The following is a 57,671-nucleotide window of genomic DNA, read 5'->3' as shown; positions in this document are numbered from 1 at the left end:
GCGTTAGGCGCGGATATTTCAACCATAAGTTCAAACCCCGCAGGCATCGGTTTGTTTCGCAAATCGCAGCTAACGTTGTCGGGAGGGCTCGTTACACAACAGGATGCGAAAAACAAAATATCCTTCCGGGGGTCTGATTTGACTATTAACGGCGATAAGACAAATCTAAGTTTTGATCAATTAGGATTTGTATGGACAACAAGAATGCCGAGCAACTCGTATCTGAATGTGGCTTTCAATTATCACAAAAGCCGGAATTTTGACCAATTACTTACTGCGGCAAACCAACTGAGTTACGCGTCTCAAAATAAACAAACGGTAAGAAAGTATGCTTATGGCGTAAGTCTGAAGAACAAAGAGATGGCTAACTATATGTGGAACGCCGTAGATGCCGGCTATAGTCGGCTCTTACAATATCGCAATGTAGATGAAAAAGGCCAACCGGTTGATGAATACGCCTATATGAATGCTTCCGATTATCTGTTTGGGCAATACCAGAGTGGCTATATCGGCGAGTATGATTTCAATCTAAGTGGCAACATTCATGACAGAGTTTATCTTGGACTGACGGTCGGCCTTCATGATGTGCATTATAAGAGTGCCAGTACCTATGGAGAAAACCTTGTAAATAACGCCATCGCCGGCTCGGAAGAGAATCTGGAGATAACCGGCACCGGTTGTGACATTAAAATCGGCGCGATTTTTCGCCCGATAGAAAGCTCCCCATTTCGTATCGGCGCCTATGTGCACACACCCACTTGGTATAATCTGACAATGAAAGGCAACGCCTCGGTCTACCTTAATGGCTTGAAAGATACGGATGAGAAAATGGGACCTAACAATGGTACGCAAAATAATTCAACGTCTCTGGAATACAAATTATACACGCCATGGAAGTTTGGATTGAGTTTAGGTCATACCGTTGGGAATCAGTTGGCGTTAGGAGCTACGTATGAGTATGCTGATTACAGTACGATGGATAATCGTGTAATTGACGGAGGATATTACGACTACGACCCATACATCGGCGGTTATAACTATTACGATTCGAGTTCTTCCGATCAGACAATGAACGAACATACCAAAAACACGTTAAAGAGTGTTTCTACGCTTAAACTGGGTGTTGAATTTAAGGCCATGCCCGATGTCGCAGTCAGACTGGGTTACAATTATGTGTCTCCGATGTTCAGCAAAGACGGTTATAGAGACGGTTCGCTCCTCTCACAAGGTTCAGCCAATGCTACATCCACAAACTATACGAATTGGAAGAGCACCAACAGAATCACTGCGGGTATCGGTTATACGTTTAAGAAATTCTTTGCGGATTTGGCCTATCAGTATAGTATGACCAATGGAGATTTCTACCCGTTCATGGCATATTATGATAATCCCAAAGACCCGAGTCCGTCAATAGAAGACAATCTTCCTACCGCGTCTAAAGTCAGCAATAAGCGTCATCAATTACTAGTAACACTTGGATATAAGTTTTAATTGATTGCATGATATACTCTCCTTCGTGGAGTTGCGTATGGCTGCCCCCCGAAAGTTAAACAAGAAACTTTCGGGGGGCAGTTCCGTATAAACAAATATGGGATTATTTGGGCTCACCTGATCATTTGTGGGGATAAGTTTGCAAGTGATGAAATCTCCATCCTGACTCCGTGATTTTGTCAGAAAAAATCGCATTATTTTAACACTTCCGCAACATGTCATCTAACTGCCGGAACGCTGAAAAATCCCTTCGCTTTTTCGATTTCTGCACCTTTTTATGCCCAAAGCTATGCTTTTATCGGCTCAAAGCATAGCGATTACGGCCTAAAAGCATAGCTATTAAGGGTAAAAAAGCGAGGGGCAAACACCTTTAAAAGCACAACATGTTGATAACCAGCGTTTTATAAACTTGCTCTACAATCGCTTATTTGCGCCCAAGTCTTTTCTTTTTCAAAATAATGCCACTTTTTGAATGGTGTATGTAAAGATTATTCAGGGTAAAGACATAAAGAAAACCTACCCCGGCCCTCCCGAAGGGAGGGTGCACTAACTGAAAAGAAAAATATGTCCTATGTCTTTATGTCTTTATGTCAAAAAAAACATTAGAAAACACGTCTTTATGTCTACGCACGTATCGCTTTTACAACAAGATTTGCAAAATACGTCTTTATTTTCCCCTTTATCAAGCTTCTTATTAAGCGATTTTAGGGGGATATTAAGGTTTTTAAGGTGCAATAATGCCATAAAAACAATCTTTCTATTAAAAAACCTCAAATTTACAACTCGCTTTTTATTATTTTTGTATAGTCTTTTGCGGTTCTTGCATAAATGTTTCTTGCGGAATTGCCCGAAAGATGATCATCCGGCATGCGAATTTCAGCAGACAGGAATGTGGCACGCACAACAGCGAAAAAGATCGGAGGATGTCAGGAAAGATGATACAACGAAAAGATAGTTCTCACATTTTAATGTTTAATTTCAAACTTCACATTTCAATTTCAGCCCCCCAATGTTTAATTTCAAATTTTAATCTCAATATTTAATTATTTAATTATTTAAAATTATTTCAAAGTTTCAATGTTCAAATTTAAGATGAAACATTCAATTATCACTCAGAGGCTCGGCCTCTTTCTCTTCGCCCTGGTGCTGGTAGCGCCGGCAGAGGCGGAAAGCGCCTCGGACAACGAGGGCAACTACTTCAACATCGCAACGAAGGATAACTGGCAGGAGTTCTGCAAACGCGTAAAAAGTGGCGAGACTGCCCTTAATGCCAAGCTGACGGCCGACATCGACCTTGGGTCGAACTTAACGATGGTGGGCTCGGGTAGCCAAAAGTATTCCGGCACGTTCGACGGACAGGGACATACACTGACGATCGACTGGAACACCGGATCAGCCGATGGGATAGCCCCCATTCAGTATGTGAATGGCGCCACCATCCGCAACCTGCACACCAAAGGGCGGATCACGTCGAGCGGAAGCTTTCTGTCCGGATTGGTTTTTGCCGCGTTTGGCACAAACACCATCTCCGGTTGCGCCAGCGACGTGACTCTCACGAGCAACTATAAAGATGGGCCATGCAGAGTGGCGGGCATGGTTCACCATGTAAACAAGGATGCCAGAATTGACTTTACCGACTGCCTCGTCAAGGGAATGTTCGACGCCACGATGCAGAGCGGCAAGCAAGGAATGGGCGGATTTATATACCAACAGTTTGGTACCTGCACCCTGAACAACTGCATCTACCTCGGCACGAACAACGCCACCCACGAATTTAGCTACACCTTCGGCAAGAACGCCAACCTCAAGAACTGTTATTACCTCAACGCCTGCGGCAATGCGCAGGGCGCGCCGATAACCGCAGAACAACTGAAGAGCGGCTACGTGGCCAAGCTCCTGCAGGCCGACCGCACCGACCGGTGCTACTGGGCGCAGGTGCTGGGCGACATGCCGGACCTCTACAGCGAAGCCGACAAGGCAAAGACGAACTACGTGTATTACGACGCGGCGAAAAAGCGCTGGGCGTGCGACGACTTCCGCATCACCGACGACAAGCCGCAGCCCATCGGACTCGACTTCACCGCCGCCAAAGCGACCTACGAGCGCGACTTCACCGCAGGAAAAGCTACAGTGTGCCTGCCCTACGAGCTGCCTCGTAACGGCTTCAAGGTCTACAAATTCTCGGGCGGCAACAACGGCAAAGTCTACTTCAAGGAAGCAACAGACAAGATCGAGGCATACAAGCCTTACCTGCTCACAGCCGACGGCACGCCACAGCTCGGCGGCGAGAATATACAGGTGAAACTTTTCGACCCCGATGCCATGGTGACGATCGTCAACAATCATGTCTTCAGGGGTACGATATCCGGCATGGACAACGCCACGGCAGCCGGCGCCAACGCCTACATCCTGCAGGACGACGGCCTGTTCCACAAGGTGACGGCCGGCAATCCCGCCGTCGTGGTTCCTCCCTATCATGCTTATATCGTCCACGGCTTTCGAGGCGCCAAGCAGCTCTCCATCGTCTTCGAAGGCGAGACCACCGGCATCGACGGCATGACGGACGGCACGACAGTCACAGACGGTCCGGTATATGACCTGCAGGGTCGCCGCATGGCTGACCGCCTCGACGACAACGCACGTCGCCAGCTGCCAGCAGGCGTTTACATCGTCGGCGGACGCAAGGTAGTCGTGAAGTAAAAACATCCGTCAGGCGTAGGGGCGTGATTCATCACGTTCCGCTCCACACGGGGAGACACAAACAATCGCGCCCCACGCCATGACAATGAACCCGACGCCAACGGCTGACGCCACGACAGGCGGAACGTGATAAATCACGCCCCGACGGCTGACGACACGGTTCTCAATAAATTTATAAACATTAAAATCAATTTTTAAACATTCAAACAAAATGAAAAGTACATCAAACCAGAAATGAAATCACAACTCATTGAGTTGGAAAACTGCATCCTCGCAGGCTCCATCGACGTGCCTATCAGCGAAGACCCCGCAACAGGTCCGGCACTGTCGAAGGGTCTTAACCTCTTTGGCGACGACGACGAACCGACCGGCACGAGCCGTTCGTCCTCGGTGTGGGACGAATAACTCTCTCTTTATTATCCGGGTGCAGCGTATGGGCGTGATTTATCACGTTCCGCTCCATCCGGAAACAAGCAACCCGAATGGCGTAGAGGCGTGATAAATCACGTTCCGCATTCATAAAACAATGACGAATGACAATGATTCCTATTAAAATGACATCAGACGGAGGCGGAACGTGATAAATCACGCCCCTACGGTTGCCGCAACCCTATATACATATAATAAGGTGAAAACGACAAACGCCTACAGCCTTGCCGAGGTTCGGAAAACGTCAAGACATAACGGATGTTAAATGCCGGAGTTCGGAAAACGTCAAGACATAACGGATGTTAAATGCCGGAGTTCGGCAAACGTCAAGGCATAACAGATGTTAAATGCCGAAGCTCGAAAAGCGTCAAGGCGTAACGGATGTTAAATGCCGAAGCTCGACAAACGCCCCGGCAAACGACGGCAGACTTGTCATACTTGGGCATGCACTGCAGCAAATGACAGAACGACAGCCGAATGGCATCTGCATCGCAGGCGGACAGAGAATAATAAAAACTAAAAAACTAATATTTAAAAACATAATGTTTAATTTAATTTTATCAACATGAAACATTCTATTATTATTAAGAGGCTCTGCCTTCTTCTGATGTTCATGGCTTCCACAATGGGAGTATGGGCGGTGGAGTCTGTATTATTCAACTCCACGGAATCGCCCAAGGGTACGAGGGTCCGCGACCTCAAGAAGGGTCCCGTATCCGTCCATTTCTATAAATGTTATACTTCCCATAGCGGCAATATCTATGAATTGGCAAAAGGCTCGGGAGTTCTCATCAGCGTGCCGGAGGAAAGTTACCGCATCCGCGAGGTTGTCATGGAAGACACCGAAGGAGGTGACGACTGGGACGAGGGCGGACTCAACCGCATAGGTATGTATGAAACAGCCCCAGGCACTCATTACAACATGTTTTTCCAAAAAGACTCCGGCTCGCAGCCCGACGACAACAACATCGTGTTCTCCAGCTTCGACTCGGGCTCGGCGTGGATATACATCGAGGGGCACAAGATGTCGAACAAGGGACAGTTTAAGGCACGCCGCATCACGGTACGTTACGTCAAGTTAGCCAAACCGAAATTCACGCAGGAACAGTATGACTACTACTCTTTTATGGGCGTTCTGCCATACGCGCTGACTCCCAAGGCCGACGCCGGTGGACACAACGGTAAAAATATCAGGTACCATCTGAGCAACAATAAAATTGCGACACTGCTCGTGGGCGGAGGTATGCAAATAAAGCAGCCTGGACAAGGAACGCTTACCATCACTTACGATCCTAATAACGACTATGCTAAAGCGGAGTGCAGCACGACGATCAATGTGAGACGCGAGCGCGTAACATTCACTCCCCACAAAGACATCCCCAGCGTGATTTTAACTGGCAAGCATTACACGTTATATGGGGTATACGGCTTAATCGATTTACAAAACAGTTACAGCCAAAGAAATTTCGATGAAAGCAATCCGCAGTTCAGCGTAACGAGCACAAGACCCGATGTCCTTAGCGTTGCTAACCGCGATCTACAATTCCACGGTACGTCGGGCGAAGCCACTATCACCCTAAAGCAAGAACAGAACGATTACTACGAGGCGTCATCTCTGTCGCATACCTTCATCGTGTTGCGCAGTGATCAAAACGGCACAGTGCTTATCAGGAACGCCGACGAGTGGAGGCTGTTCTGCAAGAGCGTGAACGAAAAGGGCATGACCAATCTCAACGCTAAGCTCGAAGCCGACATTGACCTCGGTGGAGACATCACGATGTTGGGCAACCGTTACTCCGGCACGTTCGACGGACAGAACCACACGCTCACGCTCGGCTGGGATGGCGGCGACGGCTGGATGGCACCTTTCCATACGATGAATGGAGCCACTATCAAAAACCTACGCGTCAACGGGTATATCAAGTCCAAAGGAAAAGGTCTCTCCGGATTGATTCTGAACGTCTATGGCAATACCACCGTCTCGGGCTGCACCAGCGAGGTGGACATCACCAGTGGCAGTTCCGATGGCGGATGCGCATCGGCAGGTCTGATTCAATATATAAGCAGCGATGCCCATGTTTCCATTAACGACTGCCTCGTCAAGGGAACGCTCAAAGCCACGACGGAGATAGGCACGAAAGGAATGGCAGGCTTTGTTTACGATCAGAGAGGCAACTGCACCTTTAACAACTGCCTATACACCGGCACGAACAACGCCGCCGGAGGCTACACCTTCGCCTACAAATCCACCATCAACAACTGCTACTACCTCAACGACTGTGGCGCAACGTATGGCACGAGGGTAACCATCGACCAGCTGAAGAACGGCGAGGTGGCTTATAAGCTGCAAGCCGGCAGAGACACGCAGATGTGGGGACAGACGCTCGGCACCGACAACGCCCCGCTGCTCACCGGCAACGACGCGAAGCGGGTCCGTAAGGTGGACTTCACCTACAACGATCAGGTGAAAGCCACACGCTATGCCACCCACGGCAAAGCCATCTACGGCTCACTGCCCACCCTTACCGCAAAGGACATCATGGGCAGCGACTACAACGAACACCATTATTACACCGGAATCAGCTTTGAGGGCTTCTCGGCTTCCACCACCGTCAATAGCGACCGCACCGTGCGTGTCATTATCAACAAAAATGACTACTACGCAATCGCATCAAAGGAGAATTGGAAGGAGTTCTGCAACATCGTCAACGGCGGACAAACCAAGCTCGATGCCAAGATGACAGCGAACGTCAACCTTGGCGATGAAATCGTGATGGCGGGAGCTGGTGATCACAAGTATTCAGGCACGTTCGACGGACAGGAACATACGCTGACGCTCAACTGGAATAGTAGTTCATCCAGACAATTAGCACTTTTTCAGAATGTGAATAGCGCCACCATCAAGAACCTGCGCACCGAAGGTTCTATCAACTCAAACACTTACGGGTTGTCAGGATTGATTTATTCCTTGGAGGGCGTAACCACCATCTCGGGCTGCGTCAGCAATGTGAATCTCACGAGCAGATATAGTCTAAGTTCAGGATGCGACGCTGCGGGCATGGTTCACCATGTAACCAGCGGTGCCAGTGCTGAGTTCACTGACTGTATCGTCAAGGGAAAGTTCCACGCCACGACCGAAAATGGCAAGGAAGGCATGGGCGGATTTGTATATGGTCAGTATGGCACCTGCAAGATGACCAACTGCCTCTACGCAGGCGAGAACAACGCCACGACAAGAAGCAACACCTTCGCCGACAAAGCCACCCTCACGAACTGCTACTACCTCAACGCCTGCGGCACAGCACAGGGCAAGCAGGTAACTAAGGAGCAACTCAAGAGCGGCGAGGTGGCACGACTGCTGCAAAGTAATCGCAACACGCAGTTCTGGGGACAGGAGATCGGCAAGGAGAACGAGCCGCTGCCTACTGCCGATAAGGCAAAGAAAGTCTACAAGATTGACTTCGCATATAAGGGCAAGGTGAAAGCTTCACGCTACGCCAACCCCGGCAAGGCAATCTTCGGCGGCATGCCAACCTTTATCGCAAAGGACATCATGGACAGCGAATACAATGAGCACCATTATTACACCTTCGCCTTTGGCAATAACTTCAATGCTTCCGTTCTCATCTACAACGACCGCACCGTGGACATCAATCCCACCGAAAAGGACTACTACGAAATCGCCTCGAAGGCTGACTGGAAAGAGTTCTGCGACATCGTGAGCAACGGACAGAACGCCGTCGACGCCAAGATGACAGCGGACGTCGACCTCGGAGGGGACATCAAGACGATAGGAGATGGCGTTCACATGTATTCCGGCACGTTCGACGGACAGGGACATACGCTGACGCTCAACTGGGATGCCGGGACAGCCCACTGGAAATCTCCATTCTACAGTGTGGACGGCTGCACCATCAATAAGCTGCGCGTCAAAGGATCTATCAAGTCTGACGGAAAAGGTCATGCCGGATTGATTCAGAATGCTTATGGCACGGTCACCGTCTCGGGCTGCGTCAGCGATGTGGACATCACGTGTGGCTATAGCACAGACGCATGCAGTGCGGCAGGTATGATTCAATGGGTAGGCGGCGAAGCCAAAGTTACCTTCACCGACTGCCTCGTCAAGGGCTCGATCAACGCCAAGGATGCAGGCAGGAAAGGAATGGCAGGGTTCGTATATAACCAGAACGGCAAATGCACCTTTAACAACTGCCTCTACCTCGGCACGAACAACGCCACCGCCGGCAGCAACACTTTCACCTACAACGCCACCACCAACAACTGCTACTACCTCAACGCCTGCGGCGACACACAGGGCACGAAGGTAACCGAGGAGCAGCTCAAGAGCGGCGAGGTGGCTTATCTGCTTCAGAACAAGCGCGACGGAAACATCTGGGGACAGGAGCTCGGCAAAGACAACGAGCCGCAGCCTACCGACATCGCAGCGAAGCATATATATCAGGTAGGCTTCACCTACAACGGCAAAGTAGCCGCTGCACGCTACGCCAACAGCGGCAAGGCAATCTTCGGCGAGCTACCTGACGAAAAGGAACTCTTAGGCACAGCCTACGATTCCAACAAGGTCTACGCGCTCGTATTCGAGGACGACTTCACGGCTTCCACCACCATTGATAGCGATCGCACCGTGGTTGTAACCGTAATCGAAAACAACTACTTCGAGATTGCCACGAAAGAAGACTGGGCGGCATTCTGCAAGCTCGTGAATAACGGAAACAACAAACTTAATGCCAAGCTGATGAAGGATGTAGACCTCGAAACCGACATCGTAATGGCAGGAAAAGAGAATGTTGAGTATTCCGGCACATTCGACGGACAGGGATATTCGCTCACTGTCAACTGGGATGCCAGCGACAACAAATTAGTATCCCCATTCAGTTGTGTTAAAGACGTCACCATCAAGAATCTGCGCACCAAAGGACAGATCACGTCAAAGAGATTTGGTATATCAGGACTGATCGACGACGTTTATGGCACAAACAACACCATTTCCAGCTGCATAAGCGAGGTGAATCTCACTACCAGCGATAATAGTGTCTCATCTTCAGTGGCAGGCATGGTTCAATCTGTGAAATCAAACTCCAGCGTTACCTTTAACGACTGTATCGTCAAAGGAAAGATGCACTCCACGACCTACGAGGGCAGACAAGGTCTTTCCGGGTTCGTTTATTTCCAGTTAGGCAATTGCCACTTCAACAACTGCCTCTACATCGGCACCAACAATGGTAGAGAATGGGCAGACACATTCTGCGATCATCCTAATACTCTCAACAACTGCTACTACCTCAACGCCTGCGGCACAGCGCAGGGCAAGCAGGTAACCAAGGACCAGCTGAAGAACGGCTATGTGGCTTATAAGTTGCAGAACAACCGCACCGACAAGTGCTACTGGGCACAGCAGTTGGGCGACATGCTCAATTTCTACAATGCTGCCGACAAGGGCAAGACCAACTACGTCTACTACGACGCGACGAACAAGCGCTGGACGTGCGACGACTTCCGCCTCACCGACGGCACACCGCTGTCTATCGGGCTCGACTTCATCGCCGCTAAGGCAACCTACAACCGCACCATCACCACAGCGAAAGCCACGGTGTGTCTGCCTTACGAGCTGCCTCGTAACGGAAGTTTCGATGCCCACACCCTCTCGGGCGGCAACAACAGCGCAGTCAGTTTCAAGGACATGAAGGATAAGCTCGAAGCCTACAAGCCTTATCTCATCACGGTCAACGGAACGCCACAGCTCGGCGGAGAGAACCTGCAGGTGAAAGCCTTCAACGCCGCCGCTCTGACAACCCCGGCCGGTAAGTACCGCTTCGTGGGCACTGTCACCGACATAGACAATGCCACGGCAGCAGCCGCCAACGCCTACATCCTGCAGGACGACGGCCTCTTCCACAAGGTGACGACCGAGCACCCCGCCGCCACGGTTCCCTGCTATCGCGCCTATGTCGTTTGTCCGAAAGCCTCTGCTGCCAAGACGCTCTCCATCATCCTCGACGGCGAGACCACCGGCATTGACGGCGTGACGGACGGCACGACGGGTGCGGACGGTCCGGTGTACGACCTCCAGGGCCGCCGCGTGGCCGACCGCCTCGACGACAACGCACGCCATCAACTGCCCGCCGGCGTTTACATTGTCAACGGCCGCAAGGTTGTCGTGAAGTAAAAACAATCCGTCAGGCGTAGGAGCGTGATTCATCACGTTCCGAATCCCACGGGGAAACGGGCAATCACGCCCCACGCCATGACGGTTCTCAATCAATTTTTATAAACATTCAAACCAACTTTTATAAACATTCAAACAAAATGAAAAGGTACATCAAGCCTGAAATCAAAGCGCAACGCATCGAGTTAGAAAACTGCGTTCTTGCCGGGTCCACCGACGTGCCCATCAGCGAAGACCCCGCAACGGGGCCTGCACTGTCGAAGGGTAACATCTTTGGTGACGACGACGAGGAAGAGAGCAACTCTGACCGTTCCTCTTCCTCGCTGTGGGACAATTAAATCACTTTTCATCGGGGCGCGTTCCATAACAGGAGCGCGCCCCGATGATTTTAAAAAAAACATGCTCTCAGGCGGTTAAAAGTCGAATCTGATTTTCGTATTGAAACGGCGTCCCGTTAAGAAGTTAGGGATCGCGTATTGGATGTTGCTGATATCCGTTATCCAATAATAGCTGTTGACATTGTTCACGCCAAACAGGTTAAGCCCTTCTATGCTTAACCAAACATTCTTAAGAATAGATTTCTTGCTCCGGGCTTCGTGATTGTAGAGCCTGTAGCTGACACCGAGGTCGACTCTCTTGTACGCGGAGGCACGGAAAATGCTCTCGTTAAACTCGCGATGCGGCGCGAAAAAAGGAAGTCCATCGGCGAAAACAAGTTTCAAGCTGGCTTTCCATCGGTCTGTTGTGGGAAAGTAATCCGTAAAGAATAAATTTACGGCGTAGCGTTGGTCTGTTGGCAACAGCACGCTTTTTCCATTTAGCCGCATACGGGTGTCCATGAGCGACAGGCTGATCCAGGAGTCTGTTCCGGGCACAAACTCTCCATATAACTTAAAATCGAGTCCCATTACGTGTCCGTTTCCTTGATTTTTCCCGGTATAGACCACCTTCATGTTGTCTACCGTGTAGGGAACAAGATTGCTCAAAGCCTTATAATAGGCTTCGGCCGAGAACTTATATTTCTGCCTGTTGATCATGAAATTGTGCTCGTAGCCCAGAATCAGGTGGATAGATCGTTGACTCTTGATTTTCTTGTTCAGGTTGACACGTGTCACGCCATCCGTGAGCACGGTGTCTCTCAGCTCCTTATAGAAAGGTGCCTGGTAATACATTCCGGTGGTTATACGAAATACGCTGTTGGTCGAAAACGAAGGCGTGTAGGCGAGTGACAATCGGGGGCTCACGATCGTTTCCTTGTTGAAGTCCCAATGGCTCATTCTGACCCCATAGCTCAACGTAAAGAAAGACGTTTGACTCGCGTTGGTAAAACGATAAATATCTTGAAGATAGGCTTCCGTTCGGCCGGTGTTGAGCGTTTGCTTGCTCTTGAGCGCGTAGATCATGTGAAGATCTTTGCCCGTATGCGGGATGATATATCCTGCCGAATCCCGCATTTCATATTCATTATAGTTCTCGTCAATGTGTTCTCGCTTGTAGAGCAGGGCCGCTTCCAAGTCGTGTTTTGCCGGCTTATGTCGAAACATGAGCTTCACGGTTTCTACATGGGCGTTCAGGTAATCCCTTGAATGCTCGAAATAAGTCCCGACAGCCAGGTTATCGGTATTATTCGCCTGGTTCAGCCAGTATTGTCCTTCTATGTCGTAAGTTTCTTGCTCATGTGTGGAGTAGGCCGAGGCGAGGAGAGAGAGCTTGGTGTTCTTGGTAAGGAGACGGGTAATATCGATACTGCCGAAGTAGGTGGTAAATAAGTCTTTCTCTTTACCGTTGAAATAAACTTTGAAGTTAAGGGCGTTATCGGCGGTGCCATAAGTCGTCGACCTGCTTTTGGGAATAAACGTGTAACGGCTGTCGTTGATATTGCCTATCACACTGATCTCCCAGTGTTTGTTGGGCGTGTATCTCAGATAGGTTTGATAATCAAAGTGGTTGGGCTTATATTCTCCTTTGCTATCGAGTGAGCCGAGCAAATAGCGATTGGTCTTATACCTTATACTATTAAGCCAAGTCAGGCTTTTTGTGGCAAAACCTATATAGGCATCGGCTCCCAGTAAGCTACCTACAAAGCTGGCTTCAAACTGCCGGGGCTTCAGTGTCTTGTAGGTGATATCCAATGCCGAGGACATCTGGTCACCATATTTCACCCCATATCCACCCGTTGAAAAATGGATTTGGTCTACCATGTAGGGATTGATGACGCTCAGTCCTTCCTGTTGGCCCGATCTTACAAGGAACGGGCGATAGATTTCGAGCCCGTTGATAAATACGACATTCTCGTTGAATGAGCCTCCCCTGACATTGTATTGTGACGACAACTCGTCGTGCGAACTGACGCCCGGCTGTGTCTGGATCAGTTCCTCTACCGCGTTTCCCGAAACAGTCGGCAGCTGTCTGATATCTTTCGTTTTAAGCTCTTGGCTCTGTGTAGTCTGTTTCCGCTGCCCTTCAACGACAACCTCGTCTAAGGAATTATGCTGTTGCAGTACCACCTGCAGCGTCTGATTGCCCTGCGGCCTGCGCAACACCCGTGTTTTGGCCCTATACCCGATTAATGAGAATTTAACGACAACACTGTCGGCCGACTCCAAGTTGAGCTTATACTCTCCACGCAGTGTCGTCATGGTGACCTTGCCTTGGCTTGCGACGGCGACGGTAACAAATTCCAATGCGTTCCGGTCTTCGTCGACAACTTTCCCCCGGAGTACAAAATGCTGGGCAAAGGCGGTCTGCAGGCCGAACAGCAGCATAACTGACAATAATTGAAGTCTTCTCATAGGATAATCCGCCAATTTGCGTAGACCGTTGTTTAAAATGATTGCATTTCCTGATAGATTCTTTGCACGGGAAGTCCCATGACATTATAGAAACTTCCTTCCAAGTTTGTCACTCCGATATATCCGATCCATTCCTGTATGCCATAGGCGCCGGCCTTGTCAAACGGGCGATATTTTAAAATATAATAGTTAATCTCGTCGGCTGTCAACTCTTTGAAAGTTACTTGGGTCGTGACGCTGAAGGTCCGTGTCTTCCGCAGGGTAGCCAGGCAGACACCCGTTGTTACCAAGTGTGTTTTGCCGCTCAGAAGCGTGAGCATACGCTTGGCTTCGTCGTCGTCGCACGGTTTCCCCAGGATTTCGTCGCCGACAATGACGACCGTGTCGGCCGTTATCAGCAATTCCTGATGATCCAGTTCGTCCATATAGGCTTGGGCTTTCTTTCGCGCGAGATACACGGGCACCTCCCGTGGCGCCAGATTGGGGGGATAAGTTTCGTCGATATCGGGTTTGACGCTGATGGTGAAATCGATATCCAAGCCCGCCAGCAGTTCTTTTCTTCTTGGAGAGTTGCTCGCTAAAATTATCTGCTTGAAATTCATAAACACTCGGTATAGCAATAATGGCTAAATATATTGTAGACAATTAATTATAAAATCGGCAGAACAGAAACTTTACCAGCCGAAAGCCTCGCTGTCCGTCAACCATTTCCCCTGTGCTCTCATCACCTGTTCGATGATGTCGCGTCCGACTCCGTGGCCTCCTTTCCGATCGCTGACATAACGGCAGATTCGCTTGATGTCGGGGCACGCGTCGGCAGGACAACACGCGCAGCCTGCCTTTTTCATTACTTCAAAGTCGGGAATGTCGTCGCCTACATACAGAATCTCGTTGTCGTTAAGACGGTATTTCTGCCTGAACGCTTCGTAGGTGTTGATTTTGACGGCGCACCCCATGTAGATATCCGTGACGCCCAGCCCTTCGTAGCGCGTTCTGACGGCTTCCGTCCGCCCACCTGTCAGGATAGCAACGCGCAAACCCTTCTTCACCGCGAGCTGAATGGCATAGCCGTCTTTGATATTCACGGTACGGAGCGGTTCGCCATCGGCGGCCAATACGATGGTCTCGGCAGAGAGAACGCCGTCTACATCAAAAATGACGGCCTTGATCTTTGACAGGTTGTAATTTATCATGGGCGATCTTTTTCTGCAAAGTTAATTATAAAATACAAATTAAGCGCATGAATTCTTACAAATAAATTCTTACAAATTAATTCGTCAAACATCTTTACAAATTGCTTGTAAAGAATGGCGTTGAATCGCTCGTTGCGTATTTTGGGACAAAAAACGCGAAAAAATCGCGATTTAGCTAACATGCTTATTGACAGCGTTTTAGGATTTTTCATGGGCCGGTCCTACTGAAACGGTCAGACAAAAGCAGCCCTTTTGCACGGTAAAAGGGCTGCTTTTGGCTTGCAAGAAGGCTGCTTTTACAGTGTAAAAGTGGCCTTTTAGGACGCACAAAACACCTTTTTGAACGTCTAAAAGCGTGAAAATGGACGATTATTTCCGCAAAAAACGCGATTCCATCCCTTTTTTATCATCCTTTTTGAGCTATTTCATGTCCATTCGGGAGGGCTTTTTTTTATGAAAAATATTTAAGGAAATACTTGACAGGTAAATCATTTTTATTTATATTTGCAAAATAATAGTCGGGATTCCTAAACACTATGGCTATGGCAAAGTATAATATCGTCGAAAAAAAAGAGAAAGACGCGGTCTACCGCACCCTGATCAGTCCCACATTGATGGATCAACTTAAAGAGAAGATACTCGACTTGATCTTGATTCAGAAGAAGTATAAAGACAAGGATTACTCTGCCAAGCGACTGGCCGAGGACCTTGGCACGAATACACGTTATATCTCGGCCGTCGTAAACGTGCGCTTTCATACGAACTACACGGCTTTTGTCAACAAGTATCGAATTGAAGAGGCCATGTCTCTTTTAGCCGACCGTCGCTATAAAGACTTGAACATGGAGGACATTTCCGACATTGTGGGCTTCTCCAACAGACAGTCTTTCTACGCTTCGTTCTTTAAAATCAACGGTTGTACTCCGCGTGATTATAAGGTCATGCACATGGTAGCGGAAGAGCCGAAACCCAAGAAGCGGGGACGGAAACCTAAAAACTTAAAAAAGAAATAGGATTTATGGATATATTATCAACCGGCTCTGACACGCGGTTTGCCGATATCCAGATGTTGCGCTATCATCTTCAGGGATTTGACAGGCTTTCGCTGAAGAATAAAATATTCATATATTACCTTGCTAAGGCTACGCTGGTCGGTCGTGATATCACGACCGACCAATTTGGTGCTTATAATATCGTGATTCGGAAGACGCTCGAGAAGCTATACCGCGATTATTCGGGAGATCGCTCTAACACCGAATTCCTGGCTTTTGAAACATACTTGCGGCAAATATGGTTCGCGAATGGTATCTATCACCATTACTCTTGTGATAAATTCCGGCCCGCGTTTTCAAAATCTTTTTTTATCTCCGCGTTTGAAGAACTGAGCGACGAGGAGCTCCCATTGGCGGAAGGGCAGACTCGGCGACAGTTGCTCTCATGCCTGCTGAAAGTTATTTTTGATAAAGACTATTTGCCGAAGCGGGTCAATAAGGCCGATGGGGATGATTTGGTCCTGACATCCGCTTGTAATTATTACGAAGACGTGACCCAAGCCGAGGTAGAAGCATTCTATCGGAAGCAATCCGAGTCTTATGTGAAAAAACATCCGGAGCGCGCGAACAGTCAACCTTCATGGGGACTAAATTCGCGGTTGATCAAGCGAAACGGTAAACTTGAGGAAGAGGTTTACGCACGCGACGGCCGTTATTCAAAGGTAATCGAAAAGATTATTTATTGGCTTGAAAGAGCCGTGGATTACGCTGAGACGGATCAGCAGAAAACCGTTATTCGTCAGCTTATAAAGTATTATACGACAGGAGATTTGTCCGACTTCGATCAATATTCGATCGAATGGTTGAAAGCGACAGACGGAGAGGTTGATTTCATCAACGGATTTATTGAAGTCTATGGTGATCCTCTCGGCTTGAAAGGCTCCTGGGAAGGTATTGTCGAATATAAAAATCTTGAAGCTACGGCGAGGGCGCGCCGCATTAGCGAGAACGCGCAGTGGTTTGAAGACCATTCGCCGATAGACAGTCGTTTCCGTAAGAAGAAGGTCAAGGGTGTTATTGCCAATGTTGTCTGTGCGGCCATGTTGGGCGGAGACGAATATCCTTCTTCAGCGATCGGCATTAATCTGCCCAATGCCGACTGGATTCGGGCCGTGCATGGGTCTAAAAGCGTCAGCATTTTCAACCTGACAGAGGCTTATCATGAGGCTTCGAGAAACTCGGGGATGTTGGAGGAGTTTGTCGTCGACGGCTCTACGCTGGACATTATAAAGCGTTATGGCGATGTCTGCGATGATCTCCATACCGACCTGCATGAGTGTCTGGGACATGGAAGCGGGCAGTTGCTTCCGGGTACGGACCCCAACGCGCTGAAACATTACGGCAATACGATCGAGGAAGCCAGGGCCGATCTGTTCGGCCTTTATTATATGGCCGACGCCAAACTGGTGGAATTGGGCCTTCTTCCCGACGACGAAGCCTATAAAAGCCAGTATTATACCTATTTGATGAATGGCGTTATTACACAGCTGGTTCGTATCAAACCGGGAGAGCGTATTGAAGAGTCGCACATGCAAAACCGTGCACTGATCGGGCGTTGGGTGCTGTCGCATGGCAAAGGAATCGTTTCGTTGTCGAATATCGATGGCAAACATTATATCACCATTACCGACTATGCGGGCTTGCGTGGTTTGTTTGCGCGACTTTTGGCCGAAATTCAGCGTGTGAAGAGTGAAGGCGATTTCGCGGCAGCACGACTATTGGTAGAAACCTATGGAATACAAGTTGATTCCGAGCTTCATGAAGAAGTGTTGGCCCGCTATGGGAAATTGCGTATCGCGCCTTATGAGGGATTTATTAATCCTAAGTTTACGCCGGTGAAGGACGCGAAAGGAGAAATCACGGACGTGCGTGTCGACTATACCGAAACTTATACGCAGCAGATGTTGCGTTATGGTGAAGAATATGGGATTCTATAGCCCAAGCGTGTGAAATCAAAAATAGAAAGATATGGATCAGGAATTAAAACAAAAAATAAACACGATCAAGCAGAGTTTTCGGCTGTATATGAACGGGCCGGCGTCGCAGTCGATGCGTGAAAAAGGCGTCAACTACAAACTTAATTGGGGCGTGTCGTTCGCGGACCTGAAACGCCAAGCCTTGGAATATGGCAAGGACCGGGCACTTGCCATAGAATTGTGGAAAGAAAATATTCGTGAATGCCGTATCTTGGCCACGCTTATCATGCCGGCCGAAGAATTTCCACAGGAGATAGCGGAAATATGGATGGAGCAGGTTGATACGCCGGAGTTAGCCAATCTGTACGCATTCAATCTGCTGCAAGAAACAAAATACGCGCCCGTCTTGGCCTTTCAGTGGATCGCCTATGGCAAGCCCCTATACGAAATATGCGCTTACACGCTTCTGGGGCATCTTTTTCAAAAGAGGATGACTCCTAATGAGCGTGGCATCAACGAATTTCTGGATCAGGCTGCCGTGGCGCTACGCAGCGAAAACAGCTTGGTGAGGCACGCGGTTTACAACTGCGTGGTAAAGTTTGAGGAGATGGACGACGCGTATCGCTTGTTAGCCCGGAAGACTTTGGGGGATATTTTGGATTAATTAGGGAACGATCGGGGCGTAAAATACAGGATTCGAGCCTCGTAAATGAAAAAAATATAGTAATTTTGTCAGCAGAGTTGAAGTATAGTATATGGAAGACAGCGTACCCATCAGAGCAAGAAAAGCTTTAGATCGTTATTTGGAGGAAAACAAGTTAAGGAAGACGCCTGAGCGCTATGCCATTCTTGACGCGATCTACCATATAAAGGGCGCATTTGCGTTGGAAGAGCTAAGTAAGCTGCTTGTCGAAGAGAATTTTCGCGTGAGCAGAGCCACTTTATATAACACGATACGCTTTTTTCTCAAAATACGGTTGGTTGTGCGGCATCGGTTTATGGACGGAACACGCTATACGGCCAGTTTGGCCAAACCGAATCTCTGCCATCAGATTTGTACTGTCTGCGGACACGTCACCGACGTTCAGATTCCGGCGGTGGCACGGGCCATCGGTGAAGTTAAATACCGGCGATTCCATCAGGATACATATACTTTATATATATATGGAGTGTGTAGTAATTGCCAGGCCAAGCAGACACGACGCAAGCAACAAAGCTGCAAAATAGATTTTCGAAAAACCAAAATACAGAATGGAAACAAAGGGTAAAGTTGATGTCCTGCTTGGATTGCAGTGGGGCGATGAAGGTAAAGGGAAAGTTGTTGATGTCTTGACACCCGACTATGATGTGGTGGCTCGCTTCCAAGGTGGCCCTAACGCGGGACACACGCTTGAATTTGAGAACCAGAAGTATGTTCTGCGCTCAATTCCCTCCGGTATTTTCCAAGGTGGGAAGGTAAATATTATCGGCAATGGAGTAGTGCTTGCCCCCGATTTATTTATGAGCGAGGCTCAAGAGCTTGAAAAGAGCGGCCATCCCTTGAAAGACCGTCTTCACATTTCGAAGAAAGCGCATTTGATCATGCCGACCCATCGTCTGCTCGACAGGGCTTACGAGGCGGCAAAAGGCAAAGATAAGGTTGGAACGACAGGCAAAGGTATCGGTCCGGCCTACACGGATAAAGTGAGTCGCAACGGTTTGCGTGTAGGTGATATTTCGGATAATTTCGAAGAAAAGTATGAAGCCCATAAGAAACGCCACCTGTCTATGTTGGAGTCCTTGGGCTGGAATGAGTTTGACGGACTGGCGGAGGCCGAACGTAAGTGGATGGAAGGCGTCGCGTATATGCGGCTTTTCCATTTTGTCGATTCCGAGCATGAGGTTAATAACTTGTTGCGTAGTGGCAAGAGCGTATTGTGTGAAGGTGCCCAAGGCACCATGCTGGACGTGGACTTCGGTTCTTATCCGTTTGTAACATCGTCTAATACGATTTGCGCGGGCGCATGCACCGGTTTGGGAATCGGCCCTAATAAGGTGGGTGAGGTCTACGGTATCATGAAGGCTTATTGCACCCGTGTCGGTTCCGGACCATTCCCCACAGAGTTGTTTGACGAAACCGGCAAGAAGATTCGTGACTTAGGACATGAGTATGGGGCCGTGACCGGGCGCGAACGCCGTTGCGGCTGGATAGACCTTGTGCAACTTAAATATTCCGTGATGGTAAACGGAGTGACGAAGCTGATCATGATGAAGAGTGACGTCTTAGATGATTTCGACACGATTAAAGCTTGTGTGGGATATAGATTGTCTAATGGCGAAGAAACAACAGACTTCCCTTATGAGATAGATCATGTGACTCCTATTTATAAAGAGTTTAAAGGCTGGAAAACCGACATGTCACATTTCACAGCCGAAGAACAGTTCCCGGAAAATTTCCGTACGTATGTTCAATTTTTAGAAACCTATTTAGAAATACCCATTAAGATTATTTCAATTGGTCCTGACCGTGCGCAGACCATCATTCGCAAATAAATAATAGAAAATGTCTCAAAAAACAACAATACCCAAAGGTACACGTGACTTTGGCCCGATGGAGATGGCCAAACGTAATTACATATTCAATACTATTAAAGATGTCTATGCGCTATATGGTTTTCAGCAGATAGAAACTCCGTCTATGGAAACCTTACAGACGCTGATGGGCAAATATGGCGAGGAAGGGGATAAGCTCTTGTTTAAGGTTCTTAATTCAGGAGACTATCTAAGTAAGATTCCGGATTCTGAGTTGCTCGATAGAAATTCTTTGCGTCTGGCCGCCAAGCTGTGCGAAAAAGGGTTGCGCTATGATTTGACGGTTCCCTTTGCCCGCTATGTCGTAATGCACCATGATGAGCTACAGTTTCCGTTCAAGCGTTATCAGATTCAGCCGGTGTGGCGTGCCGACAGGCCCCAGAAAGGCAGATACCGTGAGTTCTATCAGTGTGACGCCGACGTGGTGGGCTCCAATTCGCTGATGAACGAGATAGAACTGATGCAGATTATTGATACGGTTTTTACGAAGTTCGGTATTCGGGTACAAATCAAAATCAACAATCGTAAAATCTTGTCGGGAATAGCCGAAGTAATAGGAGAGGACGATAAGCTGGTAGATATCACGGTGGCCATTGACAAACTTGACAAGATAGGTCTGGATGAGGTCAATAACGAGTTGCGAGGCGTTGGCCTTTCGGAAGATGCCATTCGGAAATTACAGCCTTTTATCACACTGTCCGGCACAAATGAGGAGAAATTGGCTGTTGTGGGAAACGCTCTGGCCGGTTCGGAAACAGGTCAAAAAGGTGTAGAAGAGACCGCCTTTATCCTTCAGACACTTGAGAAAATCGGGTTGCGGAATGAAATCCAATTTGATTTGACACTCGCCAGAGGATTAAATTATTACACCGGCGCGATCTTTGAGGTAAAAGCGCTCGATACTCCTATGGGAAGTATAACCGGTGGCGGCCGATATGACAACCTGACCGGTATCTTCGGAATGCCGGGATTGAGTGGGGTAGGAATCAGCTTTGGCGCGGATCGTATCTATGACGTGTTGAATGCTTTGGACCTGTATCCTAAAGATACAATCAGTCCAACGAAAGTTTTATTTATCAATTTCGGAGAGCGGGAAACCATGTATTGTTTGCCCGGCGTTGCGGAATGTCGTAAGGCCGGAATACGCGCGGAGATCTATCCGGACGCGGTGAAGATGAAGAAACAGATGAGTTACGCGAATGCCAAGCATATACCTTTTGTCGCTTTGGCCGGTGAAAACGAAATGCAAGACGGCAAAATCACGTTGAAGAATATGGAGACGGGCGAACAGCAATTACTTCGTTTAGGAGATTTGGCGACGGTATTAGCCGATTAAAGGTCGTTAAAAAACAAACACTTGCGCGGGTACGGTACGAAATATTACCGTACTTTGCGCATTCTAATAATACAAAGCGATTTATTTTAATACAAAGACTTATGAAAAAGAAATTTATTTGTACCGTTTGTGGTTACATCTATGAAGGAACAGAGGCTCCTGAACAGTGTCCAATCTGTAAGGCTCCCGCAAGCAAGTTCAAGGAAATGGAAGCTGTTGGCGTCGATGATTTGGAATTGGCAACCGTTCATTATCTTGGCGCGGCCTATAAAGAAGGCGTAAGCCGGGAACTGATTCTGCATTGTAAAGATACTTTTGCCGGCGAATGCGGTGAAGTAGGTATGTATTTGGCCATGGCTCGCCAGGCTGATCGTGAAGGTTATCCGGAAGTTGCCCGCGCTTATGAGCACTACGCTTACGAAGAAGCTAACCACGCATCTCGTTACGCGGAGTTGTTGGGTGAGGTTCTTGGTGACACAAAGAGTAACTTAGAGGCCCGGATTGCCGCGGAGAAAGACGCTTGCGCCGAGAAGTTTGCCATGGCTAAAAAGGCAAAGGCCGAAGGCAATGATACCCTTCATGATACGATTCATGAAATGGCAAAGGACGAAGCTCGTCATGCCGCGGGCTTCGCCGGCTTGTATAAGCGGTATTTCAAGTAAGCTGATTTATTCTTGTAAATCAACAGAGGAGACTCTTTAGTAAAGCGAACCCCGAAAGTTAGACGAAAAAACTTTCGGGGTTCGCTTCATAATTACATTCTTGGCGCGTTGTTGGCCGGGAATCCGTCAGCGTCATTCTTCAGATTCGCTCTCGTCTTTCAGCTCTCGCCATTCAACATAAAGCCGCACGAGATTGCTCAAACCAAATGCTTTCATGTTGGAATTATAGATAACGTCTAAGCATAAATCCAGCAAGTCTTTTTGCGTCGCTTCTCCGGATTCTAACAATGATCTGACATTTAAGCGCAACTTGTTTAAGATGCCCTCGTCTATAATACCATTGCTATCGACAAGATTGCGTAATAACTGATATTTCTCAAGCGATTTTAGATGTTCTTCTGATACTTCAATCAGCCTTGTTCCTGTTTTATTTGCTTGTATTTTATACATAAGTCAAAGTTTTTATAGTCAATTTATACGATCAATTGTTTTTTCTGTTATAAAGATCTTTGGGAGCCAACGCGAATTTTAAAAGCCCTTGCATCATTGACCGACGAACGTGGCGCGACGTAATTGTCTCAAAAGGGAATCCCATGACTATCGTATTATAATCAGGGCCACGATAACCAACAGCAGCGCTTGTGGAGTCGTTATACATCATGATACACTGAGGCCGCGACATTTCTGTTGTAAATGTAGAATCCGGCGCAAGGATATCTACGGATGTTGCCGCGTAATGGTCTTTGTTGGGTTGCCTATAGATATCAAAATCGGTCTGCAAACCATGAATCATAGGGTCTTGAATGTTTTGATTCCTACCTTCAAATTTAATCTTTAGCAACTGTTGAAGAAAAGCCTTATCTTGTTCTGTTGTCATATCAGTTCCTATAAATGCGCCACTTATTAAAAGCGATTTTGAATCTTTAGCAAAGGTAAGTAATTTTTCTTGAAGGAATGGTGGAAATGTCTTATAATATTTTAAGGCATAAGGCATATTTCTTTCGAGTCCAAGCATTATGTCAATAAGATCATATTGATCTAATTCTACACTGTTGTCTTTCAAAACTTCCATCGTGCAACTTGCTATGGAATAATCTTTATTTGCCAACATTGCGTCTGCATGGATTGGAACATCATTATATTGGTTTCCCATGATAAATTTTCCATTATACCACTGGGCTGTCATCCCATAGGTAACGCCCGGATCGTCATTCATATCAAACCGTTTATTGGAACTATCTTTTATTACAGAAGGGGCCGAAAGACGTGTAAAACCATCTATAATCAATATTTTGCCTTTGCTGTGAGGATGATAAACCGCGGATAAAATTGGCGTAGCAAAGCTTTCTCCTCCTCGATTTACAGCCGTAACTTTAAAGTTGTAGAGTTTGCCGGCTTCAAGTTTCATGGAGAAATTCGGTATCGCCACGTTCGTTCCATTATCAACCCCCGATGTCCCCTCACTTATATATATATTATAGGATGTAGGGACGGCTGTTGGCTCAAGAGCGTCTATGCCGGGTTTCCATGACAAGTGTGCCATATTTCCATTGACTTCTACCTTAAAGCTGTTAGGAGCCAATGGTTGTACGATACTCGGCCTGGCATGGCTGTCATTGATAAACCGCAGTATGGATTTGTAAATAGATCGTGCCATTGTGAATCTGAAATTGGGATCTTCACCCAAGATCATATCCTCAAAATTTTGATGAGACATCGTTTCCAGTATTGCGGAAGGGATTTCCGGCGAACGTGTTTCGGCGTAATTTCTATCCCAAAGGTATCTGCGATTCCATTTACCGCAGATTGTTGGAATATCTCGATCTAATCCGTCCAATAATCGTTTCGCGAAATCATAGGATAGCCTTCTCGAAATGCCTGACGATAAGACACCATCATTGAAGTCTGTCGTACAAACGGCCAAGGAGCCAATTAGCCCGTTTGGCTCGGACGAAATGCCGGCGTCGCTATGGACTGCCAAAGCCAACTCTATAGGAATTTTCAACCCTTCTGAATTAGGGTTGTAACAAGAGCCTCCGGAAAGCCAGTTAGTCATTAATGGACGCGCATTGATATCGTCTCCGTAATCGTCAAGCCCATTTTTGCTGCTATAAACTTTATAAGGCGCCCCTGCCCATTGAGCGTAATACCTGGCTCCTTCAATGGCGCGTGGAAGTCCACTGATAGCCCCATATCTTTGAATGTTTCCCATTCCGCCCCCAAATCTTACCGCGTCTGCCGACACAATACCTTTTTCTTTGGAACGGTTTGTGAGGACTACATTGTTCAAATGCGAGCACCCCGCGTCAAATGTGAAAGTACCTAAATATACCCATGTGCCTCCTCCCATGCGTTGGTTGACCAGGAATCTTGTCTTTTGTCCTTGATGGGTAACGGTATATTCCGCGTCCGTAACGCTGTTTCGTAACGTCTGATAGCTGACATATACCGCGTAATTACCCGTAGATTGAAAATGAGGCTGATATGTTATCGTGGAGAAATGTCGTCCGTTGTGTGCTTCTGTATATTTAGCCGTTCCTTGAGCGAAAGGATTCTCCCCGTCTACATAGTAATTCGGATGAAACGCAAAGCCTTTTTGATTGGTGTTTTCCCATTTCCCTCCTAAGTTCGTCTCGGTATATATCCCACGGGTTATTATTGACGGAGTATCTGGCGAATTATCATTATCAATGATGTATTCTTCATCTTGCCAATCTCTTTCGCGCGGAGAAAAAACGTTAGCCCCACTACGCTCAAGCATAGGTATGAGGTAGGGTATTACGATTGTTTGCGTAAATAAATCCTCTGTTGTTTCGAAGAGAAGCGGACGTTGGAATTTCCAAAATCCTTTAGCTTGATCAAAATATCTACCATGGCTTGCCCAAATGCTCAAATGCCTGTTCTGGAGTCCATTTGTTATTTCAAAAGGCCTATTGATGTTTCGGACCCAAGGAGTTCCGTTATATTCTATACCGTTCCAACCTGGCGGTATAGAGTCTGTCGGTAGATGATAATTAGTGATAAAATGCTCTATAGGAGCACCCGCACAATAGATTTTGAATTGAAATCCCGAATGTGTTGGGCCTAAAACTTTTTGCCAGTGTTTATATATTTTGCGGACATCCTTATAAATTATGTCATGATGATTTATATAATTATTGCCAAGATAAATATTTATGATTTTGTTTTTGTTATCAATATTATATTTTGCATCTGTAGATTGCGCCGTTCCTCTTGAAATGGGAAACAGAAATACGCAAATCAACAAGCCTAACTTCCTTATAAGGTTGTCATTCATACACAAAGTTCTCGGGAATCTTGCCTTTAAAATCTTTAAAGTATTCTTTAATCTCTTGCATTTGTGTCTCAAAATCACCATTCGGAATAATTACTTTGGTCGCTTGAATCCTTTTATCTGCATAGTCTACACCAAACAATAGAATGGGCAATTTGGCTTTTTGTGCGATAAAGTAAAAGCCTTTCTTCCAATCAGGATTAGGTTTTCTGGTGCCTTCGGGTGTTATGCAAAGTCCAAAGCGCTCACTTTGCATTGCCACCTCTGCCATTCTATCTGTTAGGCTTGTGTGTTTAGATCTTTCTACGGGAATTCCTCCAATGCGTTTGAATAAGGAGCCAAGAGGCCATATAAACCATTCTTTCTTCATAAGAAAGTTACTTTGGATTCCTTCTGCCCTTGCAAAAAGTTGCCCGATGACAAAATCCCAATTACTGGTATGTGGCGCTAAACAAATAATATATTTAGACGGATAGCTGATCGAAATATCTTTCGACCATCCCATCCATCTATATAAAATAGTAGAGCAGATTTGTTGTATCATTCCAACGCGGATATCTGATCAATGATTTCATCTATCTGTTTGTTAAACCCTAAAATCAAATCTTTATAATATAATTTTGGAGGCATTCCTGGCTCAGGGTGTGAAACTCGTTTGATAAATTCGTTGTTTACCACCATAATAGAAGTTAGTATGGCATCAACATTGTTATCTTCTTTCTTTTTATTGTACAACGCAACAGCTATGCATTCCGCAAATAGCTCGCTGCAAATATAGTTGATCTGATGTTTCAGAACTCTTTTACTCGCCATAATTTATCTGTTAAAGTTTGGAGATTGTAACTATTACATGCCAAAGATATAGAAAAATAAAGTAATTCACAAGCATTCATGTCAAAAATCCAATAGTGTCCTAAATAATTTTTGTGAAAACGCATACAAAGTTGCATCAAATCATATGGTTTGACGTATTTTGTTTCAACGGTAAATTGTACATCTCTGACCGGGTCAGTAGAAAATTAGTGGGGACAGGTTTACAAGTATCGATGATATCTACCACACCCTGAATTATCTTTACATATACCATCAAAAAAGTGGCATTATTCTGAAAAAGAAAAGACTTGGACGAAAATAAGCGATTATAGAGCAAATTCATAAAGCGCTGGTTATCAATACATTGTACTTTTAAGGGTGTTTTCTCTTCGCTTTTTCGCCCTTAAAAGCTATGCTTTTAGGCCGTAATCGCGGCCCTTTCACCGGCTAAAAGCTATGCTTTGACCGTGTAATCGTTATGCTTTGGGCCGATAAAAGCGTAACTTTGGGCGTAAAAGGGTGTCGAAATCGGCAAAGCGAAGGCCTTTTTCGGCGTGCCGACTGCTGAATGGCGTGTTGCAGAAGTGTTAAAATTAGGTAGTTTTTTCTGACAAAAATCACATCACTACCGACTTCGTCTTGCACCTTTTCATGGACATGGTCTTTATAAGGTATGCCTTGCTCGCGTGGCGTCAGCCGTGGTATGATTTGTTCGATTTGTTCAGATTTGTAGGATTTATTCACCTGTCGGCTCATCAACTCGTCTGTCCGCAGGCATACTCCTTCAGTCGGCTTCGCCGAGAAATCTCACAAATCTTTCCAAATCTTCCAAATCTTATCATTATTTATTATTTGTTCGATTTGTTCAGATTTGTGGGATTTCTGTCCGCAGGACACTCCTTCAGTCGGCTTCGCCGAGACGAGTTGATGAGCCGACAGGTGAATAAGTCCTACAAATATTTCCAAATCCTCCAGTTTTTATCATTATATATAGGGTTGCAGGTTATCGGCGGCGTGGCGTCAGCCGTAGGGGCGTGATTCATCACGTTCCGCCTGTCGTGGCGTCAGCCGCTGCGTCGGGTTCATTGTTGTGGCGTGGGGCGTGATTATTTGTTTCCCTGGGATTTCGGAACGTGATAAATCACGCCCCTACGCCTGCCGGGTTGTCCGCTCCCATAAACGATTGACAGATTTATACGACTTCATCGCTTGCAGACTTGTCCCCACAAATGATCGAGTGAGCCAATGTTTGTCCGTTCCATGCTTTTTAATCAGAGATTTGATTAAATCTTTAGGTAATTGTCGGATTATTTGAGCGAAAAGTGTTATCTTTGTCATGAAGGAAGTTTTGGTTTTGGGTAAACACTAAGATAAGACTTTTTTGCCTTAGTGAAAACAACTTCCTTCACTTTTTGAAAATTATTTAGGACACTATTGGTCAAAAATATGTTTAGGGTTGAGTAATTCTTGAATGATTCTTTTCATATATCAATTAAATGAGTTAATTTTGCATGTAAATAAACGATTGTTTGACGATTTCTTATAACAAATAAAATCAATTATCAATGATGGAAATTAGTGCATTACAAAACGAAAGAGCTGCTTATCAGCCAAAGTTGCCAAAGGCTCTTTTGGGTGCAATTAAAGTGAAAGAGGGTGAGCCAACCCGAAGTGTTGCCGATCAAAAAGAGATTCAGGAGTTGTTTCCTAATACTTATGGAATGCCTTTGGTTGAGTTTGTTCCCGGTGTAGAGACAAATACGGCAGAATTAAATATAGGTGTCATTCTTTCCGGTGGACAGGCCCCCGGTGGACACAATGTTATCAGTGGCTTGTTTGACGCGGTTAAAAAACTTAATCCGGCAAATCGCCTTTTCGGTTTTTTGATGGGCCCCGGCGGCTTGGTTGATCATAACTACGTGGAGATCACTTCTAATTTTATCGATCAATACCGCAACACCGGTGGTTTTGATATGATTGGTTCCGGCCGTACAAAATTGGAGCAGGTAGATCAGTTTGAGAAAGGTCTTGAGATTATTCGTGAACTGAATATCAAAGCGATCGTCATTATTGGTGGCGATGATTCCAATACAAATGCTTGTGTACTTGCTGAATATTACGCGGCAAAGAATTATGGTGTGCAGGTTATTGGTTGCCCAAAGACTATTGATGGTGATTTGAAGAATGACCAGATTGAGACGTCTTTCGGCTTCGATACAGCATGCAAGACTTATTCTGAGCTGATTGGTAATATTGAGCGCGACTGCAACTCTGCCCGTAAATACTGGCACTTTATTAAATTAATGGGCCGTTCTGCTTCGCATATAGCCTTGGAATGTGCGCTTCAGACTCAACCTAATATATGTCTTATTTCTGAAGAGATTCAGAAAAATGACATGACATTGAATCAGGTTGTAGAAAATATCGCCAGTGTTGTCGCGTATCGTGCAGAGCAGGGTAATAACTTTGGTGTTGTCTTAATCCCCGAAGGGCTGATCGAATTTATTCCGGCCATTGGTCGTCTTATTCAGGAATTGAATGATTTACTCGCTTCTCATGGAGCAGACTATAGAGATCTTGATAAAGAGGCTCAACGTGCTTACATCCTTTCGCATCTTTCCAAAGAGAATGCCGCAACTTTTGAGACGCTCCCCGAAGGTGTCGCCCGCCAGTTGAGCCTGGATCGTGATCCTCATGGAAACGTTCAGGTTTCTCTCATAGAGACAGAGAAATTGTTGAGCGACATGGTTGAGGCGCTCCTTGCAAAATGGGCTAAGGAAGGAAAGTTCAATGGTAAGTTTGCCGCTCAACATCATTTCTTCGGTTATGAAGGTCGCTGTGCAGCTCCATCTAACTTTGACGCCGACTATTGCTACGCATTAGGCACAAGCGCAGCTCAATTGGTTGCTGCCGGCAAGACGGGTTATATGGCGATTGTGAAAAACACGACGGCCGGTACTGACGAATGGAAGGCCGGTGGTGTGCCAATTACCATGATGATGAATATGGAAAGGCGTAATGGCGAAATGAAGCCGGTGATACGTAAGGCTCTTGTCGAACTCGAAGGCAATCCATTTAAGACATTTGCCGCTCATCGCGAAGAGTGGGCAAAGAATACTTGTTACGTATATCCCGGCCCGATCCAGTATTGGGGACCATCTACTGTCTGTGACTTGACAACCAAAACATTGCAGTTGGAGCAGTCTAAATAATATTTATTCAATCTATAGGAATGCAGGTTCACGCAATGGGAATCTGTATTCCTATTATTTTTATGGCAACAGCAAAACCCAAGTCTAACAAAAGACGATCAACACGCAAAAGAAAGCATTCATTCTTTAGTAAACCTCACAAAAAAACGGCGTGGTTAATCGGTGGCATGGGGGTTGTCGTTTTGTATATTTGGATTTTCTATTATTTTTTTGTTGGCCCGACGGGATTCCGTTGGCGTGCTTTATATAGCGATCCCAAATATCCTAATGGGTATGAAATTCACGGAATCGACATTTCCCACTATCAAGGTATAATTGATTGGGAGAAACTTCAGCACGCTATGATTGGAGGCTGTCCCTTACGCTTTATTATCATCAAGTCTACAGAAGGGGCTTCCAAACTGGACGAAAACTTTTACGATAATTTTGAGAATGCCCGTAATTATGGCTATATACGAGGTGCCTACCATTTCTGGAGCGTCCATTCTACTGCCCGTGAACAGGCGTATCATTTTTTGAAAAAAGTCCATCTGAAGGAAGGCGACCTGCCACCTGTATTGGATGTGGAGCACAAACCGGCTAACCTTTCTGTTGAAGATTTTCAGACGGACGTTTTGACATGGTTGCACATCGTTGAAGATAAATATCATGTAAAACCTATCATCTACACTTATTACAAGTTTAAACAACAATATCTTTCCAAACCGGTATTCGACGATTACCCTTATTGGATCGCACACTATTATGTTGACAAGGTAGAGTATAAGGGCGCGTGGAAATTCTGGCAACATACCGATGCGGGACAGTTGCCGGGGATTAAAGGGTATATAGATTTTAATATCTATAATGGCTCATTTTACGATTTGATGAAATTGACAATCCCCAAGTAGTCTTCGTTGTTTTTAATCTGAGAGTTTGTATCTTTCGTTTAAATCGCTTTTTCTATCAAAATTTGTCTAAGTGTGGAGTAATCGTTCTTGATTTCTATACTCTGCTTGGCTCCTTGCATGAAATTCTGTAACCGTTGCGGTATAGGAATGTCCCTCCCAAGAATATCATCTATTGTTTTTTTGAATTTAGCAGGGTGGGCCGTCTCAAGAAAAATGCCGACTTCATTTTGTGCCAACTTATCTTTCAGGGCTTGGAATCCGCAGGCCCCATGAGGATCAAGAATATATTTATTTTCATTATAACAGCGGCGGATCGTATCCTTGATCATATCGTCAGTATACGCGATGCCATCTACATGTTTTTTTATCTCACTCCAGGAACCTTTAAACAGTTCCTTGATTCGAACGAAATTACTGGGATTACCTACATCCATCGCATTGGCTATCGTCTGAATGCTTGGCTGCGGCTGGTAAATTCCTGAAGTCAAGTAGTTGAAGAAAACGTCATTGGCATTGTTCGCCGCAATAAACCGCTTTACAGGAAGTCCCATTTGCTGCCCGAACAATCCTGCCGTTATATTTCCGAAATTACCGGAGGGGGTGCAGAATACCAACTCATTCATGTCGGCTGTGATTCTATTCAGCTTTCTGAGCTGTGCGTACGCATGGAAATAATAAAAGGCTTGGGGAAGAAAGCGTGCTACATTGATAGAATTAGCGCTTGTAATCTTGATACGGCTATTCAGCTCTTCGTCCATAAAAGCTGTTTTGACCAGCGATTGACAATCGTCAAACACGCCATCTACCTCTAATGCCGTAATATTATTTTTAAGGGTCGTAAACTGGCTTTCTTGTATTTTGCTCACTTTCCCCTTGGGATAAAGCACAAATACATGAATGCCTTCTACGCCCCAAAAGCCGTTGGCAACGGCTGCCCCCGTGTCTCCGGAAGTGGCAACCAGCACATTCATGCCTTTCCCTGTATGTTGCTTCGTAGCTTTACTTATATAGTATTGCAGCGCGCGCGCCATAAAGCGGGCTCCGACATCCTTAAATGCCAAAGTCGGGCCATGAAACAGTTCCAAGGCAAAGATATTGTTTTCAACCTCTACGATCGGGCAATCAAAGTTCAGCGTCTGCTTGACAATTTGAGACAGCGCCTCGCTTTCAATATCGTCTCCGAAGAACGCGGAAGCAACTTGAAACGCAATCTCATGAAAGGAATAAGCATCAATATTCTCAAAAAAGGATTTGGGCAATCGTCTGATGGTTTCAGGCATATACAGTCCCCTGTCTTCAGCCAGTCCCTTGATGATCGCTTTTTCTAAAGTCGCTTCGGGAGCGTTATGATTAGTGCTATAATATCTCATGATCTAATCTGTCGGTAGTTGTAGGTGTTGTATTCATGAATACCTGCATAAATTGCTGTAGTTTTAATAGACCGTAACAGCCATTCACGCAACTTACTTCATCAAAGCGGGTTACCTCATCGGGCTTTATGCCCTTATGCCAAATAACGAATGGCACAGGCTCTTTTACATGGGTTTGGATCTCAACAGGAGTAGGGTGGTCCGGCAAAACGGCAATACAAACAGGTTCTTGCCATTGGCTTACCGACTCATAAATTGTTTTTACAATCCTTTGGTCAAGCGATTCGATCGTTTGTAATTTTAATTCTAAATTGCCATCATGGCCGGCTTCATCACTGGCTTCTATGTGGAGGAATACAAAATCTTTATTCTTCAATTCCTTGAGCGCGGCCGCTGCCTTACCTTCGTAATTCGTATCGGCCAGCCCTGTTGCCCCTTTCACTTTAATAATTTTTAGTCCGGCATAATGCCCAATTCCACGAATCAAATCTACGGCACTGATCACACTGCCGCTATGAATCGCCGGAAACATTTCCATCAGAGTTTGCATGGAGGGCTTATACCCGCCTCCCCAAGGCCAGATACTGTTGGCAGGTCTTTCACCTTTGGCTACACGGTTCTGATTGAAAGGGTGGTTGTTTAAGAGTCTCTGGCTTTCAAGAATGAGCCGGTTGAGCAAGTCCGCGGTTGCCTGTGGCGACATTCTTCCCGGTTCCGATCCTTCCCAACCGCGTTCCGGTTTTACGAGCAACGCGTGCCATGGCTCGTTTGGATGGTCATGTGGCGGAGCACATGTGATATGCTTGCTGCCATTTTTGATAATCAGTAAATGCCGATATTGAATTCCCGTAATGAAACGGACCTGCTCGTTGCCAAGTTTTTCATTCAGATATTTTATCAGCATATCGCCATCTTCCGTACGAAGATGTCCTCCATTATGTGTAAGGATGACATCTTGTCGCAGCGTAATGAGATTGCATCGCAGCGCCAGGTCTTCGGCCCGCATCTCATAACCGATACTGGCGGCTTCGAGGGGGCCCCGTCCCTCATATACTTGATTCAAGTCATAGCCCAGAATCGCGGTATTGGCAATCTCTGATCCCGGTTGAAATCCGTCGGGAATCGTAATGAGTCGTCCCGTTTGTCCTTGCTTTGCCAACAAATCCATGAATGGAGTTTTCGCGTATTGCAGAAGGGTCTTTCCATGAAGTCGGTCTACGGCATGGTCTGCCATGCCATCGCCTAATATAATAATGTGTTTCATAAGCCGACTTCTTAAATGTTTGCAATACTCATGATGTTTGCAAATACACCGGCAGCCGTCACGCTGGCCCCCGCGCCATAACCTTGAATCTGCATGGGGTATTCCTTATAACGCTCGGTCGTGAGGAGTACAATGTTATTCGAACCTTCCAGATTGTAGAAGGGGTGATTATGGTCAACAGCTTTCAGTGCAACCTGAGTTTCTCCATGATCCAAGGTTGCGACAAAGCGCCACTTCTTGCCTTGTGCTTCGAGCTCTTTACGTTTCTGTTCAAAGGATTCATCCAAAGAAGGCAGGTTCTTCCAAAACTCTTCTTCTGTGCTGTTGAAGAAGTCTGACGGGATAAACAATTCTTTCTTCACGTCGCTTAGTTCAACTCGATAGCCTGCTTCGCGACTTAAAATCACGAGTTTACGGACTACATCGGTACCACTTAGGTCTATGCGAGGATCCGGTTCTGAATATCCTTGTTCTTTGGCTCGACGAACCGTTTCGGAAAAAGGAACTTTTGCAGAAAGCTCATTGAATATGAAATTGAGCGTCCCACTCAAGACGGCCTCAATTTTGAGAATCTTATCACCGGAGTGTTTGAGATCATTGATGGTGCCAATGATGGGGAGCCCGGCTCCTACGTTGGTTTCAAACCTAAACAATACGCCACGTTGAAGAGCTGTCTGCTTCAGCTGTGCGTAATTTTCATATTCACTTGAAGCAGCAATCTTATTAGCCGCAATAATACTGATATTGTGTTCCAGCAAGTCTTGGTACAGACTTGCTATATCCTTGCTGGCCGTACAGTCTACAAATACGCTGTTGAAGATATTCATTCCTAAAATACTCGTCTTCAATTTCTCCGCATTGCTGGGCTCTGATTCTTCGAGAAGTTCGTGATAATGATTCAGGTCTATGCCATCTCTGTTGAAGATGGCTTTCTTTGAACTGGCTATCCCAACGACATTCAGCTTTAGTCTCGAGCGTTCTTTCAGTTCTTCATATTGGCTCTTGATCTGTTCAAGCAGTTTGCCGCCGACAGTTCCAACGCCACAGATGAATAGATTGAGCACTTTATATTCTGAAAGGAAGAAAGAATCGTGGAGAACATTAAGCGATTTTCGCAGCGACTGCCCCTCTACCACAAACGAGATATTGGTTTCGGAAGCTCCCTGGGCACAGGCTATTACGCTGACACCACTTCGGCCTAACGTGCCAAAGAGTTTGCCGGCTATACCCGGCGTGTGTTTCATATTTTCACCGACAATCGCTATCGTGGCCAAATTGCTTTCGGCGTGCATGGGAAACATGGCGCCCGTTTCAATCTCTTTCTCATATTCCTTGTTCAGCACTTCCACGGCTCGCTTCGCGTCCTGGTCTCTCACGCCGATAGAGGTGGAGTTCTCCGACGAGGCTTGTGATACCATGAACACGCTGATTCCATTATCGGCCAAGGTAGTGAAGATTCGGCGGTTGACGCCTCGCACGCCCACCATGGAGAGTCCGGTCACGGTGATGAGCGTCGTGCCGCTGATACTGGATATACCCCTGATGGGCTTGCGGTCATTCTCCGCCTTTTGCTTGATGACGGTCCCGGAATTGTCGGGGTTGAACGTGTTCTTGACTTTGATGGGAATATTCTTGACACAGACGGGGTAGATCGTTGGCGGATAAATTACCTTGGCGCCGAAGTTGCAAAGCTCCATCGCCTCGATGTAGCTCAACTCGTTGATGGTGTAGGCCGTCTTGATAACCTTCGGATCTGCAGTCATAAAACCGTCTACGTCGGTCCATATTTCCAGACACTCGGCATTGAGTGCCGCAGCTATTATTGCCGCGGTATAATCCGAACCGCCACGGCCTAAATTGGTGGTTCTTTCGGTTGTCTTGTCCCGACTGATAAATCCCGGCACGAGCGAGACGCGGGGTAGGTCGGCAAAGGCCTTTTTGACAAGTTTATACGTGAGTTCACTGTCCAGCGTGTGTTTATCGTTGACACGCTCCGTTTTGATAAAATCGCGCGAGTCAAACCATTTAGTGCCCTTGATGAGCGTAGCTACGATATTCGAGCTCAAGCGCTCTCCGTAGCTGACGATGGCGTCTTGCGTTTTTTCGCTCAGATCATGAATCAGGAATACGCCGAAATAAATGCTTTTCAATTGATCCAAAAGGGAATCTACCGTATTGAAAAGATTTTCCCGACTGGAGGGATCAGAGATAATCGTATCAATCATTTTGTGATGGCGGTCCACCATTGCGTCGAATTCTGTTTTCCAACCTTGGTCTCCGTTCAAGGCTAATTGTGCCGTATACAACAATTTATCGGTCATGCCACCCAAGGCGCTCACCACGACAATGACAGGTTGCTGACGCGCTTCTTTCTCTACGATTTTCTTTAAGCTCAGAATGCTCTTTACGGAACCAACGGATGTTCCGCCAAATTTTAATACTTTCATCTCTGTAATAATTTTTATAATACCCTTCGACAAACAGGGGAATTCATACTCGTGTAAAACGTTTCCGCAGGAATTTCAGATTCAGCGAGAAACACTTCAGCCGAACAAAGGCCGCGTCGTCTCTTCTAAATCGACAATTCGCCACACAAAAGTTTCACTTTTGATTAATTTTTGCAAAGCTACTAATATTCTGAAATAATACCAAAAATTTTGTTTATATTTTCAAACATACACGCAAACAGGCAGTAACCCCATCCTAACTCCGTGATTTTGTTAGAAAAAACTACCTGATTTTAACACTTCCGCAACACGTCATCCAGCTGCCGGCATGGCGAAAAAATCCTTCGCTTTGCCGATTTTGATACCCTTTTGTGACAAAAACTATCCTTTTATCGACTCAAAGCATAGCGATTACGCTGTCAAAGCATAGCTTTTTGTCAGTGAAAGGGCTGCGATTGCGGCCTAAAAGCATAGCTATTAAAGGTAAAAAAGCGAGAGAGAAACACCCTAAAAAGCACAATATGTTGATAACCAGTACTTTATAAAATTGCTCTACAATCGCTTATTTGCGCCCAAGTCTTTTCTTTTTCAGAATAATACCACTTTTTTGATGGTATATGTAAAGATAATTCAGGGCTTAGTAGAATTTTCGAGGGGGACAAATCTCAATGATGCCATATTCTGGTTTTCCATTCATCCGCCCCTCGGATGAATGGAATGTGGCTCTGTCAGCACTGACCGCCACACGACGGAAACCTAAAATCTTGCTGACGGTAGAAAACAATCGTCCCACGCTTTTGATTGGAGCGTGGGACGGATAAATGTGTGAGGGATTTATCAGACGGCGACACCGTCTCGCCTTACGGCTTCGTAGAGCGGTGAAGGATGAGCCTCATTGATGAGCACCGGTTCTATCAGACTGCTCACTTTCCAACCGGCTTTCCACAGTTGCGGCATGATGGCCAGCCAGTCTGCTTTCAAATCGCTCACGACCACGGCCACGTCGATGTCACTGTCTTCGCGTGCCTCATCACGGCTGTACGAACCATAAAGATATACTGCCGTGGGATTTATCCACGGTTCGATTTCTGCTTTGTAACGTTTCACGATTTCTATAGCTTTCTGTTTATCCATAGTTTCATTTCATTGGTTTTACTGATCATTTCTCTACACCGTTCGGGCGAAAGAGCCTTGGCAAGTTGTTCTTTGTATGAAGGATAGCGAGCCTCGATGTTCAGAGGCATCATCTCTGCGAGAAAATCGATCTGCGCCTCTGTCATTTCGCTGTCCAGACCGCAGCCATCGCCAACTGCCTCAAATGCAAATATACCGTTTCCGGCGACAATTCCAAATCTGCGTCGTGGATTTTATATGCCGGAATAAGCCAAGAGTAGGGAAGCTAATTATAAATAATGTATTATCTTTGCATCATGATAGAAGAATATCAAGTGCGGGTTTTGCCGCAACAAGCCGCTTCGGAAGACGCGATAGCCGATTACTTAGCTAAAGATAAAGGGATGGATAGGCGCACCATCAATCATGTGCGTGTGCTTAAACGCAGTATTGATGCACGCCAGCGTACTATTTTTGTGAATCTTAAACTGCGTGTTTATATCAATGAGCTTCCACAGGACGACATGTATGTTCCGACGGCTTATCCGTATGTCGGCGATAAGCCGCGGGTAGTCGTGGTAGGAGAGGGACCGGGAGGGCTGTTTGCGTCGCTTAGGCTCATAGAATTGGGTTATCGGCCCATCGTGGTTGAGCGTGGTAAGGATGTAAGGGCGCGGAAAAAGGATCTTTCGCTTATTACCAAGACCCATCAGGTTGATTCCGAAAGTAATTATTGCTTTGGTGAGGGAGGTGCCGGCGCTTATTCTGACGGCAAACTATATACACGCAGTAAGAAACGGGGAAGTGTGGATAAGATTCTGAACGTGTTTTGTCAGCACGGAGCCTCGACCTCTATCTTGTCGGACGCGCATCCGCATATCGGAACGGACAAGTTGCCACGGGTAATAGAAAACATGCGCAATACGATTATCGAATGTGGCGGCGAAGTTCATTTTCAAACCAAAATGACGGGGTTGCTGGTTGCCAAGGAAACTGTTGTCGGCATTGAGGCTGTGAATTTAGCCGATCATTCCGAAGAAACGTTTCGTGGGCCGGTTATTCTGGCTACCGGTCATAGCGCCCGTGACGTATATCGCTATCTGCATGAGAGTCATGTCGCGATGGAATCGAAAGGCATTGCCGTGGGTGTCAGATTGGAACATCCGTCGCACTTGATCGATCAGATTCAGTATCATAACCGTCAGGGGCGTGGCAAATATCTCCCCGCCGCTGAATATTCGTTCGTGACGCAGATTGATGGCCGCGGAGTTTATAGTTTTTGCATGTGTCCGGGAGGATTTGTCATTCCCGCGGCGACAGACAAGCAACAGATTGTGGTCAACGGAATGAGTCCGAGCAATCGTGGTACGGCGTGGAGCAACAGTGGCATGGTGGTCGAAATTCATCCCGAGGATGTGGGCGACCCATCAGACGTATTGGCAGTCATGCGGTTTCAGGAAGAGGTGGAAAAACTTTGCTGGATAAACGGCAACATGCGGCAAACGGCTCCGGCCCAGCGTATGGTCGATTTTGTGAATGGTAAATTGAGTGCCGATTTACCCAAAAGTAGTTATGCTCCGGGACTGATCGCAAGTCCGCTTCATTTTTGGTTGCCGAAGATGGTGACAGAAAGGCTGCAACAGGGATTTCGCGAATTTGGCAAACGCAGTCATGGCTTTTTGACGAACGAGGCTGTTCTGATTGCTACCGAAACGCGAACATCGTCGCCCGTGCGCATTGTTCGCGACCGGGAATCCCTTCAACATGTCACCCTGCAAGGGCTTTTCCCCTGTGGCGAAGGAGCCGGTTATGCCGGTGGAATCGTGTCGGCCGGTATTGATGGCGAGCGTTGCGCCGAGGCTTGCGCAAGCTATTTGGAATCATGATTCTGCCCGTGTACGATGTGTGAGAGGGGCATGAATTAAATTCTATATACATTTTGTTAGCTGCCGGAAAATTCGTATTTTTGCATCGCTTTTGTGAATACATAAAAAATCATTATAATGAATATTTCTTACAAATGGCTTAAAGAGTATGTCGACTTCGACTTGACGCCACAGCAAACAGCGGACGCGCTGACCTCGTGTGGCCTTGAAGTAGGCGCATTGGAAGAGGTTCAAAGTATTAAAGGCGGTCTTCAGGGGCTTTATGTAGGTCAGGTATTAACCTGTGAGCCCCATCCCAATTCTGATCATTTACATGTTACGACTGTTGATCTTGGACGCGGCGAAGCTCAACAGATCGTCTGTGGGGCGCCGAATGTGGCAGCCGGGCAGAAAGTCATCGTAGCAGACTTAGGATGCGTACTTTATGATGGCGACTCGAGTTTTACGATTAAGAGAAGCAAACTGCGGGGCGTTGACAGCTTTGGTATGATTTGTGCTGAAGATGAGATTGGCATCGGTACCGATCATGCCGGAATCATTGTCTTGCCGGAAGACGCGGTTGTCGGTACGCCGGCAGCCTCTTATTATCATTTGGAGAGTGACTGGCTGATGGAAATAGACATCACGGCCAATCGTGCCGACGCGTTGAGTCATTATGGCGTAGCCCGTGATCTGTACGCGTGGCTCAAGCAAAACGGTTATGAAACAAGTTTGCATCGTCCTGATTGTTCCGGCTTTGCCGTTGATAATCATGACTTGCCCATTGATGTTGAAATAGAGAATACGGAAGCCTGTCGGCGTTATGCCTGTGTCAGCATAACTGATTGTGAAGTAAAAGAGAGTCCGGAATGGCTCCGGAATAAACTTCGCGTTATCGGCCTACGCCCTATCAATAATATCGTTGATATCACAAACTATATCATGATGGCCTACGGTCAACCTATGCACTGCTTTGACGCCGACATGGTAGAAGGTCATAAGATTGTTGTACGAACGCAACCTGAAGGAACAAAGTTCGTTACCTTAGACGGTGAAGAGCATGAATTAGGAACTCACGACCTGAGTATTTGCAACGCAAACGAACCGATGTGCATAGCGGGCGTATTTGGAGGAAAGGGGAGTGGTACCTATGAAACGACACGTAACGTTGTTCTCGAAAGCGCCTACTTCCATCCGACATGGATTCGCAAGAGTGCCCGTAGACATGGACTTTCCACGGATTCTTCCTTCAGATTTGAGCGTGGTATTGATCCTAACGGTCAGATATACGCCTTGAAGCAGGCCGCGATTCTTTGCAAGGAGTTGGCCGGTGGCAAAATCAGCATGGATATAAAAGATGTATATCCGGTTAAGATGAATGACTTTGAGGTATTCTTGAAATATGATTACGTAAAGACATTGATCGGCAAGGAAATCGGAACGGACACAATTAAGAATATTCTGACTAATCTTGAAATGACCATCACGGCCGAAACAGAAGAAGGCTTACGGCTTACCGTGCCGGCATACCGAGTAGACGTGCAGCGCCCGTGTGATGTTGTTGAGGACATATTGCGTATTTATGGTTATAATAACGTAGAAATTCCTACCCGGTTGAAGAGTTCGCTGACAGTCCAGGGTGAGGAAGATCACGTATATCGCGTTGAGAATATCGTTAGCGAGCAGCTTGTTGGCTGTGGATTTAATGAGATTCTTAACAATTCTCTGTCGAAGGCTTCGTATTACACAGGGTTGGATTTGAACGCCTATCCTGAATTTTCTACCGTGAAAGTGATGAATCCATTGAGCGCCGACTTAGGCGTGATGCGGCAAAGCATTCTTTTTGGTGGTTTGGAAAGTATTGTTCGCAACGCGAACCGTAAGAATCCGAATTTAAAATTCTTTGAATTTGGTAATACCTATAGCTTTGTAAAAGAGAGATGGACTGCGGAGGAACCAATAAAAGCTTACAAACAAGATAAGCATTTAGGCTTGTGGGTAACGGGAAAACGGGTAGTCGGCAGCTGGATACATCCCGACGAGAACAGCAATTTCTATGAGTTGAAGGCTTATGTGCAGAATATTTTTGCACGTGTTGGTCTGGCATCGGATATGTTGTCTGTGAAGGAAAATGATAATAATGTCTTCTCCAAGTCTATCCGTTTTGAAACCAGAAACGGTCAGGTGATTGCCGAGCTAGGCATTCTGGATGTCGCAATTCGTAAAGCTTTTGACATTGACAATGATGTCTATTTTGCCGATATTCATTGGACCGTCCTCATGAAGGCTGTCCGCAAGCATGAAGTTGTCTTTGCGGAGATTAGTAAGTTTCCTTCTGTCAGCCGTGATTTGGCGCTTCTTATTGACAAGAATGTTTCTTTCAAGCAAATAGAAGATATTGCCCGACAAACCGAGAAGAAACTATTGAAGCGTGTAGAACTTTTTGACGTGTATGAAGGAAAAAACCTTCCGGTCGGCAAAAAGAGTTATGCCGTGAACTTTATTCTACAGGATGAACAGAAGACACTTAACGACAAACAGATTGACGCAATCATGACGAAACTGATTGCGAACCTTACAGGAAAGTTGAATGCGCAATTGAGGTAATGTGTCGTAGGACGAATAAAACGGAAATAGTAAAACTTAATAAATAATTATTCCAATGGGAAGAGCATTTGAGTATCGTAAAGCAACGAAAATGAAAAGATGGGGCCACATGGCTCGTACATTTACGAAATTAGGTAAACAGATTGCTATCGCAGTAAAGGCTGGTGGTCCTGAACCGGAGAACAATCCCACACTACGTGCGCTGATCGCAAACTGCAAGCGCGAGAATATGCCGAAAGACAATATTGAGCGTGCCATTAAGAATGCGATGGGTAAGGATCAGAGTGAATACAAGGAAGTGACGTATGAAGGTTATGGTCCTCATGGTGTTGCGGTATTTGTAGATACTTTGACAGATAATACGACTCGCACGGTAGCTGATGTCCGTTCCATCTTCAATAAGTTTAATGGCAATATGGGTACGACAGGCAGTTTATCATTCCTGTTTGATCATAAGAGCGTGTTTACTTTTAAGAAGAAAGACGGTCTGGATATGGATGAGATGATTCTTGATCTCATTGATTATGGCGTGGAAGATGAATATGACGAGGATGAAGAAGCTAACGAAATAACCATTTATGGCGATCCTAAGAGCTTCGGAGACATCCAGAAACATCTTGAGGCTGAAGGTTTCGAAGTTACCGGTGCAGAATTTACCTACATCCCTAACGACTTGAAAGACGTAACAGCAGAGGAACGTGAAACCATAGATAAAATGGTGGAGAGACTTGAAGAGTTTGATGATGTTCAGACAGTATATACCAACATGAAGCCGGAAGAGGCTTCGGAATAAGCTGTATCTTATTTATTACTTGCAATAAAGGCTTGGATTGAGTGGAATCCAAGCCTTTAATTGTAATATGTAGTCCTAAAAGAGTGTATAAACAGCAACAGATTTCGGTTAATCTAAAAGGGTAGACGAGCGCACTCTGGACAGTGTCTCGGGTGTCATTTGCAGATAGCTTGCTATATATACCAATGGGGCACGAAGTACAACTTGTGGCATGAACTTGCACATTTTTCTATATCGATCTTGCGCCGTCTCAAATCTTACTAAGTCTGCATGAATCTGTGAGAGGATCAAGCTTTCTTCCAATATCTTTCGATATAGTATCTGAATATTGACATTATGCAACGCAACGCTCTCCAAGCGTCTTTTCGGAAGGGCGTAGATGATAGAAGGCTCAATAGCTTCAACCTGTAATTTTGTCGGCTCTTCTTTGAAAAGACTTTCAATACACATGAAAATCGTGTGATTTTCGCCCAGGTGCTCTGTCACCTCTTTACCATTTTTGAAATAGAATTGGCGAACAAGGCCTTTGTCAATGTAGTAAATGTTTTCACAAACCTCACCTTCTTTCAGGATGAGTTGATTCTTGTTAAATTTCATCGGGACGAGAATGCTTTCAAGTAAGTCCAATTCTTCATGGGTCATTGTACTATACTTACGTGCAAGTTCTCGAGCAACATCTCTTGTAGTATTGACAAGTTCTTTCATTTTGCTTTCCTTTATGGATTTTAATGATCAAGTTATAAAACAAAATATGTAACTATGGATTAATCTAACTTCAGCACAGCAAGGAATGCTTTTTGTGGAACTTGAACATTCCCTACTTGCTTCATTCTCTTCTTTCCTTGTTTCTGCTTTTCCAAAAGCTTTCTTTTTCGGCTCACATCGCCTCCATAACATTTGGCTGTAACGTCTTTTCGGACCTGCTTTACCGTTTCTCTTGCAACAATCTTTGCACCAATGGCTGCTTGGATTGCTATGTCAAACTGTTGCCGTGGAATCAGCTCTTTCAGTTTCTCACACATTCTTCTGCCAAACGTCACTGCATTACTCTCATGAGTTAGGGTCGATAACGCATCGACAGGTTCACCGTTTAGAAGAATATCAAGCTTGGCGAGTTTAGATGGCCTGAATGAATCAACGTGGTAGTCGAACGACGCATATCCTTTGGAAATACTCTTCAACTTATCGTAGAAGTCGATCACGATTTCGCCCAAGGGAATCATAAAATGCAGTTCAACTCTGTTCCCACTCACATATTCCTGATTAATCAGCTCACCACGCTTGTCCAGACATAGTTTCATGATTGGACCAATGAAGGTGCTTGCCGTTATGATAGACGCTCTAATATAGGGCTCTTCTATATGATCAATCATGGTCTGGTCCGGAAGCCCGGAGGGATTATGGACCTCTTTGGCATTACCTTGTTTGTCATAGACCATATATGAAACGTTCGGAACGGTGGTAATGACGTCCATGTTGAACTCTCTGTCAAGTCGTTCCTGAATAATTTCCATGTGCAGAAGCCCAAGGAATCCACAACGGAAACCAAATCCCAAGGCGATTGAACTCTCCGGTGAAAACGTTAATGAAGCATCATTGAGCTGTAATTTTTCGAGAGAGGCTCTGAGATTTTCATAATCATTGGGATCGATGGGGTAGACACCGGCAAAGACCATTGGCTTTACTTCCATAAATCCCTCAATAGCAGACTTGCAGGGATTAGCAACAGAGGTAACGGTATCTCCTACTTTTACTTCTGTGGCAGTCTTTATGCCGCTGATAATATAGCCTACTTCGCCCGCGGTAAGTTCATTCTTAGGAACCATATCCATCTTTAATACGCCCACCTCGTCGGCAACATAATCCATATCAGTGTTGAAAAACTTCACCTTTTCACCTTTTTTGATGGTTCCGTTTACAACCTTGCATAGAACGATAATACCACGGAAACTATTAAAAATGGAGTCAAAGATAAGAGCTTGGGCCGGCGCATCGGTGAAACCTGTTGGATGAGGTATGCGCGAAATGACCGCTTCAAGAATATTCTCTACACCTTCGCCCGTCCTTCCCGAAGCGCGAATGATGTCGCTACGGTCACAACCGAGAAGGCCGATAATTTCATCCTCAACCTCATCGGGCATAGCGTTGGGCATGTCGATTTTATTGATGACAGGAATAATTTCCAAGTCATGATCAATGGCCATATAAAGATTGGAAATGGTCTGTGCTTGAACTCCTTGCGTGGCGTCAACAATGAGCAATGCTCCTTCGCAAGCAGCTATACTTCGAGATACTTCATAAGAGAAATCAACGTGCCCCGGCGTATCTATCAGATTAAGGATATACTTCTCTCCATCCTTGGCTTTGTATTCCATTTGGATGGCATGGCTCTTGATCGTAATACCTCTTTCTCGTTCAAGATCCATGTTGTCAAGCATTTGTCCTTCTGTTACTTGGATTGTCTTCGTAAATTCCAGCAACCTGTCTGCTAATGTTGACTTGCCATGATCAATGTGGGCAATAATGCAGAAATTCCTTATATGATTCATTTATTATTGTGTTCTTTAAGCTACAAAGGTAATTAATTTAATTGATTTGCTACCCCCATATATGATAAAAAACAGCGAATCGTTGGTAGATGTTTAAATAAATAATAACTTTGCCGCTAAATAATTGCATTTATGTATAAACATTTGTTATTAATCGTTTCCACTCTGTTTCTTGCAGCCTGTGGACATGAGAGTCTGGAAGACAGAGCGAGTCGTGAATCCTCGGAGTTTACGGAGAAGTATTGTCCAACCCCTGTTTCTAACAATACACGCACCGATAGCGTCGTTTTCGATAAACAGACACGAACCTATACTTATTATTGCTCATTCTCAGACATGTTCGATGATAGCGATGTAATCAACCGATTTCATTCCAAAATACGAGACGGACTATCCCAAGGTATTATTGATAACACAAATCTGAAGGTATATAAGGATGCCGGATTTAACTTTGAATATGTCTGCCATTCGACACGGGAACCTAAAAAGATTCTCTTTAGGGCTGTGTTTACAAAGAAAGATTATCAGTAAATATTAATTTTAGGGCAACCCACAAGTGTGAATTGCCCTAAAATAATCTCTTCATGAGTAATACTGATGCCTATTTACCCATATATATTATTGTGTGTATAAGAATCTCTTGATACTCTTTTTGGGGGTCTTTTCAAATTCTTCTTCGTGGATTCTGATTGCGCTCAACTTACAATAAGCAGGCAGAACGGCATTCAAATCCTGTCGATTCTGCTCCATGACGTTATCAAGGTCTTCTTGATTCAGTCCCATCAGTTTTGCCTCATCAAAGTCTGGGAATACAAGACCGACAAGTTTGTCTCCTTCTTGAATAACAACACTTTCAACAACCATAGGCATGGAATTGAGCTGATCTTCAATTTCTTCAGGATAAATATTCTGGCCATTGGCGCCAAGAAGCATGTTCTTCGAACGGCCTTTGATGAAAACATTGCCATTTTCATCCATGGTTCCTAAGTCTCCGGTGTGATACCAACCTTCATTGTCAATGGTTTCCCGGGTCGCCTCTTCATTTTTATAATATCCCAACATGACATTGATACCACGTGCCAATATTTCTCCGGGAATATTTTTCGGATCCGGACTGTCAATTTTCACATCCATGTGGATTACGGCTTTACCACAACTGCCCGGTACAAAATCTTTATAATCTGAATAACAGATAATCGGCGCGCACTCCGTGGCGCCATAGCCTACCGTATATTTGAATTTCAAGCCATGGAGGAACTTTTCTACCTCTTGATTGAAAGCCGCGCCACCGATGATCACTTCGTAGAACTCATCACCGAAAGCGTGCGAAACCTGATCACAGATCTTTTCTCTGACTTTCTTATTGACAACCGGCATGTTAAGAAGAATCTTCATCTTATTATTCTGAATCTTTGGGAAGACCTTCTTCTTAATGATTTTTTCGATGACAAGCGGCACGGCAATGATAACCTTCGGCCTGACTTCGGCGAACGCCTGTGCGATAATGGCAGGGCTCGGAACGCGTGTTAAATAAAAGATGTGGCATCCTTTCAGGAATTCAAACAAGAATTCAAACGCCATTCCATACATGTGGGCCATCGGCAGAATACTAATTACCCTATCGCCTCTGTCAATATGGGCTCCCAAAACGTGCTCCGCAAAATCAGCGTTGCTCCAAATAGCACGATAGGGAATCATAACCCCTTTGGAGAATCCCGTCGTTCCACTCGTATAGTTGATAAGTGCCAACTCATTGGGAGACTCTTCTATGTAGTAGCTTACATGCTCCTTGCGAAAATATTTTGGAAATCTTTGACCGAATATCTCATTAAGGTGCTCACGCGCGTACGTTAATTTATCTGTTCTTGAAACAACTAACGAATAGTCGGGAATATAGATGATTCCTTCCAATCCCTGCATTTTCGTCGGATCAATCTGTGTGGCCACCACGTCACCGACAAAGAGGAGCTTGGCTTCACTGTGGTTAACGATATTGTGAATCTGGTCTGCCGTAAACTCATGGAGTATGGGCACTGCCACTGCGCCATAAGTAAGGGTTGCCAGAAATGCCACAGCCCAACAGGCACTGTTCCTGCCACAAAGCGCGATTTTGTCGCCTTTCACAACTCCACTGTTCTCGAACATGATGTGGAGTTTAACGATTTTGCGTGCTACGTCATGGTATTGAAGAGTCGCACCTTTGAAGTCAGTTAGTGCGTCAAGCTCCCAATTATTAATAATCGTTTTCTGTATTAACTCATTAAAACTGGGCACATTTTCCATAATCAATGAATTTTAATTATAATTTTGTTTTATCTTGTCTTTGTAAAAATCAGGCTTTGACCTGATAGAGGTAGCGTTTGATACTTTTCTTAGGCGTCTTTTGAAACTCCGTGTCATGAATTCTGATCGCCGACAGCTTTGCAAACTGGGGCAACATGGCATTCAGTTCCAGGCGGTTGTGTTCCATGATACCCGCAAGGTCTTCGTCGTTAAATTCCAAGGAATCCGTTTCGTCGTAATCAGGATAAACCAAACCAATGAGTTTGTCACCTTCTTGAATGACAAGACTCTCACTTACCATCGTCATTGAATTGAGCTTGTCTTCAATTTCTTCCGGGAATATATTCTGACCGTTTGATCCTAACAGCATATTTTTGATTCTTCCTTTGATAAAAACATGTCCATCCGGACTCATGGTTGCCAAATCTCCTGTGTGAAACCAGCCATATTCATCAAGAACGGCCTTGGTGCCCTCTTCGTTTTTGTAGTAGCCGGTCATCACATTGGCGCCTTTCGTGATGATTTCGCCAAGCTTATTCTCGGGATCATCGCTAAGAATCCTCACTTCCATATTGGCAACCGGAGTCCCACAACTGCAGGGCACAAAGTCTGTCCAATCGCTGAACGTTATCATTGGTGCCGTTTCCGTCGTACCATATCCCATTGTTATCGGGAAGCCTATGCTTGTCAGGAAACTCTCTACTTCTCTGTTTAGCGCGGCTCCACCGACAATGATTTCGTAGATCTTTCCGCCGAACTCTGCTTTCACCATCTCTACGAGACGTTCTTTGATTTTTTTGTTAAGTACAGGGATGTTCAGCAGAAACTTTACCTTGTTCGTCTGTAAGATCGGGAAGATTTTCTTCCTGACGATTTTTTCAACGATCAGAGGCACGGAAACCAACAGTGCCGGCTTGATGTCAGCACAGGCCTCCGCTATGAATGAAGGACTTGGAAGTCGAGTGAGAAAGAAGATGTGATTGCCAAAGCAAAATTCGAAAAGAAATTCTACCAGCAACCCATACATGTGGGCCATCGGCAATATTGAGAGCACATTGCTGTTGCTCTTGTCTAATTTTGTTCCGATAGCGTCTGTCAGAAAGTCTACATTACTGGCCAAGGCCCTGTAAGGAAGCATTACGCCTTTGGAAAATCCCGTCGTGCCACTTGTATAATTGATCATGGCCAGCTCTTCACTCGTATCTTGATGATACTTGACATGCTTTTTTCTGAAATATTTGGGATATTTATGACCAAAAATCTCATTGAGATGCTCACGGGCGTAGTTCAGTTTCTCTGTTCGAGATACTATAACAGAAAAGTCAGGAATGTAGATGATGCCCTCTAAGTGGGGCATTTCCGCGGCTTCTATTTCGGGAGCGGCAAAATCGCCGACAAACAACAGTTTGGATTCCGAGTGGTTTACGATATTGTAAACCTGATCGGGCGTGAACTCATGCTGAATAGGAACGACAACAGCTCCATAAGCGATGGTAGCCAGAAATGCTACAGCCCAATGTGAACTGTTTCTACCATATAACGCGATCTTGTCACCTTTTTGTATTCCGCTATTCTCAAACAATATATGCAGTTTCTCTATTTTGCGGGCTACATCGCGGTATTGTAATGTTGTTCCTTTATAATCGGTAAGAGCGTCTTTGTCCCAATTATCTAAAATGCTTTTTTCTATATACGAATTAAAACTAGGTATCGTATTCATTGCACAATCTTCAATTTTGTGTGCAAAGATAATATCTTCTTTGCGCAAAGCCAAAAAAAATGTGCAGAAAATCGTGTTTTTATCCGAATAAAAGTCGTTTGTCGGCAGTCGTTGTTCGGTTTGTCCTATTCGTTGTTCGATATTATCGCATGGCTCTATTCATAGCGCATGCTCTTCGACGGATGTATGTGTGAAATGAGGTAGCTGGGAACAATCAGGACGAAAACGCTGATCAGCAAAGTAGCAATATTGAGCAAGACCAACAGCGTCACATTGATTTCTACCGGCACTACATTAATATAATATATAGAAGGGTCGAGTTTGATAATACCGAATACTTTCTGGGTCAATACCAGGCCAAAGCCTATAAGATTGCCAATCATCAGACCTTTGCCTATGATGAAAAACGCAAACCAGAGGAAGGTATGACGGATTATACGGTTGCTCGATCCCAGTGCCTTGAGCACGCCGATCATGGCTGTCCGTTCCAAAATGATGATCAATAGTCCTGATATCATGGTCACTCCGGCCACGGCGATCATGAGGGCCATGATGATCCAGACATTAAGATCGAGGAGATCGAGCCATGAGAATATCTGCGGGCTGAGCTCCTGAATAGTTTTAGAGCTGTATGTTTCGCCGTATTTATCTACTGTCCGGTTTACATGCTTGACGATATAGTCTTCGGAAAGATCGATTTGGTCGAAATCGTTCACCATCAGTTCCGCGCCGCTTGCCTGATCGCTTTCCCATCCGTTGAGCTTCACGGCTGTATATAAATCGGTAAAGCAGATCGACTGGTCATACTGGGCCAGGTTGGTCTCGTAAATTCCCGAAATAGTAAACCGTCGCATTTTGATGCCCGCATTCATGTCAATAAAATAGGCAAAAATCTTTTGGCCGGTCTTCAACATGAGCTTATCAGCCATGATTTTCGAAATGAGAAGCTGATTGCTGCTCTTCGACGCGGAGAATTTTGGCAAGCTGCCCGATACGAGGTTATGATGAATAAATGTCGTGTCGTATTCTTCCGAGACACCCTTGAAAACAACACCCAGAAAGTCGGATTCGGTTTTGAGAATCCCCTGTTTCATAGCAAATCGCTGCACGTGTCTTACCCCCGGCACTTTCTTCAGCAGCCGCATCATGGAGTCGCCCATTTGGATGGGGTAGGATTCGGATGTTTGCAGGGTCATGAAGTCGGCAACTTGAATCTGGCTGCCAAAACCAATCACCTTGTTCCTGATAGAATGCTTGAATCCCAACACGACACAAACCGATACAATCATCACTGCCAGCCCGATGGCAACGCCTGCCATGGCTATGCGGATGGCCGGACGCGACACTTTCTTACGGTCGCTTTGCTCCTTAAATAAGCGTTTGGCTATAAATAGAGGGAAGTTCATAAGTTCTTGTCAATCTTCGTCTACTCTGCCCGGATAAGCGTCGAGTGCTTTTCTTAATATGACGAGCGCGCGCGCCAGGTCTTCTTTCTTCAGTACGTAGGCTATTCTTACTTGGTTGCGGCCGGCTCCCGGAGTCGTATAAAAGCCCGAGGCCGGTGCCATCATGACCGTTTCGCCCTCGTCGTTAAATTCCTTTAAGCACCATCTGCAGAACTTTTCGGCATCGTCAACCGGCAGTTTGGCCACCGTATAAAAGGCCCCCATCGGAATCGGAGAGTAGACGCCATGTATCCGGTTCAACCCATCGATCAGGCATTTCCGGCGTTCTACGTACTCGTCATACACGTCACGATAATAGCTTTCGGGCGCGTCGAGCGACGCTTCGGCAACGATCTGTCCGATCAGAGGGGGCGACAGCCTGGCTTGGCAGAACTTCATCACAGCCTTTCTGATCTGTTCGTTTTTCGTGATCAAAGCTCCGATTCTGATACCACATTCCGAATACCGCTTCGAAACGGAATCGATGAGAACCACATTCTGCTCAATACCTTCCAAATGGCAAGCCGATATATAGGGACTACCCGTATAAATGTACTCTCTATACACCTCGTCGGAGAAGAGGTACAGGTCGTACTTCTTGACAAGATCCTTGATCTGGTTCATTTCGTGCCTTGTATAGAGATATCCCGTAGGATTGTTGGGGTTGCAAATCATAATGGCCCTGGTACGGTCGTTGATCAGTTCCTCAAACTTTTCGACCTTGGGCAGCGAAAAACCTTCGTCTATGGTTGTCGCGATCGTTTTTATCTTGGCGCCGGCACTGATGGCAAAAGCCATGTAATTGGCATAAGCGGGCTCGGGAACAATGATTTCATCGCCGGGATTGAGACAGCTCATGAAGGTGAACAGCACGGCCTCACTACCACCCGAAGTAATGATGATGTCGTCGGCCGTCACGTGAATATCATATTTTTTATAGTAATCAACAAGTTTTTGCCTGTAGCTTAGATATCCTTGGCTTGGCGAATACTCCAAAACCGTTCGGTTGATATTCTTCAGAGCGTCTAAACCACATTGGGGAGTTGGCAGGTCGGGCTGACCGATATTTAGGTGATATACTTTGATACCTTTCTTTTTGGCTTCCATTGCCAAGGGTGCCAACTTTCTGATAGGAGATTCTGGCATCTCTATACCTCGAACTGAAATTTCCGGCATTTTAATTATACTTGATATGTCTTGGGTTATCTTCTGTGCAAAATTAAGAAAATTCAGTCTATTAACTGATGTTTTCCATCGCATTTGGGAAAAATTGACTTAAAAAATGACTGTTTTCTACCGGCACTTGCTCAAAGTAGCGTGAAAATACCGATTTTTCCTTGGAAAATTAGCCTTATGCTTTTCTTGGCCGCTTGCGGCCCTGATGTCTTTGAAAACAGCAATGAGAAAACCTGAATTATCTTTACATATACCATCAAAAAAGTGGCATTATTTGAAAAAGAAAAGACTTGGACGAAAATAAGCGATTTTTGCGCGACTTTATAAAGCGCTGATTATCAACATATTGTATTTTTATGGGTGTTTCTCCTTTGCTTTTTTACCTTTAATAGCTATGCTTTTAGGCCGTAATCGCGGCCCTTTTATCGGCAGAAAGCTATGCTTTGACCGTGTAATCGCTATGCTTTGAGCCGATAAAAGGACAGCTTTGAGCATAAAAGGGTGCAGAAATCGGCAAAACGAAGGCTTTTTCCGGCATGACGGCAGCTGAATGAGATGTTGCAGAAGTGTTAAAATAATGCGATTTTTTATAACAAAATCACGGGAGAAAGTTTAGGAAATGAAGTAGGATGCTTCATCACCGGTATGCCAGCCCCTTTGCCATAAACGATTGACAGATCTGTATGACTTTATCATTTATTGAAATCTTTTTGAGTTTCGGAATTTAATTGGTACTTTTGCGACACAATAACAATAAGCATATACAGAATGAGAAGTAGAACAAGTAGTTGGTTTGAAACCAAGATTCGTTATGAAAAAATGATGGAGGACGGTTCTCAGAAGATGACCACCGAACAATATGTTGTCGACGCGTTGAGCTTTACCGAGGCTGAGAATGCCATAATTGAAGAGATGTCGGCTTATATCACCGGCGATTTCAAGGTGCGTGATATCAAGATGGCCGGTTATGGGGAAATATTCTTCAGCGACGCGGACAACGATGACAAGTGGTACAAGATCAAACTTCAGTTTATCACGATTGACGAAAAGACCGAAAAAGAGAAACGCTCCACGGTAACCTATCTGGTGCAGGCGGGCAATCTGCCGTTAGCTGTCAAGCATATTGAGGAGGTGATGGGTGGAACGATGATTGATTATGTGATCAGCGCCATTCAGGAAACACAGATCATGGATGTATTTGAGCACAAATCGACAGTTTCGGGAAAGGAGAAAAACGACACTCCCGAATACGAAGAAGCCGAGGCGAAGGCTTGATGAATATTTAATTTGAGCGTTATGATAGATATTGCTTCCAATCTTCATGCCATCCTACAGGATATTCCCGAGGGAACCAAGCTGGTAGCTGTCAGTAAATTCCATTCCGTGGCGGCCATTCAAGAGGCCTATCGGGCCGGGCAACGGATTTTTGGGGAGAGCCGCGAACAGGAACTGCGCCAGAAAGTCCATGCGTTGCCGGAAGACATTGAGTGGCATTATATCGGTCATCTGCAAACAAATAAGGTAAAATATATCGTACCTTATATATATATGGTGGAATCAGTTGACAGCATGAAGCTTTTGGAAGAGTTGGAAAAGCAGGCCGCCAAGATTGACAAGACGGTCAAGGTGTTGCTTGAGATAAAGGTCTCGGCGGAAGAAACGAAGTCGGGACTGACCTTGGAGACTTGCAGGACTTTACTTGCGGATGGCGGCTGGCGTTCCTTGCGACATGTAGAGATTTGTGGACTGATGACGATTGCTTCCAATACGGATGATGAACGGCAGGTCGCGTCTGAATTTGACGTGGCGGATCGTTTCTTTGCGGAAGTCAAAAAGGCCTATTTCGCGGATGTTGCTTCGTTCTGTGAGAAGTCGTGGGGCATGAGCTATGATTATCGGACGGCCTTACTTCATGGCTCAAATATGATTCGTGTCGGCACTTCTATATTCGGAGAGCGTATCTATTGATATAATTATCGAAAAGAAAAAAGCTTGAAACCAGAACAAAACCGGGGTTCAAGCTTTTTTCTTTTTGATAGTATGTCTGTCAGAATTTAAAGTCCACTTCTACATCAATCATGTTATAACCGTGTTTGGCAAGAGTAGAACCGGTCTTATCGTTCACCCGTGCATATTCGACGTTGATCTGGAAGTTAGGATGAAACTCGTAATCGGCACCGATTTCACAGAAAGTCTTGGTCTTCGACCATTCGGCTGTAGGACGATATACATCGTAGCGGGCCTTGGCGTGAAACTTCTTTCGAATAATCGGGGCTATTACCAACGCGTAGTAGCCGTCGGCTTTGTTGCCTAGTTTGCTCAGATTACAATTCTTGCTATTTTCGTCATTTGTATTATTGAGCGTGGTAGAAAAGGCATTGCCCGTAGCGTGGATATACTCGGTGCGGAAAGTCCAGTCGTTTGTCAGGTATTCGCCACTGATAGCGTATCTGTGTTTGGGAAGCGACCTCACTCCGGAGTGTTCTTCTGTATCGCCTGTGTCTTTCCATTTGCCTTTACGGGCGGTAGAACCTTCCCAACCAAATACGCCTAAACGCATTCCTTTTACGGGCATAACCCATACGCCGCCAATGATATCTTTTCGCTGATCTACATCCTTGGTATTGATACCCTGCCCATTGAAGACGCCAACTTGATAATGGAGCAGATTTCTGCCGTCAGCATTGGGCAGGAAATCGCCTTGTATCTGCACGCCGATGTCGCGTCCATTGCTGGCATGTTCGCCCGTTCTATCGCTAAAGCCGGCCAGTTTCAGCACATTCTGTGAATAACTCATGAAACCTTGGACAATGGGATGGAGTGGATTTTCAAAGGAGAAAGGACGCTTAAACTGTCCTATTTTCACTTTAAACGCCGTATAGCGTTGCCATTCGGCAAACAAATCTACCACGCGCGGACTGCTTCCAAGTGTCGATGTGTTTCCATTCAGTTGAACTTGTGCTTTCCAATAGAACTCGTTCTTGATTTTACCTTCCAACGCCAAACGAAACATGCGCAGATTAAACGAATTGGCTTTGGCACCTTCCTGATCACTATATTGGTATTGTGTCATGCCATAGCCTGAAAGTTTGATGTTGTTGAACCAAGATGGTTGTTTCTCTTGAGCCTCCGCAGTCATGGCCACTGCCAACAAGGCTATTAAAATACCTTTTTTCATATGAATATATTTGTTATTTCTTTTCTAATAATACAACATTCTCTACGTGTGGCGTATGAGGGAACATATCGACAGGTTGCACCTTAACGACCTTATATTTAACGTCCAACAAGGCTAAATCTCTGGCCTGGGTAGCCGGATTACAACTTACATAGACAATTCTGGCAGGCGCGGCATTGAGAATGACGTTGACAACATCGGGGTGCATTCCGGCTCTCGGCGGATCGGTGATGATGACATCGGGGCGACCATGTGTCTTGATAAAATCATCGGTGAGAATATCTTTCATATCGCCGGCATAGAACAATGTGTTTAAAATATGATTGATTTCGCTGTTTACCTTGGCGTCTTCGATCGCCTCGTTGACATACTCAATACCAATGACCGCTTTGGCGTCTTTTGCCACAAAGTTGGCTATGGTCCCTGTGCCGGTATATAAGTCGTAGACAAGCTCTTTGCCTGTAAGTCCCGCAAAATCGCGGGCAACGCTATAGAGTTGATGGGCCTGATCTGTGTTGGTTTGATAAAAACTTTTCACGCCGACCTTGAAGCGAAGCTCTTCCATCTTTTCATAGATAAAATCTTTGCCCCGATAGGTCAGAATGTTTAAATCATTGAACGTGTCATTACCTTTCTGGTTGTTTACATAAAGCAAGGAAGTGATTTGAGGGAACTGCCGAGCAACGTGTTCAAGCAGTGTCAGACTTAGTTGTTCGTCTTTCGGCCGGTCGTAATGAAACTGGATGAGAACCATCCATTCTTCCGTGTTGCTGTTTCTGATCAAGACATCGCGCAGCAACCCACACTGCTGACGGATATCATAAAAGGTCATTCCAAGGAGGTTAGCTTCTTCAAAGATGTAGTTTCTGATTTGGTTATGTAAATCATCCATCAAATAACACTTGCTGATAGGATATATTTTATCGAAAGCGCCCTTGATATGGAAGCCGATGGCATTGTTTGCCACAATATTATCACGAAGCTGTGGCCCTTCATCGCCTTTAGGAGGCAGGCTATTAAGTTCTTCACGGGTAAACCAGCGCTTGTTGCTGCACCCGAATTCGATCTTGTTTCTGTACTCAAAGATGTTGACTGAGCCTATGATAGGGCTGATTTCAGGAAGTTCTACCTTTGCGATGCGGGTTAGTTGGTCGTACACTTGCTGTTGTTTGGCTTTTAATTGTTGGTCGTAGGGTAGGTTCTGCCAAGTACATCCACCGCAAATACCAAAATGTTGACAAGGTGGGGTAGCTCGAATGTCACTTAACTTTTTGTATTTGACAACAACAGCTTCACAGTAATGATGCTTCTTCTTCACAATCTGTAGGTCAACAATGTCGCCGGGAACCGCGTAAGGGACAAATACGACCATGTCGTCTACCCGAGCCAGGGATTTACCTTCGGCCGCAATGTCAGTAATTACAATATTTTCTAAAACAGGGAATGTTTTCTTTTTTCTTGCCATAGAATCGATTTTCGATATACAAAAATACTAAAAACAGCTTAACTGCTTATGCTTTGACCTTATCTTTTTTCGTGTTGTGTACGCAAACACGGCTAAATGCAATGTCGACATTGCAATTTTTAATATAAAAGTTTGCCTATCTTTTAGAAAACCTATATATTTGCAGCCATAAAAATGACTAATATATACGATTATCAAATCTATCATGACAGAAAAAAGAGTATACACCTTTGGTAATGGAAAGGCCGAAGGTAATGCGCAGATGCGTGAACTGCTGGGTGGAAAAGGCGCCAACCTGGCCGAAATGAACTTAATCGGAGTTCCTGTTCCTCCAGGCTTTACGATTACGACTGACTGCTGTAATGAATATTACAAAATCGGTCAGGAAAAGATCATTAAGGTGCTTGAAAGTGAAGTGAATGGTGCCGTTAAGCATATAGAGAATTTAATGAACTCTAAGTTTGGTGATACGACCAATCCGCTCCTTGTAAGTGTGCGTTCCGGCGCTCGTGCTTCCATGCCGGGAATGATGGATACCATTCTCAATCTGGGACTCAATGATGAAGTTGCCGAGGGATTGGTGGCCAAAACCAACAATCCCCATTTTGTTTACGATTCATATCGCCGCTTTGTGCAGATGTATGGTGACGTGGTTCTGGAAATGAAACCGGTCAACAAGGAGGATATAGATCCGTTTGAAGAAATCATTGAGGAAGTAAAGGCAGAGCGTGGCATAAAACTTGACAAGGACCTTACTGTAGACGAACTGAAGAAACTGGTTAAATTATTTAAGGAAGCCATCAAGGAGCGTACGGGCAAGGACTTCCCTAATGATCCCATTGAACAGCTTTGGGGGGCCATTTGCGCCGTGTTCCGCAGTTGGATGAATGATCGTGCCATACTTTATAGAAAGATGGAAGGAATTCCAGACGAGTGGGGGACTGCTGTTTCCGTAATGGCAATGGTATTCGGCAACATGGGTGAAACCTCTGCTACGGGTGTATGCTTCAGTCGTGACGCAGGAAATGGTGAAAACCTGTTCAACGGAGAATATCTTGTTAACGCACAGGGCGAAGATGTTGTGGCCGGAACTCGCACTCCACAGCAGATTACCAAGGTGGGATCATTGAGATGGGCTCAAAGAGCTGGTATCTCAGAAGAAGAGCGTGCAAGCAAATATCCTTCCATGGAAGAGGCTATGCCTGATATCTTTGCGCAACTGAATGATATTCAAGAAAAGCTCGAGCACCATTATCGTGATATGCAGGATATGGAATTCACGGTACAGGAAGGTAAACTTTGGTTCTTACAAACAAGAAACGGTAAAAGAACAGGTTCGGCTATGGTAAAAATTGCCATCGATCTGCTTCATGAAGGAATGATAGATGAAAAGACAGCGATACTACGCTGTGAACCAAATAAGTTAGACGAACTGCTTCATCCCGTATTTGATAAACTGGCATTACAGAAGGCTAACGTAATCACGCAAGGACTTCCCGCTTCTCCCGGTGCGGCTTGTGGCCAGATCGTCTTCCACGCTGATGACGCGCAGGACCGACATGCCGATGGTCACAAAGTAATTTTAGTAAGAATCGAGACCTCACCCGAAGACTTGGCAGGCATGTCGGCTGCGGAAGGAATCTTGACTGCACGTGGTGGTATGACGTCGCATGCGGCAGTTGTAGCCCGTGGTATGGGGAAATGCTGCGTTTCCGGTGCCGGTGGTATTAACGTGAGCTACAAGGATAAAACCGTAGAGATTGACGGTCAACTATACAGAGAAGGTGACTACATTTCTTTGAATGGTACGACCGGACAGGTGTATGCAGGAGAAGTTCCAACAAAAGCCGCAGAATT

At 45.6% G+C, this 57,671-nt stretch carries 43 protein-coding genes (2 of these 43 cut by a window edge); 23 read left to right on the top strand and 20 right to left on the bottom strand.

Going from position 1 to position 57,671, the window contains the following annotated elements; translation table 11 throughout:
- The 5 genes from JHU38_RS01530 to JHU38_RS01510 all read left to right on the top strand — a co-directional run.
- Window positions 1–1,491, top strand: partial view of an OmpP1/FadL family transporter gene (locus JHU38_RS01530; protein WP_107583109.1) — the 3' portion only. It extends 144 nt beyond the left edge of the window; only the last 1,491 of its 1,635 coding nucleotides appear in the window; its start codon lies off the left edge, out of view; its stop codon occupies window positions 1,489–1,491.
- A gap of 1,092 nt (window positions 1,492–2,583) precedes the next feature.
- Complete coding sequence (locus JHU38_RS01525; protein ID WP_107583111.1) at window positions 2,584–4,191, top strand: hypothetical protein; 1,608 nt, start codon at window positions 2,584–2,586, stop codon at window positions 4,189–4,191.
- Window positions 4,192–4,425: 234 nt separating this feature from the next.
- Entirely contained in the window at window positions 4,426–4,596 is a 171-nt protein-coding gene (locus JHU38_RS01520) for a toxin PIN (RefSeq protein ID WP_107582448.1), read from the top strand.
- Window positions 4,597–5,185: 589 nt separating this feature from the next.
- Window positions 5,186–10,807, top strand: coding sequence for a filamentous hemagglutinin (locus JHU38_RS12360; RefSeq protein WP_232369797.1), 5,622 nt, complete (start codon window positions 5,186–5,188; stop codon window positions 10,805–10,807).
- Between the two features lie 140 nt (window positions 10,808–10,947).
- Entirely contained in the window at window positions 10,948–11,145 is a 198-nt protein-coding gene (locus tag JHU38_RS01510; protein WP_107582450.1) for a toxin PIN, read from the top strand.
- A 75-nt stretch (window positions 11,146–11,220) separates the two neighbouring features.
- Here the strand turns inward: JHU38_RS01510 and JHU38_RS01505 are convergent, their stop codons facing one another.
- From JHU38_RS01505 to JHU38_RS01495, 3 genes are all read right to left on the bottom strand, one after another.
- On the bottom strand, window positions 11,221–13,599 hold the full coding sequence (locus JHU38_RS01505; RefSeq protein ID WP_107582451.1) for a TonB-dependent receptor: 2,379 nt from the start codon (window positions 13,597–13,599) through the stop codon (window positions 11,221–11,223).
- Between the two features lie 32 nt (window positions 13,600–13,631).
- On the bottom strand, window positions 13,632–14,201 hold the full coding sequence (locus JHU38_RS01500; RefSeq protein ID WP_107582452.1) for a Maf-like protein: 570 nt from the start codon (window positions 14,199–14,201) through the stop codon (window positions 13,632–13,634).
- Between the two features lie 72 nt (window positions 14,202–14,273).
- Window positions 14,274–14,792: a KdsC family phosphatase gene (locus JHU38_RS01495; protein ID WP_107582453.1), complete on the bottom strand. Its 519-nt coding sequence runs from the start codon at window positions 14,790–14,792 to the stop codon at window positions 14,274–14,276.
- 542 nt (window positions 14,793–15,334) lie between these two features.
- On the opposite strand from JHU38_RS01495, the gene JHU38_RS01490 reads away from it, so the two are divergent.
- The 7 genes from JHU38_RS01490 to JHU38_RS01460 all read left to right on the top strand — a co-directional run bounded on the left by JHU38_RS01490 (window position 15,335) and on the right by JHU38_RS01460 (window position 22,329).
- Window positions 15,335–15,805 (top strand): helix-turn-helix domain-containing protein, encoded by a 471-nt coding sequence (locus JHU38_RS01490; RefSeq protein WP_107583114.1) that lies wholly within the window; start codon window positions 15,335–15,337, stop codon window positions 15,803–15,805.
- Between the two features lie 5 nt (window positions 15,806–15,810).
- Window positions 15,811–17,781 carry a dipeptidyl-peptidase 3 family protein gene (locus JHU38_RS01485; RefSeq protein WP_107582455.1) on the top strand — a complete coding sequence of 657 codons (1,971 nt, stop codon included), beginning with the start codon at window positions 15,811–15,813 and terminating at the stop codon, window positions 17,779–17,781.
- 31 nt (window positions 17,782–17,812) lie between these two features.
- Window positions 17,813–18,424 carry a DNA alkylation repair protein gene (locus tag JHU38_RS01480; RefSeq protein WP_107582456.1) on the top strand — a complete coding sequence of 204 codons (612 nt, stop codon included), beginning with the start codon at window positions 17,813–17,815 and terminating at the stop codon, window positions 18,422–18,424.
- A gap of 91 nt (window positions 18,425–18,515) precedes the next feature.
- Window positions 18,516–19,028, top strand: a complete 513-nt coding sequence (locus tag JHU38_RS01475) for a Fur family transcriptional regulator (RefSeq protein ID WP_107582457.1) — start codon at window positions 18,516–18,518, stop codon at window positions 19,026–19,028.
- Window positions 19,012–20,292 carry an adenylosuccinate synthase gene (locus JHU38_RS01470; protein ID WP_107582458.1) on the top strand — a complete coding sequence of 427 codons (1,281 nt, stop codon included), beginning with the start codon at window positions 19,012–19,014 and terminating at the stop codon, window positions 20,290–20,292. Before JHU38_RS01475 ends, JHU38_RS01470 begins: the two co-directional genes overlap by 17 nt.
- A gap of 10 nt (window positions 20,293–20,302) precedes the next feature.
- Window positions 20,303–21,667 carry a histidine--tRNA ligase gene (hisS, locus tag JHU38_RS01465; RefSeq protein ID WP_107582459.1) on the top strand — a complete coding sequence of 455 codons (1,365 nt, stop codon included), beginning with the start codon at window positions 20,303–20,305 and terminating at the stop codon, window positions 21,665–21,667.
- Window positions 21,668–21,768: 101 nt separating this feature from the next.
- Window positions 21,769–22,329: an NADH peroxidase gene (locus JHU38_RS01460; protein WP_107582460.1), complete on the top strand. Its 561-nt coding sequence runs from the start codon at window positions 21,769–21,771 to the stop codon at window positions 22,327–22,329.
- A gap of 132 nt (window positions 22,330–22,461) precedes the next feature.
- Here JHU38_RS01460 and JHU38_RS01455 read toward each other — a convergent pair whose 3' ends face one another.
- Genes JHU38_RS01455 through JHU38_RS01440 form a run of 4 tightly spaced genes read right to left on the bottom strand, consistent with a single transcriptional unit; the run spans window position 22,462 to window position 26,437 of the window.
- Window positions 22,462–22,779, bottom strand: coding sequence for a hypothetical protein (locus JHU38_RS01455; protein WP_107582461.1), 318 nt, complete (start codon window positions 22,777–22,779; stop codon window positions 22,462–22,464).
- Between the two features lie 31 nt (window positions 22,780–22,810).
- Window positions 22,811–25,627: a golvesin C-terminal-like domain-containing protein gene (locus JHU38_RS01450; protein ID WP_232369796.1), complete on the bottom strand. Its 2,817-nt coding sequence runs from the start codon at window positions 25,625–25,627 to the stop codon at window positions 22,811–22,813.
- On the bottom strand, window positions 25,620–26,168 hold the full coding sequence (locus JHU38_RS01445; RefSeq protein WP_107582462.1) for a 1-acyl-sn-glycerol-3-phosphate acyltransferase: 549 nt from the start codon (window positions 26,166–26,168) through the stop codon (window positions 25,620–25,622). The genes JHU38_RS01450 and JHU38_RS01445 overlap by 8 nt, the downstream gene beginning before the upstream one ends.
- The gene (locus tag JHU38_RS01440; RefSeq protein ID WP_107582463.1) at window positions 26,165–26,437 is read right to left on the bottom strand and encodes a hypothetical protein; all 273 of its coding nucleotides are present in this window, start codon (window positions 26,435–26,437) and stop codon (window positions 26,165–26,167) included. Before JHU38_RS01440 ends, JHU38_RS01445 begins: the two co-directional genes overlap by 4 nt.
- 657 nt (window positions 26,438–27,094) lie before the next feature.
- On the opposite strand from JHU38_RS01440, the gene JHU38_RS01435 reads away from it, so the two are divergent.
- From JHU38_RS01435 to JHU38_RS01425, 3 genes are all read left to right on the top strand, one after another.
- Window positions 27,095–27,475 carry a hypothetical protein gene (locus JHU38_RS01435; protein WP_158267309.1) on the top strand — a complete coding sequence of 127 codons (381 nt, stop codon included), beginning with the start codon at window positions 27,095–27,097 and terminating at the stop codon, window positions 27,473–27,475.
- A gap of 530 nt (window positions 27,476–28,005) precedes the next feature.
- The gene (locus JHU38_RS01430; protein WP_107583118.1) at window positions 28,006–29,649 is read left to right on the top strand and encodes a diphosphate--fructose-6-phosphate 1-phosphotransferase; all 1,644 of its coding nucleotides are present in this window, start codon (window positions 28,006–28,008) and stop codon (window positions 29,647–29,649) included.
- Between the two features lie 35 nt (window positions 29,650–29,684).
- Window positions 29,685–30,539 carry a glycoside hydrolase family 25 protein gene (locus JHU38_RS01425; protein ID WP_107582464.1) on the top strand — a complete coding sequence of 285 codons (855 nt, stop codon included), beginning with the start codon at window positions 29,685–29,687 and terminating at the stop codon, window positions 30,537–30,539.
- Window positions 30,540–30,577: 38 nt separating this feature from the next.
- On the opposite strand, the gene thrC is transcribed toward JHU38_RS01425, so the two are convergent.
- Genes thrC through thrA form a run of 3 tightly spaced genes read right to left on the bottom strand, consistent with a single transcriptional unit; the run spans window position 30,578 to window position 35,620 of the window.
- Window positions 30,578–31,909: a threonine synthase gene (gene thrC, locus JHU38_RS01420; RefSeq protein ID WP_107582465.1), complete on the bottom strand. Its 1,332-nt coding sequence runs from the start codon at window positions 31,907–31,909 to the stop codon at window positions 30,578–30,580.
- Entirely contained in the window at window positions 31,896–33,173 is a 1,278-nt protein-coding gene (locus JHU38_RS01415) for a cofactor-independent phosphoglycerate mutase (protein WP_107582466.1), read from the bottom strand. The genes thrC and JHU38_RS01415 overlap by 14 nt, the downstream gene beginning before the upstream one ends.
- Before the next feature lie 11 nt (window positions 33,174–33,184).
- Entirely contained in the window at window positions 33,185–35,620 is a 2,436-nt protein-coding gene (thrA, locus tag JHU38_RS01410) for a bifunctional aspartate kinase/homoserine dehydrogenase I (protein ID WP_107582467.1), read from the bottom strand.
- A 668-nt stretch (window positions 35,621–36,288) separates the two neighbouring features.
- Between thrA and JHU38_RS01405 the strand changes: the two genes are divergently transcribed.
- Complete coding sequence (locus JHU38_RS01405; protein ID WP_158267310.1) at window positions 36,289–36,441, top strand: hypothetical protein; 153 nt, start codon at window positions 36,289–36,291, stop codon at window positions 36,439–36,441.
- A 16-nt stretch (window positions 36,442–36,457) separates the two neighbouring features.
- Here JHU38_RS01405 and JHU38_RS01400 read toward each other — a convergent pair whose 3' ends face one another.
- Both JHU38_RS01400 and JHU38_RS01395 read right to left on the bottom strand, forming a co-directional pair.
- Entirely contained in the window at window positions 36,458–36,754 is a 297-nt protein-coding gene (locus JHU38_RS01400) for a nucleotidyltransferase family protein (RefSeq protein WP_107582468.1), read from the bottom strand.
- Window positions 36,733–36,900: a hypothetical protein gene (locus tag JHU38_RS01395; protein WP_232369795.1), complete on the bottom strand. Its 168-nt coding sequence runs from the start codon at window positions 36,898–36,900 to the stop codon at window positions 36,733–36,735. The genes JHU38_RS01400 and JHU38_RS01395 overlap by 22 nt, the downstream gene beginning before the upstream one ends.
- Before the next feature lie 150 nt (window positions 36,901–37,050).
- Between JHU38_RS01395 and JHU38_RS01390 the strand changes: the two genes are divergently transcribed.
- The 3 genes from JHU38_RS01390 (at window position 37,051) to JHU38_RS01380 (ending at window position 41,998) form a co-directional block, all read left to right on the top strand.
- Entirely contained in the window at window positions 37,051–38,619 is a 1,569-nt protein-coding gene (locus tag JHU38_RS01390; RefSeq protein WP_107582470.1) for an NAD(P)/FAD-dependent oxidoreductase, read from the top strand.
- 117 nt (window positions 38,620–38,736) lie between these two features.
- Window positions 38,737–41,205, top strand: a complete 2,469-nt coding sequence (pheT, locus tag JHU38_RS01385; RefSeq protein WP_107582471.1) for a phenylalanine--tRNA ligase subunit beta — start codon at window positions 38,737–38,739, stop codon at window positions 41,203–41,205.
- Between the two features lie 55 nt (window positions 41,206–41,260).
- Window positions 41,261–41,998, top strand: coding sequence for a YebC/PmpR family DNA-binding transcriptional regulator (locus JHU38_RS01380; protein ID WP_107582472.1), 738 nt, complete (start codon window positions 41,261–41,263; stop codon window positions 41,996–41,998).
- Between the two features lie 108 nt (window positions 41,999–42,106).
- Here JHU38_RS01380 and JHU38_RS01375 read toward each other — a convergent pair whose 3' ends face one another.
- Window positions 42,107–42,703: a Crp/Fnr family transcriptional regulator gene (locus JHU38_RS01375; RefSeq protein ID WP_107582473.1), complete on the bottom strand. Its 597-nt coding sequence runs from the start codon at window positions 42,701–42,703 to the stop codon at window positions 42,107–42,109.
- Window positions 42,704–42,762: 59 nt separating this feature from the next.
- Window positions 42,763–44,547, bottom strand: coding sequence for a translation elongation factor 4 (lepA, locus tag JHU38_RS01370; RefSeq protein ID WP_107582474.1), 1,785 nt, complete (start codon window positions 44,545–44,547; stop codon window positions 42,763–42,765).
- Between the two features lie 132 nt (window positions 44,548–44,679).
- Between lepA and JHU38_RS01365 the strand changes: the two genes are divergently transcribed.
- Window positions 44,680–45,078, top strand: coding sequence for a hypothetical protein (locus JHU38_RS01365; protein ID WP_107582475.1), 399 nt, complete (start codon window positions 44,680–44,682; stop codon window positions 45,076–45,078).
- An 87-nt stretch (window positions 45,079–45,165) separates the two neighbouring features.
- On the opposite strand, the gene JHU38_RS01360 is transcribed toward JHU38_RS01365, so the two are convergent.
- From JHU38_RS01360 to JHU38_RS01345, 4 genes are all read right to left on the bottom strand, one after another.
- Window positions 45,166–46,830, bottom strand: a complete 1,665-nt coding sequence (locus JHU38_RS01360; RefSeq protein ID WP_107582476.1) for an AMP-binding protein — start codon at window positions 46,828–46,830, stop codon at window positions 45,166–45,168.
- A gap of 49 nt (window positions 46,831–46,879) precedes the next feature.
- Window positions 46,880–48,550 (bottom strand): AMP-binding protein, encoded by a 1,671-nt coding sequence (locus tag JHU38_RS01355; protein ID WP_107583120.1) that lies wholly within the window; start codon window positions 48,548–48,550, stop codon window positions 46,880–46,882.
- 155 nt (window positions 48,551–48,705) lie between these two features.
- Complete coding sequence (locus JHU38_RS01350; RefSeq protein ID WP_107582477.1) at window positions 48,706–49,956, bottom strand: ABC transporter permease; 1,251 nt, start codon at window positions 49,954–49,956, stop codon at window positions 48,706–48,708.
- Between the two features lie 9 nt (window positions 49,957–49,965).
- A complete protein-coding gene (locus JHU38_RS01345; RefSeq protein WP_107583121.1) occupies window positions 49,966–51,171 on the bottom strand; it encodes a pyridoxal phosphate-dependent aminotransferase in 1,206 nt (401 codons plus the stop codon).
- 768 nt (window positions 51,172–51,939) lie between these two features.
- Between JHU38_RS01345 and JHU38_RS01340 the strand changes: the two genes are divergently transcribed.
- Together JHU38_RS01340 and JHU38_RS01335 are read left to right on the top strand one after the other, a co-directional pair.
- Window positions 51,940–52,446: a DUF4494 domain-containing protein gene (locus JHU38_RS01340; protein WP_107582478.1), complete on the top strand. Its 507-nt coding sequence runs from the start codon at window positions 51,940–51,942 to the stop codon at window positions 52,444–52,446.
- A gap of 21 nt (window positions 52,447–52,467) precedes the next feature.
- The gene (locus tag JHU38_RS01335) at window positions 52,468–53,139 is read left to right on the top strand and encodes a YggS family pyridoxal phosphate-dependent enzyme (protein ID WP_107582479.1); all 672 of its coding nucleotides are present in this window, start codon (window positions 52,468–52,470) and stop codon (window positions 53,137–53,139) included.
- A 79-nt stretch (window positions 53,140–53,218) separates the two neighbouring features.
- Here JHU38_RS01335 and JHU38_RS01330 read toward each other — a convergent pair whose 3' ends face one another.
- Window positions 53,219–54,349 (bottom strand): porin, encoded by a 1,131-nt coding sequence (locus JHU38_RS01330; protein ID WP_107582480.1) that lies wholly within the window; start codon window positions 54,347–54,349, stop codon window positions 53,219–53,221.
- Window positions 54,350–54,362: 13 nt separating this feature from the next.
- The gene (gene rlmD, locus JHU38_RS01325; RefSeq protein WP_107582481.1) at window positions 54,363–55,814 is read right to left on the bottom strand and encodes a 23S rRNA (uracil(1939)-C(5))-methyltransferase RlmD; all 1,452 of its coding nucleotides are present in this window, start codon (window positions 55,812–55,814) and stop codon (window positions 54,363–54,365) included.
- Between the two features lie 205 nt (window positions 55,815–56,019).
- Between rlmD and ppdK the strand changes: the two genes are divergently transcribed.
- Window positions 56,020–57,671 carry the 5' portion of a pyruvate, phosphate dikinase gene (gene ppdK, locus JHU38_RS01320; protein WP_107582483.1) on the top strand. 1,069 nt of this gene lie beyond the right edge of the window, so 1,652 of the gene's 2,721 nt are visible here — the first part of the coding sequence; it begins with the start codon at window positions 56,020–56,022; its stop codon lies beyond the right edge, outside the window.

It is taken from the genome of Prevotella illustrans (assembly GCF_017426725.1).
Taxonomy (GTDB): Bacteria; Bacteroidota; Bacteroidia; order Bacteroidales; family Bacteroidaceae; genus Prevotella; species Prevotella illustrans.
The sequence above is the reverse complement of the archived record's forward strand: the minus strand, read 5'-3'. Positions and strand labels throughout refer to the sequence as shown.

Bases quoted from the DNA above. Each gene is read 5' to 3' on its own strand.
- JHU38_RS01510 (WP_107582450.1), top strand. From the start codon at position 10,948: ATGAAAAGGTACATCAAGCCTGAAATCAAAGCGCAACGCATCGAGTTA.
- JHU38_RS01470 (WP_107582458.1), top strand. From the start codon at position 19,012: ATGGAAACAAAGGGTAAAGTTGATGTCCTGCTTGGATTGCAGTGGGGC.
- JHU38_RS01500 (WP_107582452.1), bottom strand. From the start codon at position 14,201: ATGAATTTCAAGCAGATAATTTTAGCGAGCAACTCTCCAAGAAGAAAA.
- JHU38_RS01505 (WP_107582451.1), bottom strand. From the start codon at position 13,599: ATGAGAAGACTTCAATTATTGTCAGTTATGCTGCTGTTCGGCCTGCAG.
- JHU38_RS01365 (WP_107582475.1), top strand. From the start codon at position 44,680: ATGTATAAACATTTGTTATTAATCGTTTCCACTCTGTTTCTTGCAGCC.
- JHU38_RS01455 (WP_107582461.1), bottom strand. From the start codon at position 22,779: ATGTATAAAATACAAGCAAATAAAACAGGAACAAGGCTGATTGAAGTA.
- lepA (WP_107582474.1), bottom strand. From the start codon at position 44,547: ATGAATCATATAAGGAATTTCTGCATTATTGCCCACATTGATCATGGC.
- thrC (WP_107582465.1), bottom strand. From the start codon at position 31,909: ATGAGATATTATAGCACTAATCATAACGCTCCCGAAGCGACTTTAGAA.
- JHU38_RS01480 (WP_107582456.1), top strand. From the start codon at position 17,813: ATGGATCAGGAATTAAAACAAAAAATAAACACGATCAAGCAGAGTTTT.
- JHU38_RS01445 (WP_107582462.1), bottom strand. From the start codon at position 26,168: ATGATACAACAAATCTGCTCTACTATTTTATATAGATGGATGGGATGG.
- JHU38_RS01395 (WP_232369795.1), bottom strand. From the start codon at position 36,900: ATGACAGAGGCGCAGATCGATTTTCTCGCAGAGATGATGCCTCTGAAC.
- JHU38_RS01475 (WP_107582457.1), top strand. From the start codon at position 18,516: ATGGAAGACAGCGTACCCATCAGAGCAAGAAAAGCTTTAGATCGTTAT.
- pheT (WP_107582471.1), top strand. From the start codon at position 38,737: ATGAATATTTCTTACAAATGGCTTAAAGAGTATGTCGACTTCGACTTG.
- JHU38_RS01435 (WP_158267309.1), top strand. From the start codon at position 27,095: ATGGTCTTTATAAGGTATGCCTTGCTCGCGTGGCGTCAGCCGTGGTAT.
- JHU38_RS01440 (WP_107582463.1), bottom strand. From the start codon at position 26,437: ATGGCGAGTAAAAGAGTTCTGAAACATCAGATCAACTATATTTGCAGC.
- JHU38_RS01360 (WP_107582476.1), bottom strand. From the start codon at position 46,830: ATGGAAAATGTGCCCAGTTTTAATGAGTTAATACAGAAAACGATTATT.
- JHU38_RS01460 (WP_107582460.1), top strand. From the start codon at position 21,769: ATGAAAAAGAAATTTATTTGTACCGTTTGTGGTTACATCTATGAAGGA.
- rlmD (WP_107582481.1), bottom strand. From the start codon at position 55,814: ATGGCAAGAAAAAAGAAAACATTCCCTGTTTTAGAAAATATTGTAATT.
- JHU38_RS01520 (WP_107582448.1), top strand. From the start codon at position 4,426: ATGAAATCACAACTCATTGAGTTGGAAAACTGCATCCTCGCAGGCTCC.
- JHU38_RS01375 (WP_107582473.1), bottom strand. From the start codon at position 42,703: ATGAAAGAACTTGTCAATACTACAAGAGATGTTGCTCGAGAACTTGCA.
- hisS (WP_107582459.1), top strand. From the start codon at position 20,303: ATGTCTCAAAAAACAACAATACCCAAAGGTACACGTGACTTTGGCCCG.
- JHU38_RS01425 (WP_107582464.1), top strand. From the start codon at position 29,685: ATGGGAATCTGTATTCCTATTATTTTTATGGCAACAGCAAAACCCAAG.
- JHU38_RS01495 (WP_107582453.1), bottom strand. From the start codon at position 14,792: ATGATAAATTACAACCTGTCAAAGATCAAGGCCGTCATTTTTGATGTA.
- JHU38_RS01350 (WP_107582477.1), bottom strand. From the start codon at position 49,956: ATGAACTTCCCTCTATTTATAGCCAAACGCTTATTTAAGGAGCAAAGC.
- JHU38_RS01525 (WP_107583111.1), top strand. From the start codon at position 2,584: ATGAAACATTCAATTATCACTCAGAGGCTCGGCCTCTTTCTCTTCGCC.
- JHU38_RS01330 (WP_107582480.1), bottom strand. From the start codon at position 54,349: ATGAAAAAAGGTATTTTAATAGCCTTGTTGGCAGTGGCCATGACTGCG.
- JHU38_RS01490 (WP_107583114.1), top strand. From the start codon at position 15,335: ATGGCAAAGTATAATATCGTCGAAAAAAAAGAGAAAGACGCGGTCTAC.
- JHU38_RS01390 (WP_107582470.1), top strand. From the start codon at position 37,051: ATGATAGAAGAATATCAAGTGCGGGTTTTGCCGCAACAAGCCGCTTCG.
- JHU38_RS12360 (WP_232369797.1), top strand. From the start codon at position 5,186: ATGAAACATTCTATTATTATTAAGAGGCTCTGCCTTCTTCTGATGTTC.
- JHU38_RS01450 (WP_232369796.1), bottom strand. From the start codon at position 25,627: ATGAATGACAACCTTATAAGGAAGTTAGGCTTGTTGATTTGCGTATTT.
- JHU38_RS01340 (WP_107582478.1), top strand. From the start codon at position 51,940: ATGAGAAGTAGAACAAGTAGTTGGTTTGAAACCAAGATTCGTTATGAA.
- JHU38_RS01485 (WP_107582455.1), top strand. From the start codon at position 15,811: ATGGATATATTATCAACCGGCTCTGACACGCGGTTTGCCGATATCCAG.
- JHU38_RS01380 (WP_107582472.1), top strand. From the start codon at position 41,261: ATGGGAAGAGCATTTGAGTATCGTAAAGCAACGAAAATGAAAAGATGG.
- JHU38_RS01415 (WP_107582466.1), bottom strand. From the start codon at position 33,173: ATGAAACACATTATTATATTAGGCGATGGCATGGCAGACCATGCCGTA.
- thrA (WP_107582467.1), bottom strand. From the start codon at position 35,620: ATGAAAGTATTAAAATTTGGCGGAACATCCGTTGGTTCCGTAAAGAGC.
- JHU38_RS01405 (WP_158267310.1), top strand. From the start codon at position 36,289: ATGATGCCATATTCTGGTTTTCCATTCATCCGCCCCTCGGATGAATGG.
- JHU38_RS01345 (WP_107583121.1), bottom strand. From the start codon at position 51,171: ATGCCGGAAATTTCAGTTCGAGGTATAGAGATGCCAGAATCTCCTATC.
- JHU38_RS01430 (WP_107583118.1), top strand. From the start codon at position 28,006: ATGGAAATTAGTGCATTACAAAACGAAAGAGCTGCTTATCAGCCAAAG.
- JHU38_RS01355 (WP_107583120.1), bottom strand. From the start codon at position 48,550: ATGAATACGATACCTAGTTTTAATTCGTATATAGAAAAAAGCATTTTA.
- JHU38_RS01400 (WP_107582468.1), bottom strand. From the start codon at position 36,754: ATGGATAAACAGAAAGCTATAGAAATCGTGAAACGTTACAAAGCAGAA.
- JHU38_RS01335 (WP_107582479.1), top strand. From the start codon at position 52,468: ATGATAGATATTGCTTCCAATCTTCATGCCATCCTACAGGATATTCCC.